Source organism: Streptomyces sp. NPDC006743 (assembly GCF_040703815.1).
In the GTDB taxonomy this organism is placed as follows: Bacteria; Actinomycetota; Actinomycetes; order Streptomycetales; family Streptomycetaceae; genus Streptomyces.
Genome location: NZ_JBEYJA010000050.1, coordinates 1 through 56,695, shown reverse-complemented (window position 1 = coordinate 56,695; position 56,695 = coordinate 1). Strand labels below are relative to the sequence as shown.

The following is a 56,695-nucleotide window of genomic DNA, read 5'->3' as shown; positions in this document are numbered from 1 at the left end:
GCCCGCGCCGTCGGCCCATCCCCAGGCCGGTGGTCGGCTCCTGTCCACTCGTGGACGGGGCCGGAAGCCGTTTTCCAACGTTCCGAGAGGTTGTTCGTGTCGGCCAGCACATCCCGTACGCTCCCGCCGGAGATCGCCGAGTCCGTCTCTGTCATGGCGCTCATTGAGCGGGGAAAGGCTGAGGGGCAGATCGCCGGCGACGATGTGCGTCGGGCCTTCGAAGCTGACCAGATCCCGGCCACTCAGTGGAAGAACGTACTGCGCAGCCTCAACCAGATCCTCGAGGAAGAGGGTGTGACGCTGATGGTCAGTGCCGCGGAGCCCAACAAGCGCACCCGGAAGAGCGTCGCAGCGAAGAGCCCGGTCAAGCGCACCGCCACCAAGACGGTCGCGGCCAAGACGGTGACCACCAGGAAGGCCACCGCCACCGCCACCCCGGCGGCGGCGCCTGCCGTCGACACCCCGGGTGAGGACGACGCGGCCGCCAGGAAGGCCGCCGCCAAGAAGACGACCGCCGCCGCGAAGAAGACGGCGGCCAAGAAGACCACCGCCGCCGCGAAGAAGACGGCGGCGAAGAAGACCGGCGCCAAGAAGGACGACGCCGAGCTCCTCGAGGACGAGGTGCTCGAGGATCCGAAGGGCGCGGAGGAGCCGGAGGGCACCGAGAGCGCCGGTTTCGTACTCTCCGACGAGGACGAGGACGACGCCCCCGCCCAGCAGGTGGCGGCGGCCGGTGCCACCGCCGACCCGGTCAAGGACTACCTCAAGCAGATCGGCAAGGTCCCCCTGCTCAACGCCGAGCAGGAGGTCGAGCTGGCCAAGCGCATCGAGGCGGGCCTGTTCGCCGAGGACAAGCTGGCCAACGCCGACAAGCTGGCGCCGAAGCTCAAGCGCGAGCTGGAGATCATCGCCGAGGACGGCCGCCGGGCCAAGAACCACCTCCTGGAGGCCAACCTCCGTCTGGTGGTCTCGCTGGCCAAGCGCTACACCGGTCGCGGCATGCTCTTCCTGGACCTCATCCAGGAGGGCAACCTCGGTCTGATCCGCGCGGTCGAGAAGTTCGACTACACCAAGGGCTACAAGTTCTCCACGTACGCCACCTGGTGGATCCGTCAGGCGATCACCCGCGCGATGGCCGACCAGGCCCGCACCATCCGTATCCCGGTGCACATGGTCGAGGTCATCAACAAGCTCGCGCGCGTGCAGCGCCAGATGCTCCAGGACCTGGGTCGCGAGCCCACCCCGGAGGAGCTAGCCAAGGAACTCGACATGACCCCGGAGAAGGTCATCGAGGTCCAGAAGTACGGCCGCGAGCCCATCTCCCTGCACACCCCGCTGGGCGAGGACGGCGACAGCGAGTTCGGTGACCTCATCGAGGACTCCGAAGCGGTCGTCCCGGCCGACGCGGTCAGCTTCACGCTCCTGCAGGAGCAGCTGCACTCGGTGCTCGACACCCTGTCCGAGCGTGAGGCGGGCGTCGTCTCCATGCGCTTCGGTCTCACCGACGGCCAGCCCAAGACCCTCGACGAGATCGGCAAGGTCTACGGCGTCACGCGTGAGCGGATCCGTCAGATCGAGTCCAAGACCATGTCGAAGCTGCGTCACCCGTCCCGTTCTCAGGTGCTGCGCGACTACCTCGACTAGGCCCGGCCGTACGCCGACGAAGGCCCGGTTCCCCGAAGGGGGCCGGGTCTTCGTGCTGCGATGTCTCCCGCTCTGCCCGACTCTGGGTGTTCGACGATCATCCCAGAGTGAGGAGCGCGCATGCGATGCCGTATTGCCCGGGCACTGGCCGGGCCGCTGGTCCTGGCGGCCGCGGGGGCCGCGATACCGCTGGTGGGCACGGCCCCCGCGGCCGCCGACAGCGTTGTCGTGGGGGGCTTTCCCGTCGACGTGTCGCAGAGCCCGTGGACCGTGGCTCTGGCCAGCCGTGACCGGTTCGGAGGTACCCGGGCGGGACAGTTCTGCGGAGCTGTGGCCGTCGCCCGCACCACCGTGCTGACCGCCGCCCACTGTCTGGCCGGTGAGGTGGTCGGCGCACCACCGACACGCGATCTGAAAGTCATCCAGGGGCGCACGGACCTGCTCTCCGCCGAGGGCAGGGAGATCCGGGTACGAGAAACCTGGGTCAATCCGGGCTACGACGTCATGACGAACTCGGGGGACTTCGCGGTGCTCACCCTGGCCGAGCCGCTGCCGCAACGGGCGGTCATCTCCATGGCCGGCGCGGGCGACCCGGCGTACACGCCGGGCACGAGCGCTCTCGTCTACGGCTGGGGGGACACGACCGGAGGCGCCGCCTACCCGCACGGCCTGCATGCCGCGCGGGTGCACGTCCTGCCCGACGCCCAGTGCCGGCGGGCCTATCCCGGCAGTGCCGAGGGGACGTACGCGCCGGAGACGATGCTGTGCGCGGGGGAGAGCGCGGGCGGCCGGGACGCCTGCCAGGGGGACAGCGGCGGCCCACTGGTGGCCGGGGGGCGCCTCATCGGGCTCGTGTCGTGGGGGAACGGCTGCGGCCGGGCGGGGAACCCCGGCGTCTACACACGGGTGTCCGCCGTGGTGCGGGCGCTGCGCGAGGCCCGCGGGTCCAGGGCGCTGCCCGGGGCGGTCACCGAAGGCTGACGGGGCTCCACGGGCACAATGACGGGCGGCCGCTCCTGTGGGTCAGGAGCGGCCGCCCGTTCGCCGGCCTGTGCCGGTGCTGGCTCGTCGTGCGAGATGGTCAGCGCTCGGTCAGCGCTCTTCCTCGGACGCGTTGGAGGGCACGGAGGTGAGGCGCTCCGTCTCGTCCTGTATCTCAGCGGCGATCTTCTTGAGTTCCGGCTCGAACTTGCGACCGTGGTGGGCGCAGAAGAGCAGTTCTCCGCCGCTCAGCAGGACGACGCGCAGGTAAGCCTGGGCGCCGCAGCGGTCGCAGCGATCAGCGGCCGTCAGCGGGCTCGCGGGGGTCAGAACAGTAGTCACGTCGCCTCTTCTCTAGCTCGACGAGCTGTCGTACCAGGGTCAACATCCAACCAGCCCCAAACGTTCCCGCTCGCGGCTTTTCCTCGAAAAATCTTTCCGAGACGGCTGTCCGTTGCCGGTTTGGCGGCGAATGTGCCGTATTACGTTTCTGTGTGTCTTACGGGTTCGCGCTGTCGGTCATGGTCGGTCCTCCCGGCCGGCTTGCCGGTTGTTCATGAGGACGTGCCCGGAGCCTAAATGGTTCATGCCTCGAAGGGAACGTGATATGTGCTTCACTCCATCGAGGGATCGAACGTACATGCGATCGTCGACTAGTCTGGGTCGCTGCCGAGGGTTGCGTTACAAGGGCTCTACCAGGCCTCGGTACCCTCTGAGCGGCAACCGAAGCCGCGCCCTTACCCACGAGGGCCTCACCTGAAATTCAGCGAGGAGCGAACCGCGTGACCGCCGATACGTCCGTGCCGTCCACAGCGCTGCTGGCAGGAGCAGACCGTGACGGCTCCAACTACACCGCGCGGCACCTGCTCGTCCTCGAGGGGCTCGAGGCCGTGCGCAAGCGCCCCGGCATGTACATCGGATCGACCGACAGCCGCGGTCTGATGCACTGCCTGTGGGAGATCATCGACAACTCCGTGGACGAGGCCCTCGCGGGCGTCTGCGACCACATCGAGGTCGTCCTGCACGACGACGGCTCCGTGGAGGTCCGGGACAACGGCCGCGGCATCCCGGTCGACGTCGAGCCCAGGACCGGCCTGTCCGGCGTCGAGGTCGTCATGACCAAGCTGCACGCCGGCGGCAAGTTCGGCGGTGGCTCCTACGCCGCCTCCGGCGGTCTGCACGGCGTCGGCGCCTCCGTCGTCAACGCGCTCTCCGCCCGGCTGGACGTCGAGGTCGACCGCGGCGGCCACACGCACGCCATCAGCTTCCGGCGCGGCGTGCCCGGGGCGTTCACCGGCAATGGCCCCGAGGCCAGGTTCGAGGCCGGCAGCGGTCTGCGCAAGGCCAAGAAGATCCCCAAGGCGCGGACCGGGACGCGCGTGCGCTACTGGGCCGACCGCCAGATCTTCCTGAAGGACGCGAAGCTCTCCCTGGAGAATCTGCACCAGCGCGCCCGGCAGACCGCTTTCCTGGTGCCCGGCCTGACCATCGTGGTCCGTGACGAGTACGGCCTCGGCGAGGGCGGCAGCAAGGGCGAGGAGTCCTTCCGCTTCGACGGCGGCATCAGCGAGTTCTGCGAGTACCTGGCGAGCGACAGGCCCGTGTGCGACGTGCTCCGCTTCAGCGGACAGGGCTCCTTCAAGGAAACGGTTCCCGTCCTCGACGACCACGGCCAGATGACACCCACAGAGGTCACCCGTGATCTCGGCGTGGACGTCGCCCTGCGCTGGGGAACCGGCTACGACACCACCCTGCGCTCGTTCGTCAACATCATCGCCACGCCCAAGGGCGGCACCCACGTCGCCGGTTTCGAGCAGGCCGTCACCAAGACGATGAACGAGGTGCTGCGGGCCAAGAAGATGCTGCGCGTCGCCGAGGACGACATCGTCAAGGACGACGCCCTGGAGGGCCTCACCGCGGTCGTCACGGTCCGGCTCGCCGAGCCGCAGTTCGAAGGCCAGACCAAGGAGGTCCTCGGCACCTCGGCGGCCCGCCGCATCGTGAACAACGTGATCACCAGGGAACTCAAGGCGTTCCTGACCTCCACCAAGCGGGACGCCGCCCAGCAGGCCCGGGTGGTCATGGAGAAGGCCGTCGCCGCCGCCCGGACCCGGATCGCGGCCCGCCAGCACAAGGACGCCCAGCGCCGCAAGACGGCCCTGGAGTCCTCCTCCCTGCCGGCCAAGCTCGCCGACTGCCGCAGCGACGACGTGGACCGCAGCGAACTGTTCATCGTCGAGGGCGACTCCGCGCTCGGTACCGCCAAGCTCGCCCGGAACTCCGAGTTCCAGGCGCTGCTGCCGATCCGCGGAAAGATCCTCAACGTCCAGAAGTCGTCCGTCACGGACATGCTGAAGAACGTCGAGTGCGGCGCGATCATCCAGGTGATAGGGGCAGGTTCGGGCCGCACCTTCGACCTGGACGCGGCACGCTACGGCAAGATCATCATGATGACCGACGCGGACGTGGACGGCTCCCACATCCGCACCCTGCTCCTGACCCTGTTCCACCGCTACATGCGGCCCATGGTCGAGGCCGGCCGGGTGTTCGCGGCGGTGCCGCCGCTGCACCGCATCGAACTGATCCAGCCGAAGAAGGGCCAGGACAAGTACGTCTACACGTACTCGGACCGCGAACTGCGCGACAAGCTCCTGGAGTTCCAGAGCAAGAACATCCGGTACAAGGACTCGATCCAGCGGTACAAGGGCCTCGGTGAGATGGACGCCGACCAGTTGGCCGAGACCACCATGGACCCGCGCCATCGCACCCTGCGCCGGATCAACCTCTCCGATCTGGAGGCCGCGGAAGGGGTGTTCGACCTCCTGATGGGCAACGACGTGGCACCTCGCAAGGAGTTCATCGCCAGCTCGGCGGCGACACTCGACCGCTCGCGCATCGACGCGTAGCGGCCGGCGGACCGGGCAGCCGCGGGGCCGGTCCGGGCAGGTCCGGGCAGGGACACCGGCCCGGCCTGTCTGGACCGGTCGTCGTGGAGCGCCTGAGTCCGGAGGGCCGGAACTCTGCCGCGAGAGCCGGTCCGGACCGGCGGGCAGTGGAGGAAGCTGCTCCACCACCGGCCGGCCCGGTCGGTGGTGGACGGAGAGGCGTCGACCGGCACGGTCGTGGGCGGGCAGACGCCGGCCCGGCGACGTGCGGGGGCCGGGCGGGCGTCGACCGGCCTGGTTCATGGCCGAGGACGGAGCGCGTCGGCCGGCCTGGTCATGGTCGGGGACGGAGCGCGTCGGCAGGGCCGATGTGCGGCGGGCGGGTATGGGCCGGTCCGCGGTCGCCGTCCTGAGCGGCGGACCGGCTCCTGTCTTCTCCTGTCTCCGTCCGCTGGTCGAGCCGCGCCGGCTGCCGGGGCGCCGGTGCGTACGTCGCCGGTGCGCAACGCTCTGCCACCGGCCCTCTCTCCACCCGTGGGTGGAGCCGGCGGCGGTGTGGGATCCACCCGTGATCCACCCGTGCTCCGATCACTGCGCCCGCGGATTTCCGTAGCGTCGAAGGCGTCGACGGTTCTCGCCGTCGGCCTCCCCTTCCCGCTCATGGAGGCTCTGATGTCCGGGCTCGTCAATGTGCTGGTGATCGTCGCCGTCGCCGCCGTCGTGATCACGAGGCAGTTCGGCGCACGCCGGCTCGACGCCGACCGGCGCTGGTGGCTCCTGCCCGCGATCCTGGCGGTGGTCGCGCTGCGTGACCCCGGTCTGATCGACGCCCACCACCGCATCGCGGCCTCCACGCTGCTCGCGGCAGAACTGGTCATCGGCCTCGGGATCGGGGCCGGATGGGCCTGGACCACCCGCATATGGGCGGAGCCGGACGGCACCGTCTGGACCAAGAGCACCAAGGCGAGCATGGCCGTCTGGGCCGGAGGCATCATCCTGCGTGCCGGCCTGTTCGGGTGCGGCGCGCTGCTCGGCCTGCACCAGGGGAGCCCGGCCCTCATGCTCGCCCTGGCCGCCACCCTGCTGGTTCGCTCGGGCGTCCTCGTCCACAGGACGCGGGCCCTGACCCCGGCGGACGGCCCGCTCCCGGCGTACGGTGGCGGCAGCCCCCGACCCGCGTGGAAGGAGCGCGTGTGACGGAGAACGTCTGGACGCGCTGGCCCTCTCCGGAGGCGCTGGGACGCGTCGGAATCTCCCGGCCCCGGCGCCTCCTCGGGTGGGGCGCGCGGATCCTGATGGCCGCCGTCCTGCTGTGGAGCACCTTCCGCAGCAGTCACGTCCATCTCTGGGGTGCGTTCGGCGGGGCCGTCGGTGTCGTCGTGGTGGCGGCCGCGGGCTGGGGCTTCTTCCGGACCACGTTCGCGCACCGGCTCGCGCCGTCGCTGGGGCTCTTCGCCGTTCTCCTCGGCGTGGCGGCCGCCGCGCAGGCAGGGGGCTTCCATGTGCCCGCCCTCGTCATCTGGTGCGCCTGCGCGATCGCCGCGCTGGAGAGGCTGCCGCTCGCGGCGGCCACGCCCCTGACCGGTGTCGCGCTCACCGCCTTCGTTCTCGCCAACGACGACCGGTGGCTCACCACCGCCGTCACGGCGGCGGGCCTGGCGCTCGCGGGCTACGTCCTCCGGCTGGACGCCGAGGCCCGTGGCAACGCCCAGCGGCTGCTCGCGCAGGAGCGGGCCGCGCGGGTGGCGGAGGCGGAGTCCGTGGCGCTGGGGGAGCGGGCGAGGATCGCCCGGGAGATCCATGACGTGCTGGCGCACAGCCTCTCGGCGCAGCTCGTGCACCTGGAGGCGGCCCGGCTCCTCATCGAGCGGGGCGCGGAGCGCGACCAGATCCTGGAGCGGGTGGTCGCCGCCCGGGGAATGGCCCGCGACGGTCTGGAGGAGACCCGTCAGGCCCTGTCCGCGCTGCGCGGGGAGCTGACGCCGCTGGAGGACTTCCTCAGCCGGCTCGTGGCGGCTACCGACGGTGCGGAGGTCACCGTCTCGGGTGATCGCAGACCGCTGCCCGCCGAGGCGTCGCAGGCGGTTCGGCGGGTCGCGCAGGAGGCCCTGACCAACGTCCGCAAGCATGCTCCGGGGGCCAAGGTCCGGCTCCGGCTGGACTACGGAGAGCACCAGGTGATGCTGGACGTGCGGGACTCGGGCGGCCCGCCGGGCGACCTGAGCGGGGCCGGCGGCGGGTACGGTCTGCTGGGCATGCGGGAGCGGGCCGAGCTGCTGGGCGGCTCGCTGGAGGCCGGCCCGCGCGAGGAGGGGTTCGTGGTGACACTGAAGGTGCCGGTATGAGCGACGAGGCCGGGAGGAAACCGGCGCGGGTGGTGGTGGCCGACGACCAGACGGTGGTGCGCGAAGGCATCGTGATGCTGCTGGGGCTGCTCCCGGGCATCGAGGTGGTGGGGTCCGCGGGCGACGGGGACGAGGCGGTGAAGCTCGTCGCGGAGGTGGCTCCCGACGTGGTGCTGATGGACCTGCGGATGCCCCGCTGCGACGGCGTCGAGGCCACCCGGCGGATCAGGTCGCAGTACCCGGGCACCCAGGTCGTGATCCTCACGACCTACGCGGACGACGAGTCGCTGTTTCCCGCGCTCAAGGCGGGAGCGCGGGGTTATCTGACCAAGGACGCGGGGGGTGACGAGATCGTCCGGGCCGTGGAGAGCGTGCTGTCGGGGGACGCGGGGCTGTCGCCCGGCATCCAGCGGCGACTGCTGGAGCGGCTGTCCGACTCCGACCACCGGCAGACGCATCCCTCGGAGCCGCCGGACGGGCTCACCGGCCGGGAGTGCGAGGTGCTGGTGCTGATCGCCGAGGGCCTGAGCAACCAGGAGATCGCCCGTCGACTGCATGTCTCCACCGCCACCGTGAAGACGCACATCAACAACCTCTTCGCCAAGACGGGCCTCAAGGACCGGGCGCAGGCGGTGCGGTACGCGTACGCGAAGGGGCTGGCGCGGCCGCCGGCGAGCTGAGCCGCCCGGGACCGAGCCTGCCGGAGCCGAGTCGCCCGGGCGGAGTCACGCGGGGCCGAGTCGCGTGGGCGGAGTCACCCGGAGGTGAGTCGTCTGGGGTCGGGTCACCTGATGGAGTGAAGAGCGAGGGGAAGGGAAGCCGGGAATCTTCCCGTTCTGCCCATCCTTGGGCATGCAGTCAAGCAACGGCGGTCCCCACGGGGACGGGGGCGGCGCAGAGGGCCCGCCCGGGAGCCACGAGGGCCGGGAGCAGGCGCCCGAGGACCTGCGGTACCGCGATCCGTGGTACGACGCGCTGGCGTCCGGCTGGGGTGAGGGCGAGGGGGCGGGAGCCCCCGCCGCAGGGGTGCCGGCGGCACGGCGGGAGGAGGCGGGCCGGCCGGGTGCGGGGACGGCGGCCGAGGTGTACCTGGAGGTGCAGCGCAGTGCCGCGTTCCAGGAGGTGCGTCGTCGCTACCGGAGGTTCGTGGTCCCGGCGGTGGCGGTCTTCCTGGTCTGGTACGTGGCCTACGTCGTGACGGCGACGACCGCGCCCGGGCTGATGGCGCGGCCGGTGGCGGGCGCGGTGAACGTGGCGATCCTCGCGGGGCTCGGGCAGTTCCTCACCACCTTCCTCCTCGCCTGGGCCTACGCCCGGCACGCCCGGCTGCGGCGGGACCGGGCCGCGCTCGAACTGCGCTGGGACACGCAGGTGCTGACACGGGGAACCATGCGGGAGGGCGCGTCATGACCGGTGGCCACCAGACGCCGGCGCTGGTGCTGTTCAGCGGGTTCGTGGCGGTCACGCTGGCCATCACGACCTGGGTGAGCCGCAGGAGACACGGTTCGGCAGAGGAGTTCTACGCGGGCGGGCGGCTGTTCTCCCCGATGGAGAATGGTTTTGCCATCGCCGGGGACTACGCCTCGGCCGCCTCCTTCCTCGGTGTGCCGGGGCTGATCGCGCTCTTCGGTTACGACGGGGTGCTGTACGTGGTGGGCTTCCTCGTGGGCTGGCTGGTGGTGCTGTTCCTCGTCGCCGAACTGGTGCGCAACTGCGGCCGGTTCACCCTCGCCGACGTGGTGGCGGCCCGGATGAGCGAGCGGCCGGTACGGATCGCGGCGGGCACGTCCTCGGTCACCGTGTCCGTCCTGTACCTGGTGGCGCAGATGGTGGGCGCGGGCAGTCTGGTGGCCCTGCTGCTGGGGCGGACCGGTGCGGGCGGCGCGGCGCAGGCGTGGGCCGTGATCGTCGTCGGCGCGCTGATGGTGGTCTATGTGTCGCTGGGCGGGATGCGGGCCACCACCTGGATCCAGATCGTCAAGGCCGTGCTGCTGCTGGCCGGGACCGTCGCGCTGACCGTGCTCGTCATGGTCCGCTTTCACGGCGATCTCGACCGGCTGCTGCGTGCCGCGGCCGAGCACAGCGGCCACGGGGCGGCCTTCCTGGCTACGGCGGCGACTGGACCGCGCGCCTGGACTTCATCAGCCTCGGGCTCGCGCTGGTACTCGGCACGGGCGGTCTGCCGCACATCCTGTCCCGCTTCTACACGGTGCCGACCGCACGGGCGGCGCGCAGGTCGGCGCTCTGGTCGATCGGGCTGATCGGCGGCTTCTACCTGATGACGATCGTGCTCGGGTTCGGGGCCGCCGCGATCGTCGGGCCCCAGGCCGTGCGCGGGTCGAACGCGGCCGGGAACACGGCGGTGCCGCTGCTCGCCCTCGACCTGGGCGGTGGTGCGGATTCCACGGGCGGCACGGTGCTGTTCGCGGTGGTCGCCGCCGTCGCGTTTGCCACCATCCTCGCGGTGGTCGCCGGCATCACGCTCGCCTCCTCCGCGTCCGTCGCCCACGACCTGTACGCGTCGCTGAGGCGGCGTGGCGGGCGGCAGCGCGGCGAGGTGGCCGTGGCACGGATCGCGGCCGTCGGCGTCGGGGTGGTCGCCATCGGCCTCGGTCTGCTCGCCCGTGACCTCAACGTCGCCTTTCTGGTCGGGCTCGCCTTCGCCGTCGCCGCCTCGGCGAACCTGCCGGTGCTGCTCTACTCCCTGTTCTGGCGGGGGTTCACCACGCGTGGCGCGGTGTGGGCGGTGTACGGCGGTCTGATCCCTGCTCTGGGGCTCGTCGTGCTCTCCCCGGTCGTCTCGGGCAGCCCGGACTCCCTCTTCCCCGGCGTCGACTTCCAGTACTTCCCCCTGCAGAACCCGGGCCTCGTCTCCATCCCGCTGGGCTTCCTGGCCGGCTGGCTGGGCACCGTCACCTCCGCGGAACCGCCCGACGAGGCCAGGCACGCGGAGACGGAGGTGCGGTCGCTGACCGGGGCGGGGGCCGTGTGAGCGGGGCCGGTCCGGCCGTCGTCACACCGAGGGCCGTCCTGGCGGGCCGCCTGGCGACCGGTCGCCAGGCGGGCGCCCTCGCTCTCGCCGGGAGGCGCCCCCATGGCACCTGCGGCAGCGGACCGGCCGGTCACCGGTGGCCGCCGGCACCGGCCGCCCCGCCCGGGTCACGGCGCCACCCACGCGTAGCGGTGCTCCGGGCGTCCGGTGTCGCCGTACTTGAGTGACAGGCGCAGCCGGCCGGCCTGTTCCAGGTGGCGCAGGTAGCGCTGGGCGGTGGACCGGCTCAGACCGGTGCGCTCGGCCACCTCGTGGGCCGACAGGGGCCGGCCGGCGCCGTGCAGGACACCGCAGATGAGGTCGGTCGTCGGCTCCGAGTGGCCGCTGGGCAGGCCGGGGGAGGGCGGTGCCGGTGTGGTGCGCAGGGCACCGAAGATCCGGTCGACCTGCTCCTGCCCGGCCACTCCGCGGCCGCCGACACGGTCGACGGTGCGGCGCAGGGCGGCGTAGGAGTCAAGGCGGGTGCGCAGCGCGGTGAAGGTGAAGGGCTTGACCAGGTAGTGCAGCGCGCCCAGCCGCATCGCCTGCTGCACGGTCGCCACGTCGCCGGCCGCCGTGATCATGATGACGTCGGTGCCCAGGCCCTGTTCGCGCATGCGGTGGACGAGTTCCAGGCCGGTGCGGTCGGGCAGGTAGTGGTCGAGCAGGACCAGGTCGATGCCTCCGTGTTGTACGGCGGCCAGTGCCTGGGCAGCACTGTGCGCGCGGGAGGTCACCCGGAAACCGGGAACCTTTCCCACGTACTTCGCGTTGATCTCGGCGACACGGAAGTCGTCGTCGACCACCAGGACGTCAATCATCGGGGCTCTTTCCCTCAAGGCCTGGCGAGCGTTAAGCCCGTGTTTCGGCTCCGTTGTTGTAGCGCGAGCAAAACGAGCACAACAGGTGCTTGCGAGCAAAAGAACGGCTTGCGAACAGAAGACTGCTGCTGTGGCGGGGGCCACATCTACCGTCCCGGGTCATGAGCGCAGACACCAGCCCCGCCATCGAGCTACGGGGCGCGAGCAAGACGTTCAGGACCCCCTCGGGGGGCCTGCACACCGCGGTGAGGGATCTCGACCTCACCGTGCGGCGCGGCGAGTTCGTGGCCGTGGTGGGACCTACCGGCTGTGGCAAGTCGACCACGCTGACGCTGGTCAGCGGGCTGGAGGAGCCCACCGAAGGTGAGGTGCTGGTGGCCGGCGAGCCGGTGACCGGCGTCGGCGGCAAGGTCGGCTTCGTCTTCCAGCAGGACGCCACCTTCCCCTGGCGGACGGTGCTGTCCAATGTGATGGCCGGGCCGCGTTTCCGCGGTGTGCCCAAGGCGGAGGCGAAGGAGAAGGCGCGGGCGTGGCTGGCCCGGGTCGGACTCGCCGCCTTCGAGGACCGTTACCCGCACCAGCTCTCCGGCGGCCAGCGCAAGCGGGTCGCGCTCGCCGCGACCTTCGTCAACGACCCAGAGATCCTGCTCATGGACGAGCCGTTCTCGGCGCTCGACGTCCAGACCAGGGCGTTGATGTCGGACGAGCTGCTGGAGCTGTGGGAGGGCACGGGCTCCTCGGTCGTCTTCGTCACCCACGACCTGGAGGAGGCCATCGCGCTGGCCGACAAGGTGGTCGTGATGACGGCCGGCCCGGCCACCGTGAAGCAGGTCTTCGACATCCGCCTGCCGCGGCCTCGCAAGGTCGAACAGGTGCGCCTGCAGAGCGAGTTCATCGACATCTACCGCGAGATCTGGGAGTCCCTGGGCGAAGAGGTCCGCATCACCCGTGAAAGAGGTGCCGCCCATGTCGCCTGAGACACTCAGCACGCCGGTCGCCGAGGCGGCCAAGACGCCCGACAGGGCGCACTCCCGGGCGCGCGCCGCCCGCAAGCGGAAGGTGATCGTCACCGCGGCCCGCGTCCTGCTCCTGGTGGCCGTGCTCGGGCTGTGGGAGGCGCTCTCCCGCGCGGAGGTCATCGATCCCTTCAACTTCTCGATGCCGTCCAAGATCTGGGACCAGATGTGGACGTGGATCACCCACGGCACCGCGCTCGGCTCGCTGGGCGAGCAGATCTGGTACACCCTCTACGAGGCACTGATCGGCTGGGTGTTCGGTGTGGTGGCCGGTGTCGTCCTCGGCATCGCGCTGGGCCGCATCCCCTTCCTGGCGGACGTCCTCGGCCCCTACATCAAGGTGCTCAACTCGCTCCCCAGGATCGTGCTCGCCCCGATCTTCGTGATCTGGTTCGGGCTCGGCCCGATGTCCAAGATCGCGTCGGCCGTCGTCCTCGTCTTCTTCCCGGTGTTCTTCAACGCCTTCCAGGGCGCCCGCGAGGTCGACCGCAACCTGGTGGCCAACGCGCGGATCCTCGGCGCCAGCGACCGCAGGGTCACCTTCCAGGTGGTCATCCCGTCCGCCACCTCCTGGATCTTCACCAGCCTCCACGTCAGCTTCGGCTTCGCCCTCATCGGCGCCATTGTCGGCGAGTACATCGGCGCCACCAACGGCATCGGCCTGCTCGTCGCGCAGTCCCAGGGCACCTTCAACGCCGCCGGTGTGTACGCCGCGATGGTCATCCTCGCCGCGGTCGCCCTCGTCGCCGAGGGGCTGCTCACCTTCGCCGAGCGCCGCATCTTCCGCTGGAAGCCCGCCGACTCCGGTCACTGAGCCGCCGATTCCGGCCGCTGAGCCACGGCCACGCCACTGTGCCACAGGCCCCGCAGCCGGTCCGCCGGTCCGCGCGTCCGCAAGCCCGCAACTCCGCCGGGCCCGCAGGCCCGCGCACCGAGCCGCCGGCCCCTCGGTCCGGCCCGGCGCCCTCTTCCCCGCACCCCGCCCCGTACCGCTCACCTCTAGGACGTGAACCGTCATGCGCAAGACCACCAGACTCGCGGCGTCGGCCGCCACCGGCCTGCTCGCCCTGTCCTCCCTCACCGCCTGCGCCAACGACGCGGCCGGCTCGGCGGCCGACAGCGGCAGCGGCGGCGGCAAGGGCGAGCACGTCAAGATCATGGTCGGCGGCCTGGACAAGGTCATCTACATGCCCGCCATGCTCACCCAGCGCCTCGGCTTCTTCTCCGCCGAGGGACTGAACGTGGAACTGCTCAGCGAGCCCGCCGGCGTCCAGGCCGAGACCGCGCTCGTCTCCGGCCAGGTCCAGGGCGCCGTCGGCTTCTACGACCACACCCTCGACCTCCAGGTCAAGGGCAAGGACATCGAGTCCGTGGTGCAGTTCTCGCACGCGCCGGGTGAGGTGGAGGTGGTCTCCGCCAAGGCCGAGGGGGAGATCGCCTCTCCCAAGGACTTCAAGGGCAAGAAGCTCGGCGTCACCGGCCTCGGTTCCTCGACCGACTTCCTCACCAAGTACCTCGCGGTGAAGAACGGCGTGAGCGTCAGCGACTTCACCCCGGTCGCCGTCGGTGCCGGACCGACGTTCATCTCCGCGCTGCAGAAGGGGTCCATCGACGGCGGTATGACCACCGACCCGACCGTCGCGACCATCCTGGACAAGAAGGCCGGCAAGATCCTCCTCGACATGCGCACCCCGGAGGGCTCGCAGGAGGCGCTCGGCGGCCCGTACCCGTCGTCGAGCCTGTACATGCAGACGGAGTGGGTCGACAGCCACAAGGAGACCGTCCAGAAGCTGGCCAACGCGTTCGTCAAGACGCTCAAGTGGATGTCCACCCACAGCGCGACCGAGATCGCCGACAAGATGCCCGCCGACTACTCGCAGGGCAACAAGCTCCTGTACGCGGCGGCCATCAAGAGCACGCTGCCGATGTTCACCACGGACGGCGTCATGCCGGCGAACGGTCCCGAGACCGTCGAGAAGGTCCTCAAGGCGTTCAACCCCACCATCAAGAACGCCAAGGTGGACCTGAGCAAGACCTTCACGACGGAGTTCGTCAAGAAGGCCACCGGCTGACCTCCGTGCCCGGCCGCGGGAGGGGCACGGACTCCGTCCCCTGCGCCCCGTGAGCCGTGTCCTCAGACGCGGGCCGCCCACACGTAACGGTGTTCGGGGCGGCCCGCGACGCCGTACCGGAGGGTCAGCCGGACCCGCCCCGCGTGCTCCAGCAGCTTCAGATAGCGCTGGGCGGTCTGCCGGCTCAGCCCCGTCCGGTCGGCGACGTCCTGCGCCGACAGCGGGGCGCCCGCCCGGATCAGGGTCTGGCGTACGAGGCCGGCCGTGGTGGGGGAGTGCGCCCGGGGCGGACCTGGCGCCGCGGACGCGGACAGCGCCCCGAAGATGCGGTCCACGTCGGCCTGTTCGGCCTCCCCGCCGCCGTCCAGGGTGCGGCGCAGCGCGGCGTACGCCTCCAGCCGGGGCCGCAGGCCCGCGAACGTGAACGGTTTGACCAGGTACTGCAGCGCCCCGTGCCGCATCGCCGCCTGGACGGTCGCCACGTCCCGGGCCGCCGTCACCATGATCACGTCGCTCTGGTGGCCGCGGCGGCGCATCTCCCCGACCACCTCGAGCCCTGTCCGGTCCGGCAGATGGTGGTCCAGGAGCACCAGGTCCGGGGACGGCAGGGCCTCCAGCCGGTGCAGCGCCTCGGCGGCGCTGTGCGCCAGGCCCGCGACGCGGAAGCCGGGCACCTTGGCGACGTACGCGGCGTTGACCCGCGCGACCCGGGTGTCGTCGTCCACGACCAGAACCTCGATCACCGTGCCTCCTCATCGGCGGAAGCGGCGGAAGCGGCGGAAGCGGGGGAGGCGGCGGTGCCGGACGCGACGGTGGCGGTGCCGGACGCGACGGTGGCTGGGCCGGACACGGGGGGCCCGCCGGCGGCGACGGCCCCGCCGGTGGTGACGGGCCCCGCGGGGGCGAGGGACCCGGCGGGGGCGGCGGCGGGGGCCGGGGCCGCGCCCTCCTCCAGCGCCTCGGGCAGCACCACCGTGAACTCCGCGCCGCCGCCGTGCGCCGTGCCGACCGTCGCGCTCCCGCCCTGGCGCTCGGCCAGCCTGCGCACCAGGGAGAGCCCTATGCCGCGCTTCCCGTGCGCCGGTGGCCGCTTGGTGGACCAGCCTTCCGTGAAGACCAGTTCGCGCAGCTCGGCCGGGATCCCCGGCCCGGTGTCGCGGACTCTCAGGACGGCGCTGCGCCCCTGGGTGAGCAGCTCGACCTCCACGCGCGCGTGCGGCGTGGCCGCCACCGCGTCGAGGGCGTTGTCCACGAGGTTGCCCACGACGGTGACCAGGCCCCGGGGGTCGACCAGCCGGTCCGGCAGCCACGTGCGGTCCGAGATCCACAGCGCCACACCACGCTCGGCCGCGACCGTGGCCTTGCCGACGAGCAGGGCGGCGAGCAGCGGGTCCTGGATCTTCTCGGTGACCTGCTCCGCGGTCGCCCGGTGGTCGCCGACCACCTCCCCGACGAACTCCACCGCGTCGTCGTACATCTCCAGCTCCAGCAGCCCGAGCAGTGTGTGCATGCGGTTGGCGTGTTCGTGGTCCTGGGCACGCAGCGCGTCGATCAGGCCCCGGGTGGAGTCCAGTTCCCGGCCGAGCTGTTCCAGTTCGGTGCGGTCGCGCAGGGTGGCTACTGCGCCGCCGTCGTCGGTGGGCATCCGGTTGGCGACCAGGACCCGCTGTCCGCGCACGGTGAGCAGGTCGGTGCCGGTCACCCGCCCGGCCAGGACGTCGGTCGTACGGCCCTCGCCGAGTGCCTCGTCCAGGGAGCGGCCCACGGCCTCGTCACCGATGCCGAGCAGCCGTCGCGCCTCGTCGTTGAGCAGCCGCACCCGGCCGTCCCGGTCCAGGGCCACGACGCCCTCGCGGATGCCGTGCAGCATGGCCTCCCGTTCGGCGAGCAGGGCCGCGATGTCGGAGAAGGCCAGGTCCCTGGTCTGCCGCTGCACCCGCCGGGAGACCAGCCAGGCGGCCAGCGCGCCGACGGCCAGGGCTCCGCCCGCGTACGCGAGCAGGCCGGGGATGGCGTCGATCAGGCGGGCGCGGACGCTCGTGTAGGCGATGCCGACCGAGACGGCCCCGACGATGTGGTGGTGGTCGTCGTAGAGCGGCACCTTGCCGCGGGCGGAGCGGCCGAGGGTGCCGGTGTCGATCTGCATGACCTTCTGGCCGGCCAGGGGGGCTTCGGGACTTGTCGAGACGATCCTGCCGATCTGCTGCGGATCGGCGTGCGACCAGCGTGTGCCCCGCAGGTCCATCACCACGACGTACTCGGCCCCCGTCGCGCTGCGGATCCGCTCCGCCTCCCGCTGCACCGGCCCGTTCGCACTGGGCGGGGTGTGCTGGAGGTCGCGGGCGATCTGCGGGTTCTCGGCGGTGGTCTCGGCGATCGAGAGGGCGCGCCGCATCGCCTGGTCGTCCAGCTGGTGGCTGAGCGGGGCGAGGAACAGCCCGGTCGCCAGGACGGCGACTCCCGCCGCGATCGCCAGCTGCGTCAGCAGCACCTGGGAGAACGCCCGCCGGGGCAGGCCCAGTCGGCGGCGGCGTGCGGGGGCAGTGGTGCTCATGCGGATGACGGTACGGTGCGGGACGGCGGCCGCCCCAGGTGGTGTGGCGCGGATCTCCCGGCGCAGCCGATTCCCGGGGCGGCTGTCCGGGCTGCCCGATTCCCGCGAGCGGCTGTCCGGGCCGAGCCGAATTCCGCGCGAGGCTCTCCCGCCCCGTGGCGATTCCGTGCGCATCTCTCCAGGCCGAGCCCGTCCCGCGCGCCGCTCCCTCTCCCGGCCGGTTCTCCCCGGGCTGTTACCGGTGGCCCCGGCGGCTTCCGGTGGGCTCAGTGGTGCGGGCGGGGCACCGCCAGTTCGCGGACGGCCAGCACGTCCATGCGGGCCGGCGTGCCGAGCACGGACGCGCCGCAGCTCTCCGGGCGCGGCGGCCCCGCGGTGCCCCGCGCCACGGTGACGTGCCAGCGGCGTCCGTCGACGTGGGCGACGGTCACCTCCCAGCTCGGTGCGGCGTCCGCCGGGCCCGGCGCACGGGCCGCGTCCGGTGCACCGGGGCCGGCCAGAGGGGCGGTGCGTACGACGGTCAGCGCGTCGGCGCGGTACTCGCCGGCCGCCTCGCGCACGGTCAGTTCGGCGGCCTGCGCGGGACGCTCCCAGGCGCTGCGGCCCCGGCAGCCGTCGAGGACGACCCGGCCCTCCCGTACGCCGCGCAGCGCCTCCTCGACCGCGTGGGCCTCGGCGCGGCCGTACGCGTACCCGTGGGGGAGGACGAGCAGGGTGGGGGAGAAGCGGTGGCCGCCCAGGTGCGAGACCTCCCAGGTGCCGCCGGCCCCGCGGGAGGCGAGTTCCGCAGCGAGGGGCCGGCCCAGCAGGGCGCAGCACCGGTCGCGTCTGCCGTTGGTGCACACGAGGGCGAGCGGGTCTCCTGTGTGCGGCTCGCCCGTCAGGACCGTGTCGAAGGTGTGGTGGTCACCCCTGCCGAGGGCGGCGAAGTCGAGGTCCAGCAACTGTTCCGGGGCGGCGGTCACCGCGCCGTGCAGCCAGGTGGCTCCGGGCAGGGTGTGGGCCGCGTACACATGCCGCATCGAAGGGGTGTGGCAGTCGGCGTGCCGTCCGGGGCGGCGGACGAGGGCGATCCGGACGCCGGTGCCCTGCGCCGCCCGCTCCAATGCGCGTCCCAGGGCCGGGTCCAGATGGCTGGACGTGAGCGCCTTGGCACCCCAGGGGCCGGGCTGCTCCAGCAGCAGCCACGTGGCCGCCGTGGGCGCGGTGGCGGACAACGGTTCGCCGAGCTGCCGGGAGGCGGTCGCGCACGTACTCACAGGGGCGAGCCTACTGCGGCGGGCTCCCTGCGGGCCGTCCGGCCCCGCCCGGCACCCTGGCCGTGACGTGTCAGTCCCTGTGCGGACACTCGCGCAGCCGCAGCCGCAGCCGCAGCCGCAGCCGCAGCCGCTGCTCCCGGCCCGTCGCGCACCTCCCGATCGCCTGGAAGGACGCCAGGCGCCGCATCGACGAGCAGGCCCGTACCGACGCGGCGAAAGGCCCCCGCGCGGCGGGGAGCAGGGGGCCTCGGGCAGATGTTGCGTGCCCGCGCAGGAGGGCGTGACCCGCAGGGGGCCGCCACGGTCCCCCGCGCGGGGGGAGCCGCTCGCCGTCTTCGGCCGGTGAGCGGCTCGTATCCTGGTGCGGCAGTCAGTCCGCGTGCCCGCCCCGGGTCCCGTCGCCCCGGGCGCGCACCGCACCGTTGGGAGAGAGGTCGCCCGGTGAGCCAGCCGCTCCGGAACCCGTACCCGGACCCGGACCGCGATCCGGACCGCGAGCCGGACCCGGACCACGACCCGGCCCTGGACCGCGACCCGGACCCGCGTCCCGTCGCGGCCCCGGCCACCGCCCCGCCCGCCGGACGCCCGGGCAGCGCCCAGATCCCCGTCGTCGTGCTCGCCGGATTCCTCGGCGCAGGGAAGACCACGCTGCTCAACCATCTGCTCCACCACAGCGGCGGCAGCCGGATCGGCGCGATCGTCAACGACTTCGGGGCCATCGAGATCGACGCGATGGCGGTCGCGGGCGCGCTCGGCGACTCCACCGTCTCCCTCGGCAACGGGTGCCTGTGCTGTGCCGTGGACGCGGGGGAGCTGGACCAGTACCTGGACCGGCTGACCCGCCCCGGCGCCGGCATCGACGTGATCGTCGTCGAGGCGAGCGGGCTGGCCGAGCCGCAGGAACTGGTGCGGATGGTGCTGGCCAGCGAGAACCCCCAGGTCGTCTACGGCGGCCTCGTCGAGGTGGTCGACGCCGCCGAGTTCGACGGCACCAGGGCCCGGCACCCGGAGATCGACCGGCATCTCGCGCTCGCGGACCTCGTCGTCGTCAACAAGACCGACCGCGCCGCCGACGGCGAACAGGTGCTCGCCACCGTACGGTCCCTCGTCGACCGGGCCGCCGTCGTCCCGGCCTCCTACGGCCGCGTGGATCCCGAGTTCCTGTTCGACTGCCGGCCAGGGGAGGAACGCGTCGGCCAGCTGTCCTTCGACGATCTGGGTGCCTTCGGGGAGGACGGCCCCGACGACGCCCACGACCACCACGCCGGCCATCTGCACGCCGGCTACGACAGCCTCTCCTTCGTCTCCGACGTGCCGCTCGACCCCCGCCGCCTGATGCGCTTCCTGGACAGCCGGCCCGACGGGCTCTACCGCATCAAGGGGTACGTCGGCTTCGGCCCGTACGACCCGCGCAACCGCTACGCCGTGCACGCCGTGGGCCGGTTCCTGCGCTTCTACCCCGAGCCCTGGCCGGCCGGCGAACCGCACCGCACCCAGCTCGTGCTCATCGGTTCCGGCACCGACGTCCCCGGCCTCGTCAAGGAACTCCAGGCGTGCGAGGCGGACACCCCGCACGCCGACGAGCACGGCATGTGGGGCGTCCTGCGTTACGTCCAGGGCCCCGGCCAGGAGGACGTACCCACCGAGGACCCGCCCGTCTAGGGCCGGCCCGGGACGGCCTCAGACCGGCCCCGGACGGACTCACTCCGGCGCCAGGCCCGATGCGACCCGCGCCCGGACGGATTCGACGCACGCCGGGACGGACTCACCCCGCGCCGGCCGGGCGCGACCCGCCTGCGGACGGATTCGACCGGGACGGATTCGACCCGGTCCGGAGGGGCCCCGAGCGCCCTCCGGCCGCAAACCGGTGGGGCTCCCGCCCCGGGCCGGACGGCTCCCCGCCCGGCCCGGAACGGCCTCACGCCCAGGCGGGACCGGCCACCACCGCCACCGTCTTCGGCAGCGACACGCCCGAGCCGTCGCGGCGCGGGTCGATCTCGGGGAGTTCGGCCGGATTGCCGTTCTTCTGCGCGGCCAGCGCCGGGGTGGGGCCCGCCCAGGCGAACGACAGGCAGTCCTCGCCCTTCAGGAACCGCTGGCAGCGCACACCGCCGGTGGCCCGGCCCTTGCGCGGGTACTGGTCGAACGGTGTCACCTTGGCCGTCGTCTGCACCGAGTCGTCCAGCGTGCCGCGCGAGCCCGCGACCGTGAACACCACCGCCTCCGCGGCCGGGTCCACCGCCGTGAACGAGATGACCTTGGCGCCGTCGGCGAGCTTGATGCCCGCCATACCGCCGGCCGGGCGGCCCTGCGGCCTGACCTGGGACGCCTGGTAGCGCAGCAGCTGCGCGTCGTCCGTGACGAAGACCAGGTCCTCCTCACCGGTGCGCAGCTCGGCCGCGCCGACGATCCGGTCGCCCTCCTTGAGGGTGATGACCTCCAGCTCCTCCTTGTTGGCGGGGTAGTCGGGGACCACCCGCTTGACGACACCCTGTTCGGTGCCGAGCGCGAGACCGGGCGAGGACTCGTCCAGCGTGGTCAGGCAGACCACCGTCTCGTCGTCGTCCAGGGAGATGAACTCCGCGATCGGCGCGCCGCCGGACAGGTTCGGTGCCGCCGCCGTCGGGGGCAGCTGGGGCAGGTCCACGACGTTCACCCGCAGCAGGCGGCCGGCCGACGTGACCACGCCCACCTCGCCGCGCGCCGTGGCCGGCACCGCCGAGACGATCACGTCGTGCTTGTGCCGCCTGGCGTCCGTGTCCCGCGGGAAGGGCCCGTCGTCAGCCGTGCGGGCCAGCAGACCGGTCGAGGACAGCAGGACCCGGCACGGGTCGTCCGCCACCTGCAGTGGCACCGCCGCGACCTGCACGGCGCCCGCCTCCAGCAGGACCGTCCGCCGCGGGGTGCCGAACTTCTTGGCGACCACGGCGAGTTCGTTGGAGACCAGCTTGCGCAGCTCCGCGTCGGACTCCAGGATCCGCGTCAGCTCCTCGATCTCCGCGGTGAGCCGGTCCTTCTCCGCCTCCAGCTCGATACGGTCGTACTTGGTCAGCCGGCGCAGCGGCGTGTCGAGGATGTACTGCGTCTGGACCTCGCTCAGCGAGAACCGCTCCATCAGGCGCTGCTTGGCCTGCGCGGAGTTCTCGCTGGAGCGGATCAGCCGGATGACCTCGTCGATGTCCACCAGCGCCGTGAGCAGGCCCTCGACCAGGTGCAGCCGGTCCCGCCGCTTGCCGCGCCGGTACTCGCTGCGGCGCCGTACGACCTCGAAGCGGTGGTCGAGGTAGACCTCCAGCAGCTCCTTCAGCCCCAGCGTGAGGGGCTGGCCGTCGACCAGGGCGACGTTGTTGATGCCGAAGGACTCCTCCATCGGCGTCAGCTTGTAGAGCTGCTCCAGGACCGCCTCCGGCACGAAGCCGTTCTTGATCTCGATGACCAGCCGCAGCCCGTGCTCGCGGTCGGTGAGGTCCTTGACGTCGGCGATGCCCTGGATCTTCTTCGCGCCGACCAGGTCCTTGATCTTGGCGATGACCTTCTCCGGACCGACCGCGAAGGGCAGCTCGGTGACGACGAGGCCCTTGCGGCGGGCGGTCACCGTCTCCACCGAGACCGTGGCGCGGATCTTGAACGTGCCGCGGCCCGACTCGTAGGCGTCCCGGATGCCGGACAGGCCGACGATCCGCCCGCCGGTGGGCAGGTCGGGGCCCGGCACGTGCCGCATCAGCGCGTCCAGGTCCGCGTTCGGATGACGGATCAGGTGCCGGGCCGCCGCGATGACCTCGCCCAGATTGTGCGGCGGCATGTTCGTGGCCATGCCCACGGCGATGCCCGACGCGCCGTTCACCAGAAGGTTCGGGAAGGCGGCGGGCAGGGCCACCGGCTCCTGCTCCTGGCCGTCGTAGTTCGGCGCGAAGTCGACCGTGTCCTCGTCGATCGACTCGGTCATCAGGCTCGTCGCCTCGGCCATGCGGCACTCGGTGTACCGCATCGCGGCGGGCGGGTCGTCGTTGCCCAGGGAACCGAAGTTGCCGTGGCCGTCGACCAGCGGGACACGCATCGAGAAGGACTGGGCCAGCCGCACCAGCGCGTCGTAGATCGACGCGTCGCCGTGCGGGTGGAGCTTGCCCATGACCTCGCCGACGACACGGGCGCACTTCACGTAGCCGCGCTCGGGGCGCAGGCCCATCTCGTTCATCTGGTAGACGATGCGGCGGTGCACCGGCTTCAGTCCGTCCCGGGCGTCCGGCAGGGCGCGCGAGTAGATGACCGAGTACGCGTACTCGAGGAAGGAGCCCTGCATCTCGTCGACGACGTCGATGTCGAGGATCTTCTCCTCGTAGGGGTCGTCGGGCGGCGGGGTCTTCGTGCTGCGGCGGGCCATCGCTGCCGGCTCCTTGCTGAAGCGTGTGACGGGATCTGACGCCGACCATTGTGGACCGCCGGACTGACAACGTGGACCGGACCCCGCCCCGGAGGGTCCCGCGCGCCCCGCGCGCGGGACCCGTCCGCCCCGATCCGCTTCCGCTCCCGGCGTACGGCGAGCGGGAACTTCGCCAGCGGTCCGCACGCTTGCATACAGTGGCAGGACCGGCAGGAACAGGGCGGTTCCCGGACCGCCACCGCGATCGAAGGGACGTACATGCCCATGGGTCACACGGCCACAGCCGAGGCAGGCTCCGGCGGCCTGACAGCGACCGAGCACCGCCTGGCCAACGGCCTGCGCGTGGTGCTCTCCGAGGACCACCTGACCCCGGTCGCGGCGGTGTGCCTCTGGTACGACGTCGGCTCCCGCCACGAGGTCAAGGGGCGTACCGGCCTGGCTCACCTTTTCGAGCACCTGATGTTCCAGGGCTCCGCCCAGGTCAAGGGCAACGGCCACTTCGAACTGGTGCAGGGCGCGGGCGGCTCCCTCAACGGCACCACCAGCTTCGAACGCACCAACTACTTCGAGACCATGCCCGCCCACCAGCTGGAACTGGCCCTCTGGCTGGAGGCCGACCGCATGGGCTCGCTGCTCGCCGCGCTGGACGACGAGTCGATGGAGAACCAGCGCGACGTCGTCAAGAACGAGCGCCGCCAGCGCTACGACAACGTGCCCTACGGCACCGCGTTCGAGAAGCTGACCGCCCTCGCCTACCCGGAGGGCCACCCGTACCACCACACGCCCATCGGGTCCATGGCGGACCTGGACGCGGCCACCCTGGAGGACGCGCGCGCGTTCTTCCGGACGTACTACGCGCCGAACAACGCCGTCCTCTCGGTCGTCGGCGACATCGACCCGCGGCAGACCCTCGCGTGGATCGAGAAGTACTTCGGCTCCATCGCCGCCCACGACGGCAAGCCGCAGCCCCGCGACGGCTCGCTGCCCGAGGTCATCGGCGAACAGCTGCGCGAGGTCGTCGAGGAGGAGGTCCCGGCCCGCGCCCTGATGGCCGCCTACCGGCTCCCGCACGACGGCACGCGCGCGTGCGACGCGGCCGACCTCGCGCTGACCGTCCTCGGCGGCGGCGAGTCCTCCCGGCTGTACAACCGGCTGGTGCGCCGCGACCGCACGGCCGTCGCCGCCGGGTTCGGCCTGCTGCGGCTGGCCGGCGCGCCCTCCCTGGGCTGGCTCGACGTGAAGACCTCCGGCGACGTCGAGGTGCCGGTCATCGAGGCCGCCATCGACGAGGAACTGGCCCGGTTCGCCGAGGAGGGCCCGACCGCCGAGGAGATGGAGCGCGCCCAGGCCCAGCTGGAGCGCGAGTGGCTGGACCGGCTCGGCACGGTCGCGGGCCGCGCCGACGAACTGTGCCGCTACGCCGTCCTGTTCGGTGACCCGCAGCTCGCCCTGACCGCCGTCCAGCGGGTCCTGGAGGTGACGCCCGAGGAGGTCCAGGAGGTCGCCAAGGCCCGCCTGCGCCCCGACAACCGCGCGGTCCTCGTCTACGAGCCGACCGCCCCCGACGCACAGGAGCAGGCACCGGACGCGGACGCCGCGGCCGGCGACGACACCGAGGAGACGGCGAAGTGAGCGAACTGGCCACCATGGAGTTCCACCCCCGTCCCCAGGCGGGCGAGGCCCGGCCGTGGGCGTTCCCGGCCCCCGAGCGCGGCACGCTGGACAACGGCCTGACGGTGCTGCGCTGCCACCGCCCCGGCCAGCAGGTCGTCGCCGTGGAGGTGCTCCTCGACGCACCCCTGGACGCCGAGCCGGCCGGCCTGGACGGCGTCGCCACGATCATGGCGCGGGCCTTCTCCGAGGGCACCGACAAGTACTCCGCCGAGGAGTTCGCCGCCGAACTGGAGCGCGCGGGCGCCACCCTGGACGCGCACGCCGACCACCCCGGCGTACGGCTCAGCCTGGAGGTCCCGGCCTCCCGGCTGGCCAAGGGGCTCGGGCTGCTGTCGGACGCCCTGCGGGCACCGGCGTTCGCCGAGTCCGAGGTCGAACGGCTGGTGCGCAACCGGCTCGACGAGATCCCGCACGAGCTGGCCAACCCCTCCCGCCGGGCCGCCAAGGAACTCTCCAAGGAGCTGTTCCCGGCCACCGCGCGCATGTCGCGCCCCCGCCAGGGCACGGAGGACACCGTCGGCGCCGTCGACGCGTCCGCCGTCCGCGCCTTCTACGACCGGCACGTGCGCCCCGCGACGGCCACCGCCGTGGTCGTCGGCGACCTCACCGGCATCGACCTCGACGAGCTGCTGGGCGAGACCCTGGGCGCCTGGACCGGTTCGCGGGCCGAGCCGCGGCCCGTGCCGCCGGTCACCGCCGACGACACCGGCCGCGTCGTGATCGTGGACCGGCCCGGCGCCGTCCAGACGCAGCTGCTCATCGGCCGGACCGGCCCCGACCGGCACGACCGGGTGTGGCCGGCCCAGGTGCTCGGCACCTACTGCCTGGGCGGCACCCTCACCTCCCGCCTGGACCGCGTCCTGCGCGAGGAGAAGGGCTACACCTACGGGGTGCGGTCGTTCGGCCAGGTGCTGCGCTCCGCGCCCGACGGCACCGGCGCGGCGATGCTCGCCATCAGCGGCTCGGTCGACACGCCGAACACCGGGCCCGCGCTGGACGACCTGTTCACCGTGCTGCGCAAGCTGGCCGCCGAGGGCCTCACCGAGGCCGAACGGGACGTCGCCGTGCAGAACCTCGTCGGTGTGGCGCCGCTCAAGTACGAGACGGCCGCCGCCGTGGCGAGCACGCTGGCCGACCAGGTCGAGCAGCACCTGCCCGACGACTACCAGGCGACGCTCTATCAGCAGCTCGCCGGGACCGGCACGGTGGAGGCCACCGCGGCGGTCGTCAGCGCCTTCCCGGTGGACCGGCTGGTGACGGTGCTCGTCGGGGACGCGGCGCAGATCAAGGAGCCCGTCGAGGCGCTCGGCATCGGCCCGGTGACCGTCGTCACCGCCGAGTAGCGCGGCCCGGCACGCGCGCGTGGGGCCCTGGTGACGGACGCGTCACCAGGGCTCTGTGATGTCCGGATTGGGGGAGTGGCTGCGCTTCTGCCCTGTGGCCTGCGCTACAAAAACCCGGATCCGTTTGGGATCGGAAAGCGGGCCCGTCTAGCGTCGGTCCGGCTGTTCGTCGGGCAGTGCGCCGCACCCGCGGCACCGGACAGTCATCGCCGAGTCCCCGTACGGCGCGAGCCAGGGGAGCCGGGGACCCACGCAGTCCCTGGGGTGAATCGGGCGCCGCGCACGCGCGCGGGGCCCGTAGGAGACCTTCCTGCTCCGAACCCGTCAGCTAACCCGGTAGGCGAGAGGGAAGGAAAGGACCAGCCACCACATGGCGTTCACGCGCGCCACCGGGAAGCACCGCCGTCCCGGCCGGGTGCAGCGCACCACCGCCCGCGCGGCGGGTGTCGCGGCCCTCACCACCACCGGCGTCATCGGCACCCTCGCCGCCTCGCCGGCCCTGGCCGCCGAGACCCCGGCCCCCGCGGACACCGGCCTCACCCCGGTCGTCAGCCTCGGCGACACCGTCGCCGAGCGGGTCGACGCCCAGGCGGCCGCCCAGCTGGAGGCGGCCCGGCACAAGCAGGCCGAGGAGGCCGCGCGCAAGCGGGCCGCCGAGCAGGCGAAGAAGGCGCGCGAGGCCAAGGAGCGGGCCGCCCGCGAGGCCGAGCGCGAGCGCCTCAACACCTTCGTGCCGCCGATCACCGGCTCGTACGTCTCCACCGGCTACAAGACCGGTGGCTCCCTGTGGTCCTCCGGCTCGCACACCGGCATCGACTTCCACGCCGCGAGCGGCACCGCGGTGCACGCGGTCGGCGTCGGCACCGTCGTGCAGACCGGCTGGGGCGGGGCGTACGGCAACCAGATCGTGATCAGGATGGCCGACGGCATGTACACCCAGTACGGGCACCTGTCGTCCATCGGTGTCTCGGTGGGCCAGCAGGTCACGCCGGGGCAGCAGATCGGCCTGTCCGGCGCCACCGGGAACGTCACCGGCCCGCACCTGCACTTCGAGGCGCGCACCACCCCCGACTACGGCTCCGACGTCGACCCGATCGCCTACCTGCGCAAGCACGGCGTGCACGTCTGACGGCGGCACCTGCGAGGGCGTGCCCGTCCGAGGGCCCGTACCGCCGAACACGTGGACGCTGATCACGCGGACATCTGAACGACACCGAAAACCCCGGCCGCCCGGCCGGGGTTTTCGGTATTCCCGGGCTCCGCGTTGACCAAAAAATAACCCCGGATTCCGTCGTGCGGTCGGAAATTCCCGCGCATTGTCATAGAGTCGCCGGAACACGCGTTCGTCGCGGAGTTCCACGGGATCAATGCGGAGGTCGGTCATGCGCGTTCCGGCGCACTCGGTGTGCACGGCGATCCGGGACGACATCGTCGCCGGCGTCCACGAGCGCGGTGCCCGGCTCGCCGAGGAGGTCCTCGCCCGGCGCTACGGCGTCTCGCGCGTGCCCGTGCGCGAGGCCCTGCGCACCCTGGAGGCCGAGGGTTTCGTCGTGACCCGCCGGCACGCCGGCGCGTGTGTCGCCGAGCCCACCGGGCAGGAGGCCGCCGACCTGCTGGAGATGCGCCTCCTGCTGGAGCCGCTGGGCGCGGCGCGGGCCGCCCAGCGGCGCACCGAGGCCCATCTGAAGGTGCTGCGCGGCCTGGTCAGGCTGGGGCGGGAGCGGGCGGACAGCGGCGGCGAGGAACTGCGGTCCCTGGCGGCCTGGTTCCACGAGACCCTGGCGCAGGCCTGCGGCAGTCCCGCGCTGACCGCCGTCCTGACCCAGCTCCGGTACAAGATCGCCTGGATGTACGGGGTGCCGGACCCGGCCGACCCGGTCGAGGCCTGGGACGAGCACGGGGCGATCGTGGACGCCGTGGCGCGCGGCGACGCCGAGCGCGCCCGGGCGCTCACCGCCCTGCACACGGAGCGGGTCACCGCCGCGCAGCGTGTGAGGGCCCCGAAACGTCCCGTCAACACTTCGGGCGTCCGGCATTAACAAGGCTGCCGTATACAAAGAGGAAATCGACCCGAAGAAGCACCGGACCGCTATTCGCGCACCATGAATTCGCGCGTTTTTCCGGCGTGCGTCCGGTCGCGTTCTCGGTATGCGCCCGATCGCGTTCCGCCGGGCGCCACGATCGCGATTTTGTGCGCGCGAACTCTTCCGGAACGCGGGAACACGCGAAAGCCGCGCCGCCCGGAAAGAAAAGGGCGACGCGGCTTTCGTGTGCGCTGCGCCGTGCGGCACCGCGGCCGGTGAGCGGCGGCCGGGCGGAGCCGTGGCCACGCCCGGCACGCGGTGCGCGGTGAGCGGTCAGACGGTCTCGGGAAGCTCCTCGAGACCCTCGGCGACCAGCTTGGCCAGCCGGTCCAGGGCGGCGTCCGCACCCTCGGCGTCGGAGGCGAGGACGATCTCCTCGCCGCCCTGCGCGCCGAGGCCGAGGACGGCCAGCATGGAGGCCGCGTTGACGGGGTTGCCGTCGGCCTTGGCGATCGTCACGGGGACCCCTGCGGCCGTGGCGGCCCGGACGAAGATGGAAGCGGGGCGGGCGTGGAGGCCCTCGGCCCAGCCGACGTTGACGCGGCGCTCAGCCATGTGATGCTGCCCTTCAGTGTTTCAGGTTGTCTAGACCAGTTTCCCATACGTGAAGCACGTCCCGGACGGCACCGCAACCGGTGTCCCGGCGGTGCCGGACCGCGGCCTCGGTCCGGCAGGTGCCCGCCCGGGCGCGTCCTCGCGCGTGGTGCTCCACAGACTGCCTCGCGCCGCTGTCGGACGCGAGCCGTACTCTGGGGCCCATGCGCACCTCGTCGGACCGGCACGAGTATCCCGCCCACTGGGAGGCGGACGTGGTGCTGCGCGACGGCGGCACCGCGCGGATCCGCCCCATCACCGCCGAGGACGCCGACCGGCTGGTCAGCTTCTACGAACAGGTGTCGGACGAGTCCAAGTACTACCGCTTCTTCGCGCCCTACCCGCGCCTGTCCGCGAAGGACGTCCACCGCTTCACGCACCACGACTTCGTGGACCGGGTGGGACTCGCGGCCACCATCGGCGGCGAGTTCATCGCCACCGTACGCTACGACCGCCTCGGCGCCGCCGGAGCGCCCGCCGCCGTGTCCGCCCCCGCCGTCTCGTCCGCCTCCGCGTCCGCCGCCTCCGCGCCCGCCGACGAGGCCGAGGTCGCCTTCCTGGTGCAGGACGCCCACCAGGGCCGCGGCGTCGCCTCCGCCCTCCTGGAGCACATCGCGGCGGTCGCCCGCGAGCGCGGCATCCGCCGTTTCGCCGCGGAGGTGCTGCCCGCCAACAACAAGATGATCAAGGTGTTCACCGACGCCGGGTACACCCAGAAGCGCAGCTTCGAGGACGGCGTCGTACGCCTGGAGTTCGACATCGAGCCGACCGGCCGCTCGCTGGCCGTGCAGCACGCGCGCGAGCAGCGCGCGGAGGCGCGCTCGGTGCGGCGGCTGCTGGTACCCGGCTCGGTCGCCGTCATCGGAACGGGCCGCGCGCCCGGGGGCGTGGGCCGCACCCTCCTCGGCCATCTGCGCGAGGCCGGTTTCACCGGCCGGCTGTACGCCGTCAACCGCGCCTTCGGCCAGGAGTGCGAGGAGATCGACGGGGTGCCCGCCCGCCGCTCGGTGCGGGAGATCGACGGGCCGGTCGACCTCGCCGTGGTCGCCGTACCGGCCGAACAGGTGCCCGATGTGGTCACCGAGTGCGGCGAGCACGGCGTGCAGGGACTCGTCGTGGTCTCCGCCGGGTACGCGGAGAGCGGCCCGGAGGGGCGCGAGCGCCAGCGCGCCCTGGTGCGCCAGGCACGCACGTACGGCATGCGGATCGTCGGGCCGAACGCCTTCGGGATCGTCAACACCTCGCCCCGGGTCCGGCTGAACGCCTCCCTCGCCCCCGAGATGCCCCGGCCCGGCCGGATCGGCATGTTCGCCCAGTCCGGCGCCATCGGGATCGCCCTGCTCTCCCGGCTGCACCGGCGCGGCGGCGGGGTGACCGGGGTGACGGGCGTGTCGACCTTCGTCTCCTCCGGCAACCGCGCGGACGTCTCCGGCAACGACGTCCTCCAGTACTGGTACGACGACCCCGACACCGACGTCGCCCTCATGTACCTGGAGTCCATCGGCAACCCGCGCAAGTTCACCCGGCTCGCCCGGCGCACGGCGGCGGTGAAGCCGCTCGTCGTCGTGCAGGGGGCCGGCTCGGCGCCCCAGGGGCACGCGGTCCGGGCGACGCGGCTGCCGCACGCCACGGTCTCCGCGCTGCTGCGGCAGGCCGGCGTGATCCGGGTGGACACCATCACGGAACTGGTCGACACCGGGCTGCTGCTGGCCCGGCAGCCGCTGCCCGCCGGGCCCCGGGTGGCGATCCTCGGCAACTCCGAGTCGCTGGGCGTGCTCACCTACGACCGCTGCCTGGCCGAGGGCCTGCGCCCGCAGCCGCCGCAGGACCTCACGACGGCCGCCTCCGCGGAGGACTTCCGGGCGGCGCTGTCCCGGGCGCTCGCCGACGAGACGAGCGACGCGGTGGTGGTGACCGCCATCCCGGCCCTGGGGGAGGGGGCGACCGAGGACGCGGCCCTGGCCGAGGCGCTGCGCTCGGCCGCCGAGGCGACCCCTGGCAAACCGGTGCTCGTGGTCCACGTCGAACTGGGCGGCCTCGCGGAGGCCCTCTCGGCCGCGGCCAGCACGGGCCCGCACCCCAACGGCACCCCGCCCCAGCCTGTTCCTCCCGCCCCCGGCCCCCCGACGGCCCCGCCCCCCGGCTCCTCCGCGGCCCCGCCCCCCGCGCCCGGCTTCCGCCCGGCACCGCTCCCCGCGCCCCCCGCCCCCGTCCCGTCGGGCGGCGGTCCGCGGCTCATCCCCGCCTACCCCGCCGCCGAGCGCGCGGTGCGGGCCCTCGCCGAGGCCGTGCGGTACGGCCAGTGGCGGCGCGAGGCGGCCGAACCCGGCAAGGTGCCCGAGTACGACGACATCGACGAGAAGGGCGCCGCCGCCCTCATCGGCGGGCTCCTCGCGCGCGGGCAGGGCCTCACCCTCGGCACCGAGGAGACCTGCGAGCTGCTCGGCCGCTACGGGATCCACGTCCGCCGGGCCGTCCCCGCGCCCACCCCGGACGCCGCCGCCGAAGCCGCCCGCGCCCTCGGCTACCCGGGCGCCCTGAAGGCCACCGCCCCGCACCTGCGCCACCGCGCCGACCTGGGCGGCGTGCGCCTCGACCTCGCCGACGAGGAACAACTGCGCCGCGCCTACGCGGAATTGACGGACCTGTTCGGCAGCCCCCAGGAAGTGCGGCCGGTGGTGCAGACGATGGCACCCCGCGGCGTCGACACCGTCGTCCGGGCCGTCATCGACCCGGCGGCCGGCGCGGTGCTCTCCTTCGGCCTCGCCGGAGCCGCCTCCCAGCTGCTCGACGACATGGCGCACCGCCTGGTCCCGGTCACCGACCCGGAGGCCACCTCCATGATCCGCTCGATCCGGACGGCCCCCCTCCTCTTCGGCTGGCGCGGCTCGGCGCCGGTCGACACGCCTGCCCTGAAGGAACTGCTGCTGCGGGTGTCCCGCCTGGTCGACGACCACCCCGAGGTCGTCGCGGTCACCCTGGAGCCGGTCGTCGTCGCCCCGCGCGGACTGAGCGTGCTCGGCGCGAGCGTGCGCCTCGCGCCCCCGCCCGTCCGCGACGACCTCGGCCCGCGCACCCTCCCGGCCTACTGACCGGATCCCCCGCACCGACGGTGCCTCGCAGTCAGTGCCTCCCCGTAGGATGGACGGCATGGCCAAGACCAGTACGACGACCCAGGGGCTGCGGGCGGCGATCGAACGCAGCGGCTACTACCCGGCTCTCGTGGCCGAGGCGGTGGAGGCCGCCGTGGGCGGCGAGCCCATCCGGTCGTACCTGGTCCACCAGGAGACCACCTTCGACCAGAACGAGGTACGGCGGCACGTCACGGTGCTCGTCCTCACCGGCAACCGCTTCATCGTCAGCCACACCGACGAGCAGGCCGCCGACAGCACCTCCCCGACGCCCTACGCCACCACGTCCACCGAGTCGGTCAAGCTCGGCCGGATCTCGTCGGTCGTGATCAGCCGGGTCGTCGCCAACCCGGAGCAGTACAAGCCGGGCACCCCGCCGCGCGAGGTGGTCCTCACCATCGGCTGGGGCGCCGTCTCCCGCATCGACCTGGAGCCCGCCGCCTGCGGCGACCCGAACTGCGAGGCCGACCACGGCTACACCGGGAGCTCGACCGCCGACGACCTCAGCCTGCGCGTCAGCGAGGCCGGGGACGGCCCGGAGACCGTGCGCCAGGCCCTCGACTTCGCCCAGGCCATCTCCGAGGCCACCGCGGACGTCACCCGCTGATGTCGGCACAGCCCACCGCCTGGGACCACCCCGAGCCCCTGGCCGTCGCCTCCGCGCCCGTCCCCGAGTACGGCTCGGGCTCGCTCGCCGACCTGCTGCCCACGCTGGCCGCAGGTATGGGCGTACCGGAGACGGCGGCCGCGATCGGCGAGCTGACCCCCACCGACCGCGCCTGCGTCTTCCTGATCGACGGACTCGGCTGGGAGCAGCTGAGGGCGCACCCCGACGAGGCGCCCTTCCTGACCTCCCTGCTGGGCAGCTCGCGCGGCGGCACCGGCCGCCCGCTCACCGCCGGCTACCCCGCCACCACCGCGACCTCCCTCGCCTCCGTCGGCACCGGCCTGCCCCCGGGCGCGCACGGCCTGCCCGGCTACACCGTGCGCGACCCGGCCACCGGCGGCCTGATGAACCAGCTGCGCTGGCAGCCGTACACCGATCCGCGCGCCTGGCAGCCGTACCCCACGGTCTTCGAGCTGGCCCACCGCGCGGGGGTGCACGCCGCACAGGTCTCCTCCCCGACCTTCCAGAACACCCCGCTGACCAAGGTCGCGCTCAGCGGCGGCACCTTCCTGGGACGGCTGACCGGCGAGGACCGCATGGACGCGGCGGCCGGGCAGCTCGCCGCCGCCGACCGCGCCCTCGTCTACACGTACTACTCCGAACTCGACGGCGCCGGCCACCGCTACGGCGTGGACTCCGACGCCTGGCGCGGCCAGCTGATGTGCGTCGACCGGCTGGTCCAGCGCCTGGCCGAGCGGCTTCCCCCGCGCAGCGCCCTCTACGTCACCGCCGACCACGGCATGGTCGACATCCCGTTCGACGAGGAGCACCGCCTCGACTTCGACGAGGACTGGGAGCTGCGGGCCGGTGTCGCCCTGCTCGGCGGCGAGGGCCGCGCCCGCCACGTCTACGCGGTGCCCGGCGCCGCGGACGACGTGCTGACCTGCTGGCGCGAGGTGCTCGGCGAGCAGTTCTGGGTGGCCTCGCGCGACGAGGCGATCGAGGCCGGCTGGTTCGGCCCGCGCATCGACGAGCGGGTGTACGCGCGGATCGGCGACGTCGTCGCGGCGGCCCGGGACGACGTCCTGCTCATCGCCTCCGAGCGGGAACCCAAGGAGTCCTCGATGGCCGGCAACCACGGCTCCATGACCCCTGCCGAGCAGTTGGTCCCGCTCCTCGAAGTACGCTCCTGAAGCCTCCGCCCGCACCCCTTCCCTCACCGACCTCGCCGAAAGGTGCCCGCCCCCTCATGCCCGAGCTGGTGTTCTTCTCCGGAACCATGGACTGCGGGAAGTCGACACTGGCTCTCCAGATCGAGCACAACCGCTCGGCGCGCGGCCTCGCCGGCATGATCTTCACCCGTGACGACCGGGCGGGCGAGGGCAAACTGTCCTCGCGGCTCGGCCTGGTCACGGACGCGGTGGAGGTCGAGGACGGCGTCGACCTGTACGCCTACCTCGTCGACCACCTCTCCCGGGGCGGCCGGGCCGACTACGTGATCGCCGACGAGGCGCAGTTCCTCGCCCCGGACCAGATCGACCAGCTCGCCCGCGTCGTCGACGACCTGGAGATCGACGTCTACGCCTTCGGCATCACGACCGACTTCCGCTCCAAGCTGTTCCCCGGCTCCCAGCGCCTGGTCGAACTGGCCGACCGCGTCGAGGTGCTCCAGGTCGAGGCCCTGTGCTGGTGCGGCGCCCGCGCCACGCACAACGCCCGCACGGTGGGCGGCGTCATGGTCGTCGAGGGCGCCCAGGTGGTCGTCGGCGACGTCAACCAGTCCGAGGACGAGGTCGGCTACGAGGTCCTGTGCCGCCGCCACCACCGCCGCCGCATGACGGCGGCCTCTGCCCGGGCGGGGGCGCTGTCACCGGACGTCCTCCCGGTGGAACCCGGCGCCCGCCGCTGACCGCGTCAGCCGCGCGGCGCCGCCCCGACGAACCCGGCCCAGGCCTCCCGCGAGACGGTGAGCACGGGCCCGGCGGCAGCTTTGGAGCCGCGGACGTGGACAGCGGCCGAGCCGGCCGCGACTTCGACGCACTGGCCGCCCTCGGTGTCGCTGTAGCTGCTCTTGGACGCTGGGACTGGCACCCGCGCCCGGACGGTCCGGGCAAGACCGTCTGGGCGGAGTGCACGATCCCCTCACGGGACTGACGGCGCGGGCGCCGCGGTCAGTGTCCGCTGTGCACCAGCGCGAACCGGGCGCCCTCGGCATCCGCGACCGCGGCCGCCCGCCCGTGGGCCGTCTCCGCGGGCGCGGCGAGGACGCGCCCGCCGAGCGCAGTCACGCGCTCCAGCGCCGTGTCCACGTCGTCCGCCTCGAAGTACGTCGTCCAGTGCGAACCCCCGTCGTGCCGCAGGGCAGGGCCGATGCCCAGGATCCCGGCGACCGGGCGGCCGTCGAGGCACAGGGTCACGTGGTCGACGGCGTCCTCTGCGGTCCCGTCGCCGGCCTCCGCCCGCCGCTCCTCGTACCCGAACAGCGTCCCGTAGAACTTGGCGACGTTCGCCGTCTCGTAGGTCCGCAGTTCGTTCCAGACGGGCGTGCCGGGCACCCCGCCGGCGTCGGGGCCGCGCTCGGGCGGCATCTGCCAGACGCCGAAGACCGCCCCCGAGGGGTCGCAGCCCAGCGCGAGCCGGCCGACCTCGCCCGCGTCGAGCGGCCCGACCCCGACCGTGCCGCCGCACAGCCGTACCGTTTCGGCCGTCAGATCGACGTCGTCGGAGGCGAGGTACGGGGTCCAGGCGACGGGCAGGTGCCGGTCCGGCGGGAGCAGGCCGATGCCCGCCACCTGCCGCCCGTCCTGCAGGGCGCGCACATAGGGACCGAGCTGGGGCGGCCCCGGTTCGAACTCCCAGCCGAACAGCTCCCCGTAGAAGGCCTGCGTCGCCGTCATGTCGTGGACCATCAGGCTCACCCAGCAGGGTGCGCCGGGCGTGTGCCGGGCGGGTGTCCGGACGTCCCGTCCGGCCGGCTCCGGTGCCTGAGTCATCGTCACTCTCTTCTCCGGCCCCTCGCGGTGGCCGCGTCGCTTCCGCTCTTCCCCGGACCCCGGTCGCCGACCGGAGGATGCCCCCTGTGCGGTGTCCTGACCGTTTCGGCGCGCTTGCCGACGGATGTCGATCGAGCGCACAGCATGTGGCCGATCCCGTACGCCTGGTGATCGGACCTGTCCGGCCGAGCAGAGTAGCGGGACCGGGACGCGACGGCCACCCCGTGCGCGAGGATGGTGACCATGAACGCCATCATCTCCGCACCCGAGCTGGCGGTGGCCCTCGCGGGTCCGAACCCGCCGGTCCTGCTCGACGTCCGCTGGCAGCTCAGTCTCGCCCGGGCCGCCGGGGAGCCGCCCTTCGACGGGCGCGCCGCCCACGCGGCCGGGCATGTCCCCGGCGCCGTCTTCGTGGATCTGGACCGTGAACTGGCCTCGGCGCCGGGCGCGCACGGCCGCCACCCGCTGCCCGCCACCGCGGAGTTCGGTGCGGCGATGCGCCGCGCCGGGGTCAGCGCCGGCCGGCCGGTCGTCGTGTACGACGGCGGGCAGGGCTGGGCGGCGGCCCGCGCCTGGTGGCTGCTGCGCTGGACCGGGCACCCGGACGTACGGGTCCTGGACGGCGGCCTGGCGGCCTGGGGCGGCCCGCTGGAGACGGCGGTCCCCGAACCGGCCGAGGGCGACTTCACGCCGGCGCCCGGCGCCCTGGAACTGCTGGACGCCGACGCCGCCGGGGAGTTGGCCCGCTCGGGTGTCCTGTTCGACGCGCGCGCGGGGGAGCGCTACCGCGGGGAGGTGGAGCCCGTCGACCGGGTCGGCGGCCACATCCCGGGCGCGGTGTCCGCCCCCACCACCGAGAACGTCGGCCCCGACGGGCGTTTCCTGCCCGCGGCCGAGCTGCGGGAGCGGTTCCGGGCGCTGGGCGCGGCCGAGGGCACGCACGTGGGCGTGTACTGCGGGTCGGGCGTCTCCGCCGCGCACGAGGTGCTGGCCCTGGCCGTGGCGGGCATCCCGGCGGCCCTGTACGTGGGTTCGTGGTCGGAGTGGTCCTCGGACCCGTCCCGGCCGGTGGCGGTGGGAGCCGACCCGCAGTAGGCGCGGGCGGGGCGCACGCCGGGAAGGGCCGCGCCGGTCGCGCGGCCCTGAGCGCCGTGAACCCCGCATGCCGGGATCCTGGCTTTCGTACGCGGGCGCCTGCTACTCCTGCTTCTTGCGGCGGGTGCCGAAGACGATCTCGTCCCAGCTCGGGACGGCGGCCCGGCGGCCGGGCCGGACACCGTCCGCCTCGGCCTGGCGGTCGGTCGCGCCGACGAGGCGGTCGCGGTGGCTGCCGACCGAGCGGGGCATGAGCACGTCCGCGTAGGCGGACCCGGCGCCGGCGGACGCCGCGGGGGCGGGCGGTTCCTCCACCGCCGCCTCCTCGTCGGGCTCGTCCACGGGCTCCGGGGTGCGCTCGGGCACCACCAGGTCGCCGCGGAAGCTCGGCACCGCCTCCAGCAGGCTGGTCAGGGAGTCGCGCTCGCCCGTGCTCTCCGCGGCCGGTTCGAGCGACTGCGCCGGCAGCGCGGGGCGGTCGCGGTCCAGGGGACGGTCCCGGTCCAGGGGACGGTCGCGGGGCAGCCGGGCGATGCGGGGCACGAACGGGAAGCTGGGCTCCGGTGCGCCGAGGTCGTCCGACTCGCCGATCAGCGCGCGCGCCTCCGCGTCGACGGCCTGCACGAGCCGCCGCGGCGGGTCGTACGTCCAGCTCGCCGAGTGCGGTTCGCCCGCGACCAGGTAGACCAGCAGGACCTCCCAGGTGCCGTCGTCGCGGCGCCAGGAGTCCCACTGCACGGTGTCCTTCTCGGCGCCGCGCAGCAGCAGCCGCTCCTGGACGGCCTCGCCGAGCAGCGGGCCGGAGTTCTCGCCGGGGCGGCGAACGGGGGTCTTGCGGGCCCGCTCGGCCATGAAGGCGCGCTCGGCCAGCACGGGGCCCTCGAAGCGGCGCACCCGGTCCACGGGGATGCCGGCCAGCTGGGCGACCTCTTCCGCGGTCGCACCTGCTCTTATCCGCGCCTGGATGTCACGGGGGCGGAGATGGCTCTCCACCTCGATCTCGATCTGGCCGAGGCGGGGACGGTCGCCGCGCACGGCGGCGCGGAGCCGTTCGTCGATGGGAAGCGTGTACTCCGTGCTGTCCGCAGCCTTCAGCACCAGCCGTGTGCCGTCATTGGAGACGGCCACGACACGCAGTTCGGGCATGGGGACCTCCCGGGTGGTGCCTGCCGACGTCACGTGCGTCGCTGCTTCCGCTAGTCGAGTGTGGCCTGCCCGGGTGCAGCCTGCCACAACCTTGCCGAGTTGCCCGGCGTGTCGGGCGCGGGCCCTGGAACGCCGTTATGGCACGGTTACCTGTTCACAACGCTCAGTGACCAACTGCGTCACCCTGTGCAACCAGCCCCCTCCCGGCGGTCCAGCAGGTCTCGGACACCCCGGCGGGAGGCCGGACCCAGGGCTCGCAACAGTACTCCATTCGGACCACGTGCGTGGATCGGCGCGCCGCCCAACTTCTGGCAAGGGGAGGGACTTGGCCGCCCCTGACCCGTTTTATCGATCATGAACGTGGCGTACTTCACGTAATCACCAGAAACGGAACTAACGGTTTCGTCCGTACGTCCCTTTCTCGTGCAGTCGGCCGATCAGATCCCGAAGATCGGTCATGTACGGGAGAGGCAGGCAAGGTCCGGGTATGCGTGAAAGGCCCGAGAGCGGTGACGAGCCGAGTACGGGGCAGGAGGTGAGGAGGCGGCGGATCGACCTGAGCGTGGCCCAGGTCGCGGGCAGCGCGGTGGCCGCCGTGGTGGCCGCGAAACTCGCCTCGTACTTCGGTGTCTACGGCACGATCCTGGGGGCAGGCGTCGTCAGTGTGGTCGCCACCTGCGGCGGTTCGGTCTTCCAGCACTTCTTCCGGCGCACCGGCGAGCAGATCCGCACCGCGACCGTCTCCGTCCGGCCGGTCGCCGGGACTCCCGGCGTCAGCGCGGCACCGGCTCCCGGGGGTGGCGCACCGGTCCCCGGCGAGTTCTCCGAGGGCACGGTCTACCGGGCCCGCGTCAAGAGCTGGAAGCGGCCGCTGATCGCGGCGGCCCTGGTGTTCGGCGTCACCATGGCCGGGATCACCGCGTACGAACTGGTGTCGGGCAGCAGCTTCAGCGGCCGCGGCGGCACCACGGTCGGCGACGCCGTGACGGGCCACCGGGGGAAGGCGGCGCCGTCCGGCGGCGAGACCCCGGCGCCGTCCGGCTCGCCGGGGGGAACCACCGGAACGGATGACGGGGCGTCGCCGGGTGCGGGTGTCTCCGGCGGTCCCGGACAGGGCACGGCCGGGACCTCGACGCCGACCCCGGACGGCGGCACGCACTCGGGCACGGGGAGCACGGACGGCACGGGCACCGGTTCCGGGGACAGGACCCCCGCGGGACCGGGCACCGACTCGGGAACGGGCTCAGGCTCGGGCCCGGACTCGGGCTCGGACGGCACGCCGGGCACCGGCGGAACGGCCCCCGCGCCCGGCGCCTCGGCTACTGCCCCAGCACCCTCCGCAAGTAGTCGTTCCGGAAACGGCGTTCCGGATCCAGCCGGTCCCGCAGCGCGGTGAACTCACCGAAACGCGGATACACCCGGGCGAAGTACTCCGCGTTCCTGGTGTGGATCTTCCCCCAGTGCGGCCGGCCCTCGTGCGCGGTGAAGATCCGCTCGGCCGCGGTGAAGTAGCGCTGGTAGGGCGTGCCGCGGAACATGTGGACCGCGACGTAGGCGCTGTCGCGCCCCGACGCCGTGGACAGGGCGATGTCGTCGGCGGGCGCGGTGCGCACCTCCACCGGGAAGCTCACGCGCAGCCCGGAGCGGTCCACCATCGCCTTCAGCTCGCGCAGGGTGTCCGTCAGCGCCGCCCGCGGAACGGCGTACTCCATCTCCACGAACCGCACCCGCCGCGGCGAGGTGAAGACCTTGTACGGGATGTCGGTGTACGTCCGGGCCGACAGCGCCCGGCTGGAGAGGCGGGCGATGGCGGGGACGGTGGCGGGCACCGCGCGGCCGACCCAGTTGGCCGCCTGGAAGACGCCGTTGGAGAGGAACTCGTCCTCGATCCAGCCGGCCAGCGGCGCCACCGGCGCCTCGGGGCCCGCGCTGCGGTTGTTGCGCTTGGTGTTGGTGCTGCCGGTGTGCGGGAACCAGTAGAACTCGAAGTGCTCGTTCTCCGCCCAGAGCTGGTCGAACTCCGCCAGTACCCGGTCCAGGGGCATCGGTTCCTCCCGGGCGGTGAGCAGGAAGACCGGCTCGACGGCGAAGGTGATCGCCGTGACGATGCCGAGCGCGCCCAGGCCGATCCGGGCGGCCGCGAAGACCTCCGGGTTCTCCTTCTCGGAGCAGGTGAGCACCGAACCGTCGGCCGTGACCAGTTCCAGGCCCTTGATCTGGGCGGAGAGGGAGGCGGACTCGCGGCCGGTGCCGTGGGTGCCGGTGCTGGTCGCCCCGGACACCGTCTGCTCCATGATGTCGCCCATGTTCGTGAGGGACAGCCCCTCACGCGCGAGGGCCACGTTCAGCCGCTTGAGCGGGGTGCCCGCCTCCACCGTGACGGTCATGGCCTCGCGGTCGATGCCGCGGATGCCGGTCAGCAGCCCGGGGCGGACCAGGACCCCATCGGTGGCGGCGATGGACGTGAAGGAGTGGCCGGTGCCCACCGCCTTCACCGGCAGACCGTCCTCGGCGGCCCGCCGCACGGCCGCGGCCAGTTCGTCCACGGACGCGGGCGTCACCTCCCGGGCGGGACGGGAGCGGACGTTCCCGCCCCAGTTACGCCATATGCCGTTCTTCGCGCTCGCCGTGCTGCCCAACGGAGCCTCCCCGACCCGGAGCCGGCCTGCTGAGCCGGCGGTACCCGAGGAAACCGACCGCGACCGCGACGGCCCCGGACACCGCCGGAACCCCGTACCCGGAGCGCGCGCCGGCCGCGTCGATCACCCAGCCGGCCACCGACGAACCCAGCGCCACTCCCACCGCCAGCCCGGTACTCACCCAGGTCATGCCCTCGGTCAGGTGCGCGCGCGGTACGTGCTCTTCGACGAGGGCCATCGTCGTGATCATCGTGGGAGCGACCGACAGGCCCGCAACGAACAGCGCCACGGCCAGAAACGGCAGGTTCCCGACCAGTAGGAGGGGGATCATACTCACGGCCATCGTGCAGACGCCCAGGAGCCAGCGGCGGGCGGGCGCTCCCGACGGCCGCAGCAGGCCGAACAGCACGCCCGCCGTGCACGAACCCGCCGCGTACAGCGCGAGCACGACACTGGCGGCGCCCTTGTGCCCCCGCTCGTCGGCGAAGGCCACGGTGACCACGTCCACCGCCCCGAAGATCGACCCGGTCGCCACGAAGGTGGCCACCAGCACCTGGAGCCCGCGGGCCCGCAGCGCCGAGCCGCCGCCGTGCTGCTCGCGCGGGTGCGGCTCGGGCTCGGTGCCCCGCTGGGCGGTGAGCCAGAAGACGCCCACCGCCAGGAAACAGGCGGCCAGCAGCGGCCCCGCCTCGGGGAACCAGGCCGTCGAGAGCCCGATGGAGACGATCGGCCCGAAGATGAAGCAGACCTCGTCCACCACCGACTCGAACGAGTAGGCGGTGTGCAGCTGCGGGGTGCCCCGGTACAGCGCCGCCCAGCGCGCGCGGACCATCGCCCCCAGCGACGGCACCGAGCCGATCCCGGCCGCGCACACGAACAGCACCCAGTCCGGCCAGCGGAAGTACGCGGCCAGCAGCAGCCCGGCCGCCGCCGCCAGCGAGACGAGGGTCGCCGGGCGCAGCACCCGGCTCTGCCCGTGCCGGTCGACCAGGCGGGATATCTGCGGTCCGATGGCCGCGGCGGCCAGGGCGATGGTGGCCGACAGCGCGCCCGCGAGCCCGTAGCGGCCGGTGAGCTGGGAGATCATCGTGACCACGCCGATGCCCATCATCGACAGCGGCATCCGGCCGAGGAAACCCGCGGCGGAGAAGCCCTTGGAGCCGGGCGCGGCGAACAGGGCGCGGTACGGGCTGGGCACAGGGTCTCCGGGGATCCGGTAAGGCGTGAAAGAAGCTGATACAGCTTACGGCCCGGCCGGCCCCCGCCGCATCCGGATATGCGGCCGGCGGCGCACCGGCCCCGCGGGCAGGGGTGCGCCTGTCCTGCGGGCAGGGAGTGCCCGGTCCCACGGGCAGGGAGTGCCCGGTCGTGCGGGGCCGGGGGTGCGCGGTCGTGCGGGTCGGCGGCCCGGCCGTCGGTGCCGGGTGGCAGGATCGAGACATGTCAGACGCGCTCGATGCCACTCCGTACGACGCCCTGCTCCTGCTCTCCTTCGGCGGCCCGGAGGGGCCGGACGACGTGGTCCCGTTCCTGGAGAACGTGACGCGCGGGCGCGGCATCCCCACCGAACGCCTGAAGGAAGTCGGGCAGCACTACTTCCTCTTCGGCGGGGTCAGCCCCATCAACGCCCAGAACCGCGCCCTGCTGGACGCCCTGCGCAAGGACTTCGCCGAGCACGGCCTGGACCTGCCGGTCTACTGGGGCAACCGCAACTGGGCGCCCTACCTGACGGACACCCTGCGGGACATGGTCCGCGACGGCCGCCGCCGCATCCTCGTCCTCGCCACCAGCGCGTACGCCTCCTACTCGGGCTGCCGCCAGTACCGGGAGAACCTCGCCGACTCCCTGGCGGCCCTGGAGGCCGAGGGCCTGGAGCTGCCGAGGGTCGACAAGCTGCGGCACTACTTCAACCACCCCGGCTTCGTCGAACCCATGATCGACGGCGTGATCGAGTCCCTGGCCGGCCTTGCCGACGACGTCCGTGACGGCGCCCACATCGCCTTCACCACCCACTCCATCCCCACCTCGGCCGCCGACACCTCCGGCCCGGCCGGGGAGCACGGCGACGGCGGGGCGTACGTCCGCGAGCACCTGGACGTGGCGCGGCTGATCGCCGACGCGGTCCGCGAACGCACCGGCGTCGACCACCCCTGGCAGCTCGTCTACCAGTCGCGCTCCGGCGCCCCGCACATCCCGTGGCTGGAGCCCGACATCTGCGACCACCTGGAGGAGCGGCACGCGGCCGGGGTCCCCGCCGTCGTCATGGCACCCATCGGCTTCGTCTCCGACCACATGGAGGTCCTCTACGACCTCGACACGGAGGCCACGGCCAAGGCCGAGGAACTGGGCCTGCCGGTGCGCCGCTCGGCCACCGTGGGCGCCGACCCCCGTTTCGCCGCCGCCGTGCGCGACCTGGTCCTGGAGCGTGCCGCCACCGAGAGCGGGCGGCAGGTCACGCCCTGCGCCCTCGGCGCGCTCGGCGCGAGCCACGACCTCTGCCCGGTGGGCTGCTGCCCGGCCCGCGCCCCGCGTCCCGCCGCCGCGGGCGCCGACAGCCCCTACGCGTGAGGACCCCCATGACCGACGCCCTGCACACGGAACTGCTCCAGCTCGCCCTCCAGGCCGCCGCCCGCGCCTGTGACCTGCTCCGGGACGGCCGCCCCGCCGACCTGGGGGTGGCCGCCACCAAGTCGAGCCCGGTCGACGTCGTCACCGAGATGGACATCGCGGCCGAGAAGCTGATCACCGGCCTGATCGCCGACCGGCGCCCCGACGACGGCTTCCTCGGCGAGGAGGGCGCCGCCACCGAGGGCACCAGTGGCATCCGCTGGGTCGTCGACCCGCTCGACGGCACCGTGAACTACCTCTACGGCCTGCCCAGCTGGGCCGTCTCCATCGCGGCCGAGCAGGACGGCGAGACCGTGGTGGGGGTCGTGGCCGCCCCCATGCGCGGGGAGACCTTCCGCGCGGTGCGCGGCCGGGGCGCCTGGGCCTCTGGCGCCTGGGCCGGTGAGCGCAAGCTGGCCTGCCGCGCGGACGCCCCGCTGGACCAGGCCCTGGTCTCCACCGGCTTCAACTACGTCGCCGACGTCCGCGCACACCAGGCCGAGGTCGCCGGGCGGCTGATCCCGCTCGTCCGCGACATCCGGCGCGGCGGCTCGGCCGCGATCGACCTGTGCGACGTGGCCGCGGGCCGCCTCGACGGGTTCTACGAGCGGGGTCTGAACCCCTGGGACTACGCGGCCGGTGACCTGATCGCCCGGGAGGCGGGCGCGCTGACCGGTGGCCGCCCCCAGGAGCGCGTCTCCCGCGAGCTGACGATCGCCGCCACCCCCGGCGTCTTCGAGCCCCTCCAGCGCCTCCTGGAGGACTTCGGCGCCTGGCACGACGGGATGTGACGGCCCGGCCCCGTGCGGGGCGCCGGAGCCGCTGCCGGACGACGAACGTGCTCAGCGGCCTCCCGGCAACGGCCCGAGCGCCCCGAGGGCGAACGAGCGAGAACAACGCGAACGGGACCCCGGCGCTGGATTCGCCGGGGTCCCGTCACGCGTGCGGGCTGGTCAGACGCCGGACACGGCGACTTCCACACCGTGTTCGGCGGCGAGGCGGCGCAGGTCGTCGAGTTCGGCCAGCTCCACTTCGACGAGGAAGTCGTCGCCCTCGTCACGAGCCCGCGTCAGGTCGGACTCGGTCGCCTTTATGCGCTGCAGAAGTCCTGCGGTGAATGCGTCCATGCTGCGCCCCCTCGTCCTGGGTCGTGGGTCGGTGGCACGGGGGTGTGCCGTCGGGAAGGGGCGATCACGTCTCCATCAGGTGCCCAGCGCTGCCCTGCCGGGCGGCGACGGTGCCGGACACCCACGCCCACTCTGCGGAAGCGGATCGCGACGTACCGCATGGTGGTGCGGTACGTGCAGAGCGTGATCGCGGGGTGTAAAGCCGTCCTCCCCCAGCTCCCTGTGCCGGAAACCTCAACCGCCCGAGAAAGTTCCGCATTCCCGTCCGCCGCCTGCCCCGCGCACCCGCTTCCCACACGCCGCTCACGGCCCCCGCTTCCCCGGCTTACAGCCGACTTATGGCCGAAAAGGGCAGGATGGAGGCAACACACCCATGAAGATCCCTGCCCGCGTGCGCCCGAGCGGCGTCGCGCGGGCGGACACAGGAAGGACAAGCGACGTGCGCGTACTCGTCGTCGAGGACGAGCAGCTGCTCGCCGATGCGGTGGCCACCGGACTGCGCCGGGAGGCCATGGCCGTCGACGTCGTGTACGACGGTGCGGCCGCTCTGGAACGCATCGGCGTCAACGACTACGACGTGGTCGTCCTCGACCGCGACCTCCCGCTCGTGCACGGCGACGACGTCTGCCGCAAGATCGTCGAGCTGGGCATGCCCACCCGCGTGCTGATGCTCACCGCCTCCGGCGACGTCAGCGACCGGGTGGAGGGTCTGGAGATCGGCGCCGACGACTATCTGCCCAAGCCCTTCGCGTTCAGCGAGCTGACGGCACGCGTGCGGGCCCTCGGCCGGCGCACCAGCGTGCCCCTGCCGCCCGTCCTGGAGCGCGCCGGCATCAAGCTCGACCCCAACCGCCGCGAGGTCTTCCGCGACGGCCGGGAGGTCCAGCTGGCACCCAAGGAGTTCGCCGTCCTGGAGGTCCTCATGCGCAGCGAGGGCGCGGTGGTCTCGGCCGAGCAGCTCCTGGAGAAGGCCTGGGACGAGAACACCGACCCGTTCACCAACGTGGTGCGCGTCACCGTGATGACCTTGCGCCGCAAGCTCGGCGAGCCCCCGGTGATCGTCACTGTGCCCGGCTCCGGCTACCGGATCTGATCGGCCGTGGCAGCGTCACCCGCGCCGCCCGAGGCGCCCCCGAAGCCCACCTGGGACCCGCGCAGGCCGGAACCGCCCTTCCCGTGGCTGCGCCCGACCATCCGGATACGGCTCACCCTGCTGTACGGCGGCATGTTCCTGATCGCCGGCATCCTGCTGCTGTCGATCATCTACCTGCTCGCGGCCAACGCCTTGAACGTCGGCAGTGAACTGCCGTTCAAGATCGTCTCGGGTCAGGTCTCCAGTCAGACCTGCAACTTCCCGAACCCGACGACGGCGGACGAGCTGAACCACGCCATGAACGAGTGTGCGAACCAGCAGCGCCAGCACGCTCTGGACGACCTGCTCAGCCGCTCGCTGCTCGCCCTGCTCGGCCTGGCCGTCATCGCCTTCGCCTTCGGCTACGCGATGGCGGGCCGGGTCCTGGCACCGCTGGGCCGGATCACCCGCACCGCCCGCGCGGTGGCCGGCTCCGACCTGTCCCGGCGCATCGAGCTGGACGGCCCGGACGACGAGCTGAAGGAGCTGGCGGACACCTTCGACGACATGCTGGAGCGGCTGCAGCGGGCCTTCACCGCCCAGCAGCGCTTCGTCGGCAACGCCTCGCACGAGCTGCGCACCCCGCTGGCGATCAACCGCACCCTGCTGGAGGTGCACCTGTCCGACCCGCAGGCGCCCGTGGAGCTGCAGCAGCTCGGCAAGACCCTGCTGGCCACCAACGAGCGCAGCGAGCAACTGGTGGAGGGCCTGCTGCTGCTCGCCCGCAGCGACAACCAGATCGTCGAGCGCAAGCCGGTGGACCTGGCCGAGGTCGCCTCCCGGGCGATCGACCAGGTGCACGCGGAGGCCGAGGCCAAGGGCGTGCGGATCCGCGGCGAGCGCAAACCCGCCGTCGTCCAGGGCAACGGCGTGCTGCTGGAGCGGATCGCCCTGAACCTGGTGCAGAACGCGGTGCGTTACAACATCCCGGAGGAAGGCTGGGTGGAGGTGACGACGGACGTCGGGCACGGGCAGGCGGTCCTGGTCGTCACGAACACGGGACCCGTCGTCCCGGCGTACGAGGTCGACAACATCTTCGAGCCCTTCCGGCGGCTGCGCACCGAGCGCACCGGCAGCGACAAGGGTGTCGGTCTCGGGCTGTCCATCGTGCGTTCCGTGGCGCGGGCGCACGGCGGGCACATCGCGGCCCAGCCCCGTGAGGGGGGAGGGCTCGTGATGCGGGTCACCCTGCCCGTCTGAGACCATGGCGGCGACACCACGAGGGTGTTCGCTCTACGCGGAATTTTCGGGGCCCCTTACCAACCTCTTCCTGTGTGATCGATCACATGGACTGATTTCCGGACGCCTACGGTCCGTGATCATGGAGGGCGGCGAAAAGTCGGAAAAATCCGGGTTTTCAGGGGTCCTGATCACGGGAAGTACACGGTGAGACCGCTTTGAAGTGCACCATTCGAACCGTGTACGGTCCCCATCGCCATCCAAGCCGATCACTCTTGAGGAGTGCGGTTGGGTGTCGATTGAGTAACAGACCTTGATGTGAGGCAAAATCTCCGCCTCGGGTCGGGCACAAGTCCGGCCTCTCACGCGTTACGTGCGCTGGAGACACCCGCAGACACCCAGAGGGGGAGAGCGACATGGCAACCGATTACGACACTCCACGCAAGACCGACGACGACGTCGACTCGGACAGCCTTGAAGAGCTGAAGGCCAGGCGGAACGACAAGTCGACCTCCGCTGTGGACGTCGACGAGTTCGAGGCCGCCGAAGGCCTGGAGCTTCCCGGCGCGGACCTCTCCAATGAGGAGCTGGCCGTCCGGGTGCTGCCCAAGCAGCAGGACGAGTTCACCTGCATGAGCTGCTTCCTGGTGCACCACCGCAGTCAGCTGGCCCGCGAGAAGAACGGTCAGCCGATCTGCCGCGACTGCGACTGAGGCAGGGTCGGCCGTGACCGGCTCGACCCCTCCTTGGAAGCGCCGCTTCTCCCGCGGGGAAGCGGACCCGGAGCCGTCCGACGGCTCTCACGGCGCGCGTGACCACGAGCGAGGCCCATCCCGTCCGTCCGACCGGACAGATGCGACAGCATCCACGGGATCGGCCTCGCTCGCGCAGGTGTCAGGGCGTGGTGACCCTGCCGCCTCGGCGGCACGGCCCGCGCCCCTCGCCAGTCGCCGCATCGCGGTGATCCGCGACCGGGCCGGCGAGGCCGCCAGGAACGGCGTCCGCAGGAGCGGGAGCCGGGCCAGGGCGGCACTGTCCCACCTGGCCGACCGGATCATCGACATCGCCCCCCGGATCCCGGTGCGCGACCTCGCCACGCTCCGCCGGCAGTTCCCGGGCCTGGGCCCCGAGGAGCTGGCGGACAAACTCGTCGCGGGCGCCGCCCACGGGACGTCCACCATCGGCGCCGGGATCGGCGCGGCGGCCATGCTGCCCGTACCGCCCGCCATGCCCACCGAACTGGCCGCGGAGATCACCGGCGTCGCGGCGGTCGAACTCAAACTGATCGCCGAACTCCACGAGGTCTACGGAGTGCGGCCCCCGGGCCACCTCAAAACGCGCAGCGCCTTGTACCTGTCCTCCTGGTCGGGGGAGCGCGGGATCGACGTGACCAAGCCGTCGACCGTCGACGCGGCCCTCGGCGGCCAGATGAAGCGCCGGCTGCGCCAGCAGATCATGAAACGCATGGTCCGGGACCTGCCGAACCTCATGCCCTTCCTGGTGGGCGCGGCCGTCGGCGCCGTCATCAACCGGCGCGACACCAGGAGACTCGCGGCCCGCGTCCGCGCCGACCTGCGCAAGATCCAGGTCCCTTGGGACGAACTGCCCGCCCTGCCGCCCCTGGGGACCCCCGAGGCGCCGCTCCCGATGGACGACGGCCCCGCGAAGCCCGGTCCCGGCGGCGACGGTCCCGGACGGCCCCAACGCTGACGACGGCCCCTCTCGGGCCCCCGGAGCGCCCCGTCTCCCGCCCCGGAGGTTCGAGGCGGCCGTTCCCGGCGCAGCACCCACGGGGCACCCGTTCGTTCCGGTGAGCCCGCACGGGGAGCGCGCGACCCTGCCCGGCGATGCCGGCACCGGGGTCCCCCGGCCGGGCCCCCGCGGGGCCCGCAGGAGCCCTACGCGGCCGTGCCCGGGGAAGTCGCCGCCCGGGCCGCCCGCAGGGCCTCGGCCAGCCGCTCGGGCTCGCGCGTGGACAGGTACAGGTAGGGCGTCGGGTCCTCCGGGTCGGTGACCAGCACGCGCAGCGCGGTGGGGATGTAGGCGCGCAGCAGCAGGAACGCCCGGGTGTCCGCCTTGTAGGTGCGCCAGGCGCGCGCCTCCTCCGCGTCCAGGATCTCCGCGTCGCCCAGGGCCGTGACCGGCACCTTCGCCTCGCCCGCGATCAGCGAGCCGCCCACGACCCGGATGCGGACCGAACCGTAGGAGCTGGCCACGACCGCCGCGACCGCCGTGCCGCCGACCAGGCCGCCGAGCATGGGCAGGGTGCCGAAGGGGAACAGGATCAGGGCGCACGAGACACCGATCAGGAAGCTGATCAGCCACCAGGAACGGGGCGCGGTGAGACGTTCTTCGTACGGCTGGGCGGGAAGCTGCATGAATCCAGCTTGGCACGGTGTCCGGACGACGCCGACGCGCGGGTAAGGTCTGCGCCTGTGAGTGGTAGTTCCGCAGCCCTTCAGCCTCCCGCCGACGCCCAGCGGCCCGTACGGCACCCCGACGCCCCCGCGCCCGGTGAACTCCTCGGCGCGCACTACGACGGGTGCTTCGGGTGCGGCGGCGACCAGCCGCACGGACTGCACCTGCAGGCGCGGGCCGGGGAGGGCGTCCGCATCACCGCCGAGTTCACCGTGCAGAGCGCCCACCAGGGCGCGCCGGGCCTCGCGCACGGCGGCGTCCTCGCGACCGCCCTGGACGAGACCCTCGGCTCGCTGAACTGGCTGCTGCGGACGATCGCGGTCACCGGCCGCCTGGAGACCGACTTCCTGCGGCCCGTCCCGGTCGGTACGACGCTCCACCTGGAGGCCGAGGTGACGGCCGTGGCCGGACGGAAGATCTACTCCACGGCCACCGGCCGCGTCGGCGGCCCCGACGGCCCGGTCGCCGTGCGCGCCGACGCCCTGTTTGTCGAGGTCAAGGTCGACCACTTCGTGCAGCACGGCCGCGACGAGGAGATCCAGGCCGCCATGAGCGACCCGGACCAGATCCGGCGGACCCGCGCCTTCGAGGTGAACCCGTGAGTTCCGCAGGCCGTCCGCCCCTGGACGTGATGATCCGCCGCGTCGATCCCGACGTACCGCTCCCGGGGTACGCGCTCCCGGGCGACGCGGGCGCGGATCTGCGCACCACCGTCGCCCGCACGCTCGCCCCCGGTGAACGCGCCGTTCTGCCCACGGGCGTGTCCATCGCCCTCCCCGAGGGGTACGCGGCCTTCGTGCACCCCCGGTCCGGCCTGGCCGCCCGGTGCGGTGTCGCCCTCGTGAATGCCCCGGGGACGGTTGATGCCGGGTACCGTGGGGAGATCAAGGTGATCGTGGTGAATCTCGACCCGCACGAGTCCGTGCGGTTCGAGCGCTTCGACCGGATTGCCCAACTGGTCGTCCAGCAGGTCGAGAGGGTCCGCTTCCAGGAGGTCGCGGAACTTCCCGGCTCGGCGCGGGCCGAGGGGGGCTTCGGGTCCACCGGTGGCCATGCCGCGGTGGACGGTGAGAGCGGCACAAGCGGCCGGACCGCTAGGGGCGGACCGGCGGGTGGGAATCGATACGCTTCGGTCGTATCCGACCGGGAAGGACAGTGACGTGTTCGGACGTCGCAAGAAGAAGGGTGCCGCCGAGGACGCGGCCGGCGAGGCCGAGCAGGTCGTCGACAACGTCGACACCGAGGCGGACGAAGAGGAAGAGGGCGAGCGCGCGCGAGTGCGTCTCGAGCCCGAACCCCGGCCCGACGGGCCCTGGGACAGCACCGAGGTCGGCGACCCGAACGAGGGCCGCGTCGACCTGGGCGGCCTGTTCGTGCCGGGCGTGGACGGCATGGAGCTGCGGGTGGAGGTCGCGGGCGACGCGATCGTCGCGGCGACCGTCGTCCTGGGGGACAGCGCGGTCCAGCTGCAGGCCTTCGCCGCGCCCAAGCGCGAAGGCATCTGGGGCGAGGTCCGCGAGGAGATCGCGACCGGCATCACCCAGCAGGGCGGCATCGTCGACGAGGTCGAGGGGCCGCTCGGCTGGGAGCTGCGCGCCCAGGTGCCGGTGCAGCTGCCGGACGGCACGGGCGGCTTCCAGGTGGTCCGATTCGTCGGTGTGGACGGACCCCGCTGGTTCCTGCGCGGGGTCATCTCCGGCCAGGGAGCGGTGCAGCCGCAGGCGGCCGGACTGCTGGAGCAGATCTTCCGCGACACGGTCGTGGTCCGCGGCGAGGGCCCGATGGCGCCCCGCGACCCGATCGTGCTGAAGCTGCCCAACGACGCGCAGATGGTGCCCGAGGGCGCCCAGCAGGACGAGGGCCAGTCCCGCTTCTCCGGTGGCATGGGCCAGCTCCAGCGCGGCCCGGAGATCACCGAGGTCCGCTAGGGCCGTGACCGGTCCTGCCGGACCCGGACCACCGCAGGACACCGAGGGCCGCACCCGCCAGGGAGCGGCCCTTTCCGCGTGCCCTCTCCCCGCTTCTGAGCGTCCCCGGGTCCCCTGTCCCACCTGCACACCCGGCCCACCCGCCCTGCCCCTGCCCCGTCCGTCCTCCCGTGCAACGAACGGAAACCAATCCCGGCCACCGTCCGTTGAAGGATTGATCGAACGGGCCGCCGCTCGTGATACTGGCGCCCGGTCCACGGGGGAGCACGACGGGGAGGGCAGCACATGAGCCAGGTCGCCACCGACACGATGGTGCGTGTCGAGAACGTCCACAAGTCCTACGGGCAGGGCGCCGGCGCGGTGCACGCCCTGCGCGGGATCTCCTTCGAGGTGCCGCGCGGTGAACTCGTCGCGCTCAAGGGCCGTTCCGGCTCGGGCAAGACCACCCTCCTCAACATCGTGGGCGGCCTCGACGAGCCCGACGAGGGCCGGGTCGAGGTCGACGGCCGCGCCCTCTCGGAGCTGGGCGAGGAGGGCCTGCTCGCCCTGCGCCGGGACCGCGTCGGCTTCGTCTTCCAGTCCTTCGGCCTGATCCCCATCCTGACGGCCGCGGAGAACGTCGGGGTGCCGCTGCGCATGCGCCGCGCCGACCCCCGTGAGCGGGAGGAGCGCGTGGAACTGCTGCTCTCCCTGGTCGGCCTCGCCGACCACGCCAGGCAGCGGCCCGGCGAACTCTCCGGCGGCCAGCAGCAGCGCGTCGCCATCGCCCGCGCCCTCGCCAACGACCCCGCGCTCCTCATTGCCGACGAACCGACCGGCCAGCTCGACGCGGAGACCGGCCTCGCGGTGATGGAACTGCTGCGCGCCGTCGTCCACAGCCAGCGGGTCACCGCCCTCGTCGCCACCCACGACCTGACCCTCCTCGACCTCGCCGACCGCGTGCTGGAACTGCGGGACGGCGAAATAGTCGAGCACTGAGGGACGGCGGCCCGCCCCCGGACACTCCCCGCCCACGCCGCCGTACGTTCCCCGCCCCCGGCGGGCCGCGCCCCCGGTCTCCCTCCCCGCGCCACGCCCGCCTGACCCGCCCCCGACACGCCCGCCTGACCTGCCCCTCCTTCCGCGTCAGAGTTGCGTCAAAGACCGGTCCGGGGCCCCATCCGGCCCGTTCTGGCCGGATCCCTGGCCGTAAGGTCGACGCTGCGTGCACAGGTGTGACGGGAAGACAATGAGGCCATGGGACGCGGCAAGCTCCGGATCTATCTCGGTGCGGCACCGGGAGTCGGCAAGACCTACGCGATGCTGTCCGAGGCGCACCGCCGGGTGGAGCGGGGCACCGACTGCGTCGTCGCGTTCGTCGAGCACCACGACCGTCCGCGCACCGAGGTGATGCTGCACGGTCTGGAGCAGGTGCCGCGCCGGGAGCTGACGCACCGGGGGGCCGTCTTCACCGAGATGGACGTCGACGCGGTGCTGCGCCGTGCCCCCGCGGTCGCCCTCGTCGACGAACTCGCCCACACCAACGTCCCCGGCTCCCGCAACGCCAAGCGCTGGCAGGACGTGGAGGAACTGCTCGCCGCCGGCATCGACGTCGTCTCCACCGTCAACATCCAGCACCTGGAATCACTCGGTGACGTCGTCGAGTCGATCACCGGCGTGCGGCAGCGGGAGACGGTGCCCGACGAGGTCGTACGCCGGGCCGGCCAGATCGAACTGGTCGACATGTCGCCGGAGGCACTGCGCCGCCGCATGGCGCACGGCAACATCTACCAGCCGGACAAGGTCGACGCCGCCCTGTCCAACTACTTCCGGCCCGGCAACCTCACCGCGCTGCGTGAGCTGGCCCTGCTGTGGGTGGCCGACCGGGTCGACGAGTACCTGCAGCAGTACCGCAGCGAACACCGGGTGTCGAAGATCTGGGGCTCGCGCGAGCGCATCGTGGTGGGCCTGACCGGCGGACCGGAGGGACGCACCCTCATCCGCCGCGCGGCCCGGCTGGCCGAGAAGGGCGCGGGCGGCGAGGTCATGGCCGTCTACATCGCCCGCAGCGACGGGCTCACCGGTGCCTCACCGAAGGAGCTGACCGTCCAGCGCACCCTCGTGGAGGACCTGGGCGGCACCTTCCACCACGTCGTCGGCGACGACATACCGGCCGCCCTGCTCGACTTCGCGCGCGGCGTCAACGCCACCCAGATCGTGCTGGGCTCCTCGCGCCGCAAGACCTGGCAGTACGTCTTCGGGCCCGGCGTCGGCGCCACGGTGGCCCGCGAGTCCGGCCCCGACCTCGACGTGCACATCGTCACCCACGGCCAGATCGCCAAGGGGCGCGGACTGCCCGTGGCCCGGGGCGCGCGGCTCGGACGGGCCCGGATCGCCTGGGGCTGGGTGATGGCGCTCGCCGGTCCGGTGGTCCTCGCCGTGCTGCTCAACGGCGTCGACCTCGGCCTGGCCAACGACATGCTGCTGTTCCTCACCCTGACCGTGGCGGCGGCCCTGCTGGGCGGACTCCTGCCGGCGCTCGCGTCGGCGGCCGTCGGATCGTTCCTGCTGAACTACTACTACACACCGCCCCTGCACCGGCTGACCATCGCCGACCCCAAGAACATCGTCGCCATCGCGATCTTCGTCGGAGTCGCCGTCTCCGTGGCCTCCGTGGTCGACCTGGCGGCCCGCCGCACCCACCAGGCCGCCCGGCTGCGCGCCGAGGCGGAGATACTGTCCTTCCTCGCGGGCAGCGTCCTGCGCGGCGAGACCAGCCTGGAGGCCCTGCTGGAGCGCGTCCGCGAGACCTTCGGCATGGAATCGGTGGCACTCCTCGAACGGCAGAGCGACGTGGACCCGTGGACCTGCGCCGGCCGGGTCGGCACCGGGCGTCCGTCGCAGCGCCCGGAGGACGCGGACGTGGACATGCCCGTCGGCGACCACATGGCACTGGCGCTGACCGGACGCGTCCTGCCCGCCTCCGACCGCCGGGTGCTGGCCGCCTTCGCCGCCCAGGCCGCCGTCGTCCTGGACCGCCGCCGCCTCCAGGAGGAGGCCGACCGGGCGCGTGCCCTGGCCGAGGGCAACCGCATCCGCACCGCGCTGCTCGCCGCCGTCAGCCACGACCTGCGCACCCCCCTCGCCGGCATCAAGGCCGCCGTCTCCTCGCTGCGCTCCGAGGACGTCGAGTGGTCCGAGGAGGACCGCGCCGAGCTGCTGGAGGGCATCGAGGAGGGCTCCGACCGGCTGGACCACCTCGTCGGCAACCTGCTGGACATGTCGCGCCTGCAGACCGGCACCGTCACCCCGCTGATCCGGGAGATCGACCTCGACGAGGTCGTGCCGATGGCGCTGGGCGGGGTGCCCGAGGAGAGCGTGCACCTCGATGTGCCCGAGAGTCTGCCGATGGTCGCCGTGGACGCCGGCCTGCTGGAGCGCGCGATGGCCAACATCGTCGAGAACGCCGTGAAGTACAGCCCGGCCAGGGAGGTCGTGCTGGTGTCGGCCAGTGCCATCGCCGACCGCGTCGAGGTCCGCGTCGTCGACCGCGGCCCCGGGGTGCCGGACGAGGCCAAGGACCGCATCTTCGAACCCTTCCAGCGCTACGGCGACGCTCCGCGCGGCGCGGGCGTCGGTCTCGGCCTCGCGGTGGCGCGCGGCTTCGCGGAGGCCATGGGCGGCACTCTCGCCGCCGAGGACACGCCCGGCGGCGGCCTCACGATGGTGCTCAGCCTCCGCGCGGCCGCACCGGCCGGGGAACCGCCCGCACCGGCCGGGCGGGCGGGCGGAGCGGGCGAAGAGACGGGCGGAGCGGCCGAGGAGACGTCCGCGCCGGCCGAGGAGACGTCCGCGCCGGCCGAGGAGCGGTCCGCGACGGCCGGGAAGTCCGGCGAAGCGGCCGAGCAGCAGGCCGGGCCCCGCAGACCGAGCCCCGTACCCCCAGAAAGGCAGGTTTCATGACCAGGGTGCTGGTGGTCGACGACGAGCCGCAGATCGTGCGTGCCCTCGTGATCAACCTCAAGGCACGCAAGTACGAGGTGGACGCCGCATCCGACGGCCGGAGCGCCCTCGACCTCGCCGCCTCCCGCCACCCCGACGTCGTCGTCCTCGACCTCGGTCTGCCCGACATGGACGGTGTCGAGGTCATCAGGGGCCTGCGCGGCTGGACCCGGGTGCCGATCCTGGTGCTGTCCGCCCGGCACTCCTCCGACGAGAAGGTCGAGGCCCTGGACGCGGGCGCCGACGACTACGTCACCAAGCCCTTCGGCATGGACGAGCTGCTGGCCCGGCTGCGCGCCGCCGTCCGCCGCGCCGAGCCCGTCGGCGGCGGCGAGGACGGCCTGACGACGGTGGAGACCGCGCAGTTCACCGTCGACCTCGCCGCGAAGAAGGTCAACCGGGGCGGCAAGGACGTACGGCTGACCCCGACCGAGTGGCACCTGCTGGAGGTGCTGGTGCGCAACACCGGCCGCCTGGTCAGCCAGAAGCAGCTGCTCCAGGAGGTGTGGGGACCCTCGTACGGCACGGAGACGAACTACCTGCGCGTCTACATGGCACAGCTGCGCCGCAAGCTGGAGGCCGACCCGTCGCACCCCGAGCACTTCGTCACCGAGCCGGGGATGGGCTACCGCTTCGAGAAGTGAGAACGGCGTGGGGCGGGACCGGCGGGGGAGAGGAAGGCCGGGGTGAGCGCGGTTACGGTCCTGCCGCCCCACCCCGGTACCCTTCAGACATGAGTGCTGTTCCTCGCCCCGAGAAGCCGACGGGCCGGTTCCGGCGCATGCTCGACCGGCTCTCCTCGTCGCAGGAGGACCTGGAGTCGGAGGAGCTGCGCGAGGACACCGAGACCGCGGGGTGCACCCGGATCGGTGACTGCCACGACCGGCAGATCGTCACCGTTACTGGTACCTTGCGCACGGTCACCCTGCGTCCGCGCGCCGGAGTCCCGGCCCTGGAGGCGGAGCTGTTCGACGGCTCCGCGGCCCTGGACGTGGTGTGGCTCGGCAGGCGCTCCATCGTGGGTATAGAACCGGGGCGCAAGCTGATCGCATCGGGCCGGATCTCCATGAGCCGGGGCCGCCGGGTGCTGTTCAACCCCAAGTACGAACTGCGACCCCTCGGACGGGAGTAGCCCGTGACGTCACTCGACAAGCCGACCGAAGAGACGACCGCCGACGACGGGGCCAGGGCGGTGACGGAGGCCGCGCTTTTCGAGGCGTTCGGCGGAGTCCGGGGCATGGTCGAGACCGTGCTCCCCGGCCTGCTCTTCGTCAGCATCTTCACGGTCAACAAGGACCTGCACTGGTCGGCGATCGCCGCTCTGGCGGTCTCCGTGGTACTGGTCGCGGTCCGGCTGGTGATGCGGGACACCGTCAAACACGCCTTCAGCGGCGTCTTCGGCGTCGCCTTCGGCGTGGTCTTCGCGATGATGACCGGCAACGCCAAGGACTTCTACCTGCCGGGCATGCTCTACACCCTGGGCCTGAGCCTGGCCTACATCGTCACGGCGCTCGCCGGGGTCCCGCTGATCGGCCTCATCCTCGGCCCGGTCTTCAAGGAGAACCTCTCCTGGCGCACCCGCAACCCGGGCCGCAAGAAGGCGTACACCAAGGCGAGCTGGGCCTGGGGCCTGATCCTGCTCGCCAAGTGCGCGATCCTCTTCCCCCTGTACTGGTGGGCGAACACCGCGCAGCTCGGCTGGGTCCTGGTCGCCCTGAAGATCCCGCCCTTCCTGCTGGCGGTCTACCTCACCTGGGTGTTCCTGGCCAAGGCGCCCGCGCCCATCGACGTGTTCGCGGAGATGGAGGCGCAGGAGAAGGCCGAGGAGGAGCGGAAGGCCGCCCTGGCGGCCGAGCGCGGCGACGCCCCCGACGGCACCCCCTCGGCGGGCCCGGCGGCAGGCCGCCACCGCCGCGAGGCGTAGCCGGCTCCCCCCTACGGCGACGAGGGGGGGGCCGGCGTCGACGGGCGGCCCGCCGAGTTCCGTGCAGGAAACTAGATAAAAGAAAAAAAAAATCCACAAAGCAA

The 56,695-nt window shown here is 72.8% G+C and carries 49 protein-coding genes, 1 pseudogene and 1 riboswitch; of the genes and pseudogenes, 36 read left to right on the top strand and 14 right to left on the bottom strand.

The features are described 5' to 3' along the window. The first annotated feature begins 96 nt into the window (after positions 1–96). Positions 97–1,644, top strand: a complete 1,548-nt coding sequence (locus ABZ719_RS30280; protein WP_366728341.1) for an RNA polymerase sigma factor — start codon at positions 97–99, stop codon at positions 1,642–1,644. A 120-nt stretch (positions 1,645–1,764) separates the two neighbouring features. Beyond that, positions 1,765–2,625: a serine protease gene (locus ABZ719_RS30275; RefSeq protein ID WP_366728340.1), complete on the top strand. Its 861-nt coding sequence runs from the start codon at positions 1,765–1,767 to the stop codon at positions 2,623–2,625. A gap of 111 nt (positions 2,626–2,736) precedes the next feature. Here the strand turns inward: ABZ719_RS30275 and ABZ719_RS30270 are convergent, their stop codons facing one another. Next, complete coding sequence (locus ABZ719_RS30270) at positions 2,737–2,967, bottom strand: hypothetical protein (RefSeq protein ID WP_366728339.1); 231 nt, start codon at positions 2,965–2,967, stop codon at positions 2,737–2,739. A gap of 440 nt (positions 2,968–3,407) precedes the next feature. Between ABZ719_RS30270 and ABZ719_RS30265 the strand changes: the two genes are divergently transcribed. From ABZ719_RS30265 to ABZ719_RS30240, 6 genes and pseudogenes are all read left to right on the top strand, one after another. Next, positions 3,408–5,531 (top strand): DNA topoisomerase IV subunit B, encoded by a 2,124-nt coding sequence (locus ABZ719_RS30265; RefSeq protein ID WP_366728338.1) that lies wholly within the window; start codon positions 3,408–3,410, stop codon positions 5,529–5,531. Positions 5,532–6,182: 651 nt separating this feature from the next. Beyond that, a complete protein-coding gene (locus tag ABZ719_RS30260) occupies positions 6,183–6,707 on the top strand; it encodes a DUF1453 domain-containing protein (RefSeq protein ID WP_366728337.1) in 525 nt (174 codons plus the stop codon). Next, the gene (locus ABZ719_RS30255; RefSeq protein ID WP_366728336.1) at positions 6,704–7,855 is read left to right on the top strand and encodes a histidine kinase; all 1,152 of its coding nucleotides are present in this window, start codon (positions 6,704–6,706) and stop codon (positions 7,853–7,855) included. The genes ABZ719_RS30260 and ABZ719_RS30255 overlap by 4 nt, the downstream gene beginning before the upstream one ends. Next, positions 7,852–8,535, top strand: coding sequence for a response regulator transcription factor (locus ABZ719_RS30250; protein WP_366728335.1), 684 nt, complete (start codon positions 7,852–7,854; stop codon positions 8,533–8,535). Before ABZ719_RS30255 ends, ABZ719_RS30250 begins: the two co-directional genes overlap by 4 nt. Positions 8,536–8,707: 172 nt before the next feature. Next, positions 8,708–9,265, top strand: a complete 558-nt coding sequence (locus tag ABZ719_RS30245) for a DUF485 domain-containing protein (protein ID WP_366728334.1) — start codon at positions 8,708–8,710, stop codon at positions 9,263–9,265. Then, positions 9,262–10,847 (top strand): annotated as a pseudogene (locus tag ABZ719_RS30240) (cation acetate symporter). Before ABZ719_RS30245 ends, ABZ719_RS30240 begins: the two are co-directional and overlap by 4 nt. 167 nt (positions 10,848–11,014) lie before the next feature. Here the strand turns inward: ABZ719_RS30240 and ABZ719_RS30235 are convergent. Continuing rightward, on the bottom strand, positions 11,015–11,707 hold the full coding sequence (locus ABZ719_RS30235; protein ID WP_366728333.1) for a response regulator: 693 nt from the start codon (positions 11,705–11,707) through the stop codon (positions 11,015–11,017). A 161-nt stretch (positions 11,708–11,868) separates the two neighbouring features. Between ABZ719_RS30235 and ABZ719_RS30230 the strand changes: the two genes are divergently transcribed. The 3 genes from ABZ719_RS30230 to ABZ719_RS30220 all read left to right on the top strand — a co-directional run bounded on the left by ABZ719_RS30230 (position 11,869) and on the right by ABZ719_RS30220 (position 14,795). Then, complete coding sequence (locus tag ABZ719_RS30230) at positions 11,869–12,684, top strand: ABC transporter ATP-binding protein (protein WP_037856737.1); 816 nt, start codon at positions 11,869–11,871, stop codon at positions 12,682–12,684. Next, complete coding sequence (locus ABZ719_RS30225) at positions 12,674–13,537, top strand: ABC transporter permease (protein ID WP_366728332.1); 864 nt, start codon at positions 12,674–12,676, stop codon at positions 13,535–13,537. Before ABZ719_RS30230 ends, ABZ719_RS30225 begins: the two co-directional genes overlap by 11 nt. A gap of 202 nt (positions 13,538–13,739) precedes the next feature. Next, positions 13,740–14,795, top strand: coding sequence for an ABC transporter substrate-binding protein (locus ABZ719_RS30220; RefSeq protein WP_366728331.1), 1,056 nt, complete (start codon positions 13,740–13,742; stop codon positions 14,793–14,795). A gap of 62 nt (positions 14,796–14,857) precedes the next feature. Here ABZ719_RS30220 and ABZ719_RS30215 read toward each other — a convergent pair whose 3' ends face one another. From ABZ719_RS30215 to ABZ719_RS30205, 3 genes are all read right to left on the bottom strand, one after another. Continuing rightward, positions 14,858–15,538: a response regulator gene (locus ABZ719_RS30215; RefSeq protein WP_366728330.1), complete on the bottom strand. Its 681-nt coding sequence runs from the start codon at positions 15,536–15,538 to the stop codon at positions 14,858–14,860. Next, the gene (locus ABZ719_RS30210; protein ID WP_366728329.1) at positions 15,535–17,349 is read right to left on the bottom strand and encodes a sensor histidine kinase; all 1,815 of its coding nucleotides are present in this window, start codon (positions 17,347–17,349) and stop codon (positions 15,535–15,537) included. The genes ABZ719_RS30215 and ABZ719_RS30210 overlap by 4 nt, the downstream gene beginning before the upstream one ends. A gap of 266 nt (positions 17,350–17,615) precedes the next feature. Next, complete coding sequence (locus ABZ719_RS30205) at positions 17,616–18,608, bottom strand: sucrase ferredoxin (protein ID WP_366728328.1); 993 nt, start codon at positions 18,606–18,608, stop codon at positions 17,616–17,618. A gap of 600 nt (positions 18,609–19,208) precedes the next feature. Here ABZ719_RS30205 and ABZ719_RS30200 point away from each other — a divergent pair. After that, complete coding sequence (locus tag ABZ719_RS30200; RefSeq protein ID WP_366728347.1) at positions 19,209–20,270, top strand: GTP-binding protein; 1,062 nt, start codon at positions 19,209–19,211, stop codon at positions 20,268–20,270. A 256-nt stretch (positions 20,271–20,526) separates the two neighbouring features. Here the strand turns inward: ABZ719_RS30200 and ABZ719_RS30195 are convergent, their stop codons facing one another. Beyond that, positions 20,527–22,989, bottom strand: a complete 2,463-nt coding sequence (locus ABZ719_RS30195; RefSeq protein ID WP_366728327.1) for a DNA topoisomerase IV subunit A — start codon at positions 22,987–22,989, stop codon at positions 20,527–20,529. A gap of 258 nt (positions 22,990–23,247) precedes the next feature. On the opposite strand from ABZ719_RS30195, the gene ABZ719_RS30190 reads away from it, so the two are divergent. The 4 genes from ABZ719_RS30190 (at position 23,248) to ABZ719_RS30175 (ending at position 28,045) form a co-directional block, all read left to right on the top strand. Continuing rightward, positions 23,248–24,621 carry a pitrilysin family protein gene (locus tag ABZ719_RS30190; RefSeq protein ID WP_366728326.1) on the top strand — a complete coding sequence of 458 codons (1,374 nt, stop codon included), beginning with the start codon at positions 23,248–23,250 and terminating at the stop codon, positions 24,619–24,621. Continuing rightward, a complete protein-coding gene (locus ABZ719_RS30185) occupies positions 24,618–26,006 on the top strand; it encodes a pitrilysin family protein (protein WP_366728325.1) in 1,389 nt (462 codons plus the stop codon). The genes ABZ719_RS30190 and ABZ719_RS30185 overlap by 4 nt, the downstream gene beginning before the upstream one ends. Before the next feature lie 197 nt (positions 26,007–26,203). Continuing rightward, a riboswitch (cyclic di-AMP (ydaO/yuaA leader) is annotated at positions 26,204–26,364 on the top strand. Between the two features lie 12 nt (positions 26,365–26,376). Then, a complete protein-coding gene (locus tag ABZ719_RS30180) occupies positions 26,377–27,135 on the top strand; it encodes a M23 family metallopeptidase (protein ID WP_366728324.1) in 759 nt (252 codons plus the stop codon). A 253-nt stretch (positions 27,136–27,388) separates the two neighbouring features. Beyond that, positions 27,389–28,045, top strand: a complete 657-nt coding sequence (locus ABZ719_RS30175; RefSeq protein ID WP_366728323.1) for a GntR family transcriptional regulator — start codon at positions 27,389–27,391, stop codon at positions 28,043–28,045. A gap of 318 nt (positions 28,046–28,363) precedes the next feature. Here the strand turns inward: ABZ719_RS30175 and ABZ719_RS30170 are convergent, their stop codons facing one another. Continuing rightward, a complete protein-coding gene (locus tag ABZ719_RS30170; RefSeq protein ID WP_030021209.1) occupies positions 28,364–28,645 on the bottom strand; it encodes an HPr family phosphocarrier protein in 282 nt (93 codons plus the stop codon). Between the two features lie 203 nt (positions 28,646–28,848). Between ABZ719_RS30170 and ABZ719_RS30165 the strand changes: the two genes are divergently transcribed. From ABZ719_RS30165 to ABZ719_RS30150, 4 genes are read left to right on the top strand one after another with little or no spacing between them, the layout of a single operon-like run. After that, a complete protein-coding gene (locus ABZ719_RS30165) occupies positions 28,849–31,776 on the top strand; it encodes a GNAT family N-acetyltransferase (RefSeq protein WP_366728322.1) in 2,928 nt (975 codons plus the stop codon). Between the two features lie 49 nt (positions 31,777–31,825). Continuing rightward, a complete protein-coding gene (locus ABZ719_RS30160) occupies positions 31,826–32,422 on the top strand; it encodes a DUF5998 family protein (RefSeq protein WP_366728346.1) in 597 nt (198 codons plus the stop codon). After that, positions 32,422–33,615: a nucleotide pyrophosphatase/phosphodiesterase family protein gene (locus tag ABZ719_RS30155; RefSeq protein ID WP_366728321.1), complete on the top strand. Its 1,194-nt coding sequence runs from the start codon at positions 32,422–32,424 to the stop codon at positions 33,613–33,615. Before ABZ719_RS30160 ends, ABZ719_RS30155 begins: the two co-directional genes overlap by 1 nt. A 56-nt stretch (positions 33,616–33,671) precedes the next feature. Beyond that, positions 33,672–34,331 (top strand): thymidine kinase, encoded by a 660-nt coding sequence (locus ABZ719_RS30150; RefSeq protein WP_366728320.1) that lies wholly within the window; start codon positions 33,672–33,674, stop codon positions 34,329–34,331. A 5-nt stretch (positions 34,332–34,336) separates the two neighbouring features. Here ABZ719_RS30150 and ABZ719_RS30145 read toward each other — a convergent pair whose 3' ends face one another. Both ABZ719_RS30145 and ABZ719_RS30140 read right to left on the bottom strand, forming a co-directional pair. Then, a complete protein-coding gene (locus ABZ719_RS30145; RefSeq protein ID WP_366728319.1) occupies positions 34,337–34,513 on the bottom strand; it encodes a DUF397 domain-containing protein in 177 nt (58 codons plus the stop codon). 80 nt (positions 34,514–34,593) lie between these two features. Beyond that, a complete protein-coding gene (locus tag ABZ719_RS30140; protein ID WP_366728318.1) occupies positions 34,594–35,415 on the bottom strand; it encodes a VOC family protein in 822 nt (273 codons plus the stop codon). Positions 35,416–35,658: 243 nt separating this feature from the next. Between ABZ719_RS30140 and ABZ719_RS30135 the strand changes: the two genes are divergently transcribed. Then, on the top strand, positions 35,659–36,510 hold the full coding sequence (locus ABZ719_RS30135; protein ID WP_366728317.1) for a sulfurtransferase: 852 nt from the start codon (positions 35,659–35,661) through the stop codon (positions 36,508–36,510). A 102-nt stretch (positions 36,511–36,612) separates the two neighbouring features. On the opposite strand, the gene sepH is transcribed toward ABZ719_RS30135, so the two are convergent. Continuing rightward, positions 36,613–37,656, bottom strand: a complete 1,044-nt coding sequence (gene sepH / locus ABZ719_RS30130; RefSeq protein WP_366728316.1) for a septation protein SepH — start codon at positions 37,654–37,656, stop codon at positions 36,613–36,615. A 487-nt stretch (positions 37,657–38,143) separates the two neighbouring features. Here sepH and ABZ719_RS30125 point away from each other — a divergent pair, with 487 nt between their 5' ends. Continuing rightward, positions 38,144–39,052 carry a hypothetical protein gene (locus ABZ719_RS30125; protein WP_366728315.1) on the top strand — a complete coding sequence of 303 codons (909 nt, stop codon included), beginning with the start codon at positions 38,144–38,146 and terminating at the stop codon, positions 39,050–39,052. Here ABZ719_RS30125 and ABZ719_RS30120 read toward each other — a convergent pair. Both ABZ719_RS30120 and ABZ719_RS30115 read right to left on the bottom strand, forming a co-directional pair. Continuing rightward, a complete protein-coding gene (locus ABZ719_RS30120) occupies positions 38,976–40,295 on the bottom strand; it encodes a D-arabinono-1,4-lactone oxidase (protein WP_366728314.1) in 1,320 nt (439 codons plus the stop codon). The genes ABZ719_RS30125 and ABZ719_RS30120 overlap by 77 nt on opposite strands. Continuing rightward, positions 40,255–41,493 carry an MFS transporter gene (locus ABZ719_RS30115; protein ID WP_366728313.1) on the bottom strand — a complete coding sequence of 413 codons (1,239 nt, stop codon included), beginning with the start codon at positions 41,491–41,493 and terminating at the stop codon, positions 40,255–40,257. The genes ABZ719_RS30120 and ABZ719_RS30115 overlap by 41 nt, the downstream gene beginning before the upstream one ends. A gap of 242 nt (positions 41,494–41,735) precedes the next feature. On the opposite strand from ABZ719_RS30115, the gene ABZ719_RS30110 reads away from it, so the two are divergent. After that, the gene (locus ABZ719_RS30110) at positions 41,736–42,863 is read left to right on the top strand and encodes a ferrochelatase (RefSeq protein WP_366728312.1); all 1,128 of its coding nucleotides are present in this window, start codon (positions 41,736–41,738) and stop codon (positions 42,861–42,863) included. 8 nt (positions 42,864–42,871) lie between these two features. Then, positions 42,872–43,693: an inositol monophosphatase family protein gene (locus tag ABZ719_RS30105; RefSeq protein ID WP_366728311.1), complete on the top strand. Its 822-nt coding sequence runs from the start codon at positions 42,872–42,874 to the stop codon at positions 43,691–43,693. A 162-nt stretch (positions 43,694–43,855) separates the two neighbouring features. On the opposite strand, the gene ABZ719_RS30100 is transcribed toward ABZ719_RS30105, so the two are convergent. After that, the gene (locus ABZ719_RS30100) at positions 43,856–44,029 is read right to left on the bottom strand and encodes a hypothetical protein (protein WP_199811615.1); all 174 of its coding nucleotides are present in this window, start codon (positions 44,027–44,029) and stop codon (positions 43,856–43,858) included. A gap of 439 nt (positions 44,030–44,468) precedes the next feature. Here ABZ719_RS30100 and ABZ719_RS30095 point away from each other — a divergent pair, with 439 nt between their 5' ends. From ABZ719_RS30095 to ABZ719_RS30080, 4 genes are all read left to right on the top strand, one after another. After that, positions 44,469–45,122, top strand: a complete 654-nt coding sequence (locus tag ABZ719_RS30095) for a response regulator transcription factor (protein ID WP_028424348.1) — start codon at positions 44,469–44,471, stop codon at positions 45,120–45,122. 6 nt (positions 45,123–45,128) lie between these two features. Beyond that, entirely contained in the window at positions 45,129–46,361 is a 1,233-nt protein-coding gene (locus tag ABZ719_RS30090) for a HAMP domain-containing sensor histidine kinase (RefSeq protein WP_366728310.1), read from the top strand. A gap of 395 nt (positions 46,362–46,756) precedes the next feature. Further along, the gene (locus ABZ719_RS30085; RefSeq protein WP_005481602.1) at positions 46,757–47,053 is read left to right on the top strand and encodes a DUF4193 domain-containing protein; all 297 of its coding nucleotides are present in this window, start codon (positions 46,757–46,759) and stop codon (positions 47,051–47,053) included. A gap of 13 nt (positions 47,054–47,066) precedes the next feature. Continuing rightward, positions 47,067–48,050, top strand: coding sequence for a hypothetical protein (locus ABZ719_RS30080; RefSeq protein ID WP_366728309.1), 984 nt, complete (start codon positions 47,067–47,069; stop codon positions 48,048–48,050). 188 nt (positions 48,051–48,238) lie between these two features. On the opposite strand, the gene ABZ719_RS30075 is transcribed toward ABZ719_RS30080, so the two are convergent. Beyond that, positions 48,239–48,718: a DUF3093 domain-containing protein gene (locus ABZ719_RS30075; protein WP_366728308.1), complete on the bottom strand. Its 480-nt coding sequence runs from the start codon at positions 48,716–48,718 to the stop codon at positions 48,239–48,241. Between the two features lie 57 nt (positions 48,719–48,775). Here ABZ719_RS30075 and ABZ719_RS30070 point away from each other — a divergent pair, with 57 nt between their 5' ends. From ABZ719_RS30070 to ABZ719_RS30035, 8 genes are all read left to right on the top strand, one after another. Beyond that, entirely contained in the window at positions 48,776–49,360 is a 585-nt protein-coding gene (locus tag ABZ719_RS30070) for a PaaI family thioesterase (protein WP_366728307.1), read from the top strand. A gap of 29 nt (positions 49,361–49,389) precedes the next feature. After that, positions 49,390–49,917, top strand: coding sequence for a dUTP diphosphatase (gene dut / locus ABZ719_RS30065; protein ID WP_366728345.1), 528 nt, complete (start codon positions 49,390–49,392; stop codon positions 49,915–49,917). A 1-nt stretch (position 49,918) separates the two neighbouring features. Beyond that, the gene (locus ABZ719_RS30060; RefSeq protein WP_366728306.1) at positions 49,919–50,686 is read left to right on the top strand and encodes a DUF3710 domain-containing protein; all 768 of its coding nucleotides are present in this window, start codon (positions 49,919–49,921) and stop codon (positions 50,684–50,686) included. Positions 50,687–50,971: 285 nt separating this feature from the next. Next, positions 50,972–51,664 (top strand): ABC transporter ATP-binding protein, encoded by a 693-nt coding sequence (locus tag ABZ719_RS30055; RefSeq protein WP_366728305.1) that lies wholly within the window; start codon positions 50,972–50,974, stop codon positions 51,662–51,664. Positions 51,665–51,922: 258 nt separating this feature from the next. After that, positions 51,923–54,628 (top strand): sensor histidine kinase KdpD, encoded by a 2,706-nt coding sequence (locus tag ABZ719_RS30050; RefSeq protein ID WP_366728304.1) that lies wholly within the window; start codon positions 51,923–51,925, stop codon positions 54,626–54,628. Next, positions 54,625–55,311, top strand: a complete 687-nt coding sequence (locus ABZ719_RS30045) for a response regulator (RefSeq protein ID WP_366728303.1) — start codon at positions 54,625–54,627, stop codon at positions 55,309–55,311. The genes ABZ719_RS30050 and ABZ719_RS30045 overlap by 4 nt, the downstream gene beginning before the upstream one ends. Before the next feature lie 89 nt (positions 55,312–55,400). After that, the gene (locus ABZ719_RS30040; protein ID WP_078884073.1) at positions 55,401–55,799 is read left to right on the top strand and encodes an OB-fold nucleic acid binding domain-containing protein; all 399 of its coding nucleotides are present in this window, start codon (positions 55,401–55,403) and stop codon (positions 55,797–55,799) included. Between the two features lie 3 nt (positions 55,800–55,802). Further along, complete coding sequence (locus tag ABZ719_RS30035) at positions 55,803–56,591, top strand: DUF3159 domain-containing protein (protein ID WP_366728302.1); 789 nt, start codon at positions 55,803–55,805, stop codon at positions 56,589–56,591. The last annotated feature ends 104 nt before the right edge of the window (positions 56,592–56,695 follow it).

What these genes read in the sequence shown, in the direction of transcription:
- ABZ719_RS30275 (WP_366728340.1), top strand. Translation starts at nt 1,765, where the DNA reads ATGCGATGCCGTATTGCCCGGGCACTGGCCGGGCCGCTGGTCCTGGCG.
- ABZ719_RS30260 (WP_366728337.1), top strand. Translation starts at nt 6,183, where the DNA reads ATGTCCGGGCTCGTCAATGTGCTGGTGATCGTCGCCGTCGCCGCCGTC.
- ABZ719_RS30250 (WP_366728335.1), top strand. Translation starts at nt 7,852, where the DNA reads ATGAGCGACGAGGCCGGGAGGAAACCGGCGCGGGTGGTGGTGGCCGAC.
- ABZ719_RS30245 (WP_366728334.1), top strand. Translation starts at nt 8,708, where the DNA reads ATGCAGTCAAGCAACGGCGGTCCCCACGGGGACGGGGGCGGCGCAGAG.
- ABZ719_RS30235 (WP_366728333.1), bottom strand. Translation starts at nt 11,707, where the DNA reads ATGATTGACGTCCTGGTGGTCGACGACGACTTCCGTGTCGCCGAGATC.
- ABZ719_RS30230 (WP_037856737.1), top strand. Translation starts at nt 11,869, where the DNA reads ATGAGCGCAGACACCAGCCCCGCCATCGAGCTACGGGGCGCGAGCAAG.
- ABZ719_RS30225 (WP_366728332.1), top strand. Translation starts at nt 12,674, where the DNA reads ATGTCGCCTGAGACACTCAGCACGCCGGTCGCCGAGGCGGCCAAGACG.
- ABZ719_RS30220 (WP_366728331.1), top strand. Translation starts at nt 13,740, where the DNA reads ATGCGCAAGACCACCAGACTCGCGGCGTCGGCCGCCACCGGCCTGCTC.
- ABZ719_RS30210 (WP_366728329.1), bottom strand. Translation starts at nt 17,349, where the DNA reads ATGAGCACCACTGCCCCCGCACGCCGCCGCCGACTGGGCCTGCCCCGG.
- ABZ719_RS30195 (WP_366728327.1), bottom strand. Translation starts at nt 22,989, where the DNA reads ATGGCCCGCCGCAGCACGAAGACCCCGCCGCCCGACGACCCCTACGAG.
- ABZ719_RS30190 (WP_366728326.1), top strand. Translation starts at nt 23,248, where the DNA reads ATGCCCATGGGTCACACGGCCACAGCCGAGGCAGGCTCCGGCGGCCTG.
- ABZ719_RS30180 (WP_366728324.1), top strand. Translation starts at nt 26,377, where the DNA reads ATGGCGTTCACGCGCGCCACCGGGAAGCACCGCCGTCCCGGCCGGGTG.
- ABZ719_RS30175 (WP_366728323.1), top strand. Translation starts at nt 27,389, where the DNA reads ATGCGCGTTCCGGCGCACTCGGTGTGCACGGCGATCCGGGACGACATC.
- ABZ719_RS30170 (WP_030021209.1), bottom strand. Translation starts at nt 28,645, where the DNA reads ATGGCTGAGCGCCGCGTCAACGTCGGCTGGGCCGAGGGCCTCCACGCC.
- ABZ719_RS30165 (WP_366728322.1), top strand. Translation starts at nt 28,849, where the DNA reads ATGCGCACCTCGTCGGACCGGCACGAGTATCCCGCCCACTGGGAGGCG.
- ABZ719_RS30160 (WP_366728346.1), top strand. Translation starts at nt 31,826, where the DNA reads ATGGACGGCATGGCCAAGACCAGTACGACGACCCAGGGGCTGCGGGCG.
- ABZ719_RS30155 (WP_366728321.1), top strand. Translation starts at nt 32,422, where the DNA reads ATGTCGGCACAGCCCACCGCCTGGGACCACCCCGAGCCCCTGGCCGTC.
- ABZ719_RS30150 (WP_366728320.1), top strand. Translation starts at nt 33,672, where the DNA reads ATGCCCGAGCTGGTGTTCTTCTCCGGAACCATGGACTGCGGGAAGTCG.
- ABZ719_RS30140 (WP_366728318.1), bottom strand. Translation starts at nt 35,415, where the DNA reads ATGACTCAGGCACCGGAGCCGGCCGGACGGGACGTCCGGACACCCGCC.
- ABZ719_RS30135 (WP_366728317.1), top strand. Translation starts at nt 35,659, where the DNA reads ATGAACGCCATCATCTCCGCACCCGAGCTGGCGGTGGCCCTCGCGGGT.
- sepH (WP_366728316.1), bottom strand. Translation starts at nt 37,656, where the DNA reads ATGCCCGAACTGCGTGTCGTGGCCGTCTCCAATGACGGCACACGGCTG.
- ABZ719_RS30125 (WP_366728315.1), top strand. Translation starts at nt 38,144, where the DNA reads ATGCGTGAAAGGCCCGAGAGCGGTGACGAGCCGAGTACGGGGCAGGAG.
- ABZ719_RS30110 (WP_366728312.1), top strand. Translation starts at nt 41,736, where the DNA reads ATGTCAGACGCGCTCGATGCCACTCCGTACGACGCCCTGCTCCTGCTC.
- ABZ719_RS30105 (WP_366728311.1), top strand. Translation starts at nt 42,872, where the DNA reads ATGACCGACGCCCTGCACACGGAACTGCTCCAGCTCGCCCTCCAGGCC.
- ABZ719_RS30100 (WP_199811615.1), bottom strand. Translation starts at nt 44,029, where the DNA reads ATGGACGCATTCACCGCAGGACTTCTGCAGCGCATAAAGGCGACCGAG.
- ABZ719_RS30085 (WP_005481602.1), top strand. Translation starts at nt 46,757, where the DNA reads ATGGCAACCGATTACGACACTCCACGCAAGACCGACGACGACGTCGAC.
- ABZ719_RS30075 (WP_366728308.1), bottom strand. Translation starts at nt 48,718, where the DNA reads ATGCAGCTTCCCGCCCAGCCGTACGAAGAACGTCTCACCGCGCCCCGT.
- dut (WP_366728345.1), top strand. Translation starts at nt 49,390, where the DNA reads ATGATCCGCCGCGTCGATCCCGACGTACCGCTCCCGGGGTACGCGCTC.
- ABZ719_RS30055 (WP_366728305.1), top strand. Translation starts at nt 50,972, where the DNA reads ATGAGCCAGGTCGCCACCGACACGATGGTGCGTGTCGAGAACGTCCAC.
- ABZ719_RS30050 (WP_366728304.1), top strand. Translation starts at nt 51,923, where the DNA reads ATGGGACGCGGCAAGCTCCGGATCTATCTCGGTGCGGCACCGGGAGTC.
- ABZ719_RS30045 (WP_366728303.1), top strand. Translation starts at nt 54,625, where the DNA reads ATGACCAGGGTGCTGGTGGTCGACGACGAGCCGCAGATCGTGCGTGCC.
- ABZ719_RS30040 (WP_078884073.1), top strand. Translation starts at nt 55,401, where the DNA reads ATGAGTGCTGTTCCTCGCCCCGAGAAGCCGACGGGCCGGTTCCGGCGC.